Source organism: Glaesserella sp. (assembly GCF_041814905.1).
Classification (GTDB): Bacteria; Pseudomonadota; Gammaproteobacteria; order Enterobacterales; family Pasteurellaceae; genus Glaesserella.
Map to the genome: position 1 here is coordinate 1 of NZ_JBGXYA010000004.1, position 40683 is coordinate 40683.

A 40683-nucleotide genomic window follows, 5' to 3' on the forward strand; every position below is an offset into this window, starting at 1 on the left:
ACACCACGACAATCAACGTGATTAACGCGATAATCGACCGTTGGTCGATTAAAAATTTAGTGAGGTTAAACGATTTATTCATTTGCAAATTTCCTATGAGATCTGACCGCTTGTTTTACCGATTGCCGCCGCCAATAATTTCTCTTGCGTCGCTTCTTGACGGGTAAATTCACCGCTGATTCTCCCTTCCCGCATCACTAAAATACGATCGGACATTCCCAAGACTTCCGGCATATCGGACGACACTAAAATGATACTAAGCCCTTCCGCTTTAAATTTATTGATCAGTTGATAGATTTCTTTTTTTGCCCCGACATCGACACCTCGGGTCGGCTCATCTAAAATCAGCACATTCGGACGGGTCATTAAACCTTTGGCAATCGCCACTTTTTGCTGATTTCCGCCGGAAAGTTCTCCGATAATTTTTTCGGCATTGGGGGTTTTGATATTAAACAGCTCAATAAAATCCGTGACGACCATATTCTCTCGAACTTTATCAATTCGTCCGTAGCGGGAAAATTGCTCTAATGCGGTCAAGGACATATTCTCTTTCACCGACATACCTAGCACTAAACCGTCACCCTTACGGTCTTCGGAAATATAGACAATGCCGTTATCTAATCCATTTTGAGCAGTCTGGTTATGAATCTCTTTGCCATCTAATTTGACTGAACCCGATGTACGCGGCAATGCCCCGTAAAGTACTTTCATCAACTCGGTTCTACCGGCACCCATTAACCCTGAAACGCCGAGAATTTCGCCTTTTTTCAGGTTGAATGAGATTTGATGAACACCGCTTCCCGTCAAATTATTGACTTCAAGGCGCACACTGCCTTGATCGGTGTCGATATGCGGATATTGTTCTTCCAATTTTCGTCCGACCATCATTTCAATTAACTGATCTTCGTTTAAATCAGCAACGGCTTTTTCACCAATAAATTGCCCGTCACGCAAAACAGTCACATCATCACAAATTTGGAAAATTTCTTTAATACGGTGGGAAATATAGACAATGCCACGACCTTCCGCTTTCAACTCACGAATCACCGCAAACAGCGCTTCGGTTTCCGTATCCGTCAGCGCATCCGTCGGCTCATCCATGACAATCACTTTGGATTCAAAACTCAAGGCTTTCGCAATTTCTACCATTTGTCGTTCGCCGATAGAAAGCTCACCAGCAAGAAGTTTACTGGAATGGCGAACACCAAGGCGAGCTAACAAGCGGTCGGATTCCGCATACATTTTACGCCAATCAATCCCGCCCCAAGGGTGTGTAAATTCACGACCAAGAAAGATATTTTCGGCAATCGACAAGTTCCCCAAAATATTCAGCTCTTGATGAATAATACTTAACCCAGCTTCTTGAGAGGCTTTTGGATTAGCAAATTTCACCGCTTGTCCAAGATATTCAATCGTACCAGCATCACGATGATAAATTCCGGTCAGAATTTTCATTAAGGTGGATTTACCCGCACCATTCTCCCCCATTAACGCCATTGCTCTACCGGCATAGACATTCAAGCAAGCATTTTTAAGCGCCTGAACACCGGGAAAGGCTTTATCTATTCCGCTAATTTTGAGTAAGGTTTTCATCATATCCACCTAAAACGGTACGCCCGAATAGAGAATGACATTGGCATACGGACTACATTCTCCCGTTCTAACGACAGCTTTGGCATGATTGCTTTGCTGTTTAAAGTCCTGATGAGGCACGTAGAGAATATCAATAGGCTTATTTTGTTGTTGAGCGGTTTGATTAATGAGAGTTAATAATTGTTGTTCAATGTGAGGGTTATGTATTTTGATTTCTTCCGCTAATAGAATTTTTTCAATAAAGAGTTCGCTTAACACCGCTTGTAAAGTCGAAAGAAAGTCCGGAATACCTTGCGTTAAGGCTAGATCAATACAGTGCTGTTCGGCGGGAATCGGTAAACCCGCATCACAAATGGTTAATCCGTCAGTATGTCCCATTGTGGCAATCACATGAGAAAGTTGAGCATTTAAGATTGTTGTCTTTTTCATCACAAACCCTCCTTAAAAAATCATCGAAACGTTTCGATAACTAAAAGAGTAGAAAAGATTGTCTAAAAAAACAACTGACTTTTATTAAAAGTGTGATGAGGTTCAAAAAATAAAGCGATTCGTTGTAAACAAATCGCTTATCATCAATAAACTTAGAAAGCTAAAACCTGCTTCACAATATCGTCCGCGGTCAGTTCATATTCTTTCATTAAGAAATCTAAGGTGCCGACTTGTCCGTAGCGCTGTTTTATTCCGATTCGTCGTAGCGGTGTAGGACAATGTTCGCATAACACTTCGGCAACCGCCGAACCCAAACCGTTATGGATACTGTGATTTTCACAGGTGACGACTTTGCCCGTTAATTCGGCAAAGCGGATAATACATTCCCGATCGATCGGTTTTAGCGTGAACATATCGATGACGGAAGCTTCAATACCTTGTTTTTCAAGAATATCAGCCGCTTTCAACGCTTCAGCAACCATAATACCGTTAGCAATTAATGTGACGTCTTTCCCTTCACGCAATACCTTAGCTTTACCGATGGTAAAAGATTCTCCTTCCTGATAAATCTTTACTGCTTTTTTACGGATGGTTCTGACCCAATAAAACCCGTTCAACTCAGCTAACTGCTTCACCATATTTTCCATCATGGTACCGTCCGTCACTTCCAATACCGTAGCATTGGCAAGCCCGCGTACAATCCCCATATCTTCGAAAGACATGTGCGTTCCGCCGTTATGTACCGCCGTTACGCCAGAGTCCGAAGCAATCACTTTGACATTCGATCGCTGATAGTCCAGCGACATAAAAAGTTGATCAAAACAGCGACGGCTGGCAAAAGCGGTAAACGAATGGACAAACGGAATATGCCCGGCAATCGACAATCCGGCAGCCATACCGACAACATTTGCTTCCATAATCCCGCAGTTAATCACTTGATTCGGCAGCTGTTTCTGTACCTTATCCATCGTCAAACAGCTCATTAAATCCGCTTCCAATTGAATAACAAGCGGGTTGTTTTGCATAATATTTTGCAAAGTATCGGCATAGATTTTGCGCATTTCAAATTCATCATAAACGAGCATTTTCCGCCTCCAATACCTCAATGGCACGATTGATTTCCCTACGAATCTCTTCCGTCAAACGTAAATGGTGACAATTCGGCAAATCTTCCAAATAAGGTACGCCTTGTCCTTTCACGCTATCCAAAATCACCACTAACGGTTTGCCTTTCGGCGATTCGCTTAAAACATGGTAGAGCTGCTGAATGTCGTCACCTTTAACGGTGACGACCCGAAAACCAAATGCCGTAAACTTATCCGACAGATCAAACGGATGAATGATGTCGGTTAAATTTCCGTCTAATTGCTGTTTATTAAAATCAACTAAAAGACACAAATGAGTTAGCCGCCTGTGCGCAATAAACTGAAATGCCTCCCAACATTGCCCTTCGTTTAATTCACCGTCACCGACAATGCAAAAGGTTCGATTCGGTAAACCGCGTAATTGATGGGAAAGGGCAATGCCTGCGGCAATCGACACTCCTTGCCCGAGCGAACCTGTGGTTGCATCAACGCCCAATGTTTTCAGTCTGTCCGGATGGCTGGGCAATAATGTACCGTTTTGGTTTAACGTGAGCAATTGCTCCACCGGAAAATAACCTTTCAATGCCAAAGTGGCATAAAGTGCCGGTCCGCCATGCCCTTTCGATAGCACAAAGTAATCTCTTTCCTGCCATTGCGGATTTTTCGGATCAACCTTCATCACTGCGCCGTAAAGCACCGCCAAGGCTTCGACAATGGATAAGCTACCGCCGAAATGCCCGAAACCTAAATGCGATAAGCTTTTTAAGGTTTCAATTCGAATTTGGTTGGCAAATGTTTTAAGCCGTTGTTCGTCCATGGCTAAGACTCCGTTTTATCCGATTTTTTCGCCACGTAATTATGTACAACCAATAATGCGAAAATACCGATAATCACTGCCGTAATCACATCTTTAGATAAATATTGAGCCATATAACCGAGCACAATACCGACCCCACCGAAGTCTGAATCCGAGAAAGTTGTATTGGCAAAGCCTAAAGAACCTAATACCGGTAATAAAAAGACCGGTAAGAAAGTAATTAATAACCCGTGGGCAAACGCGCCTAAAATTGCGCCTCTACGACCGCCGGTCGCATTACCGAATACACCTGCCGTTGCGCCGCAAAAGAAGTGAGGAACCACTCCCGGTAAAATAAGTACCCAATTCAATTGCCCTAATAATGCAAGACCGACAATACCGCCTGCAAAACTGGATAAGAAACCGACAAGTACTGCATTTGGCGCGTACGGGAAGACAATAGGGCAATCCAAAGCTGGCTTCGCATCCGGAACTAATTTTTCGGAGAAACCGGTAAATGCCGGCACGATTTCCGCCAAAATTAAACGCACACCTTGTAAAATAATGAAGACACCGGCGGCAAAAGTGATTGCTTGAATAATTGCATAGACCAAATAATTTTGTCCGTTACTAAACTGTTGTTCGACGTAAGTATTACCGGATGCCAAGGCAAGAATAAGATAAATCACCATCATAGTGAGGGAAATGGAAATGGAGCTGTCACGTAAAAAGCTTAAGTTTTTCGGTAAATTCATTTCTTCGGTTGATTTTGAACCTTTACCGACCGCTTGTCCGATCGCAGCCGACAATACGTACCCTAACGTACCAAAGTGACCGAAACCGACATCATTACTGCCGGTCACTTTCCGCATATAACGCTGAATGATTGCCGGGAAAAATGCCATCACCAAACCGAGAGCAAGCGATCCGACCAACACTAATTGTACGCCTTCAAAACCGACGACCGTCAAAATGATTCCGATCATACATGCCATGTAAAACGTATGGTGACCGGTTAAAAAGATATATTTCATCCGCGTAAAGCGTGCAACCAAAATATTCGCCACCATCCCGAACGCCATAATTAATGCGGTTGCCGTACCGTATTTTTCAATTGCCATGGAGACAATCGCTTCATTATTCGGGATGATCCCTTGTACGTTGAACGCATGTTCAAACATGCCGCCAAGCGGGTTTAGCGATCCGACCAATACGCCGGCACCGCCGCCTAATACGATAAAGCCTAAAATCGTTTTAACCGTACCTTTAATCACATCCGGCAATGATTTCTTTTGTGTCAACAGCCCGATTAATGCGATAAGACCGACTAAAATTGAAGGTACTTTTAAAATATCAAGGATAAAAAAGAGTAAACCGTCCATATAACCACCCCGCTAACGATTAAAATAAGCGCTTAATTTCTCTTCAAATTCAGCGACACTGACTAAATTTTTCACGACAACAATACGATCAGACGGAATACTACTACTTTCCGCAATGTCTTTTGCCATCACAAAGAGATCCGCATCATCCAATGTTACCGAAGCCAAATCGGTATGGTTTACCTCGGCATCTACACCTATTTTTGCCAATGCTTTTTTGATGTTCATTTCCATCATAAAGCTACTACCCAAACCGGAACCGCACACAGCCATAATTTTCATAAACAATCTCTCCCAGATAAAAAAATAGTTAAAATAGCTTCATTACAAAATGAAACCGAAACGACTGTAGAAAGAAATGTATGTACTATCAACAAATAAAGTTCAAAAATGTGACAGTCGTAACATTTTTTGTGCCGATAAGGATAAAAAAGAGTAAATCTAAAAGGATTCGCGTTGGATAAGTTCCGGGGTTAACTGAATAGTTTCTACCGCTTGTTCGGGATGGCGTATACGGGAAATCAGACGTTCAACCGCATGTTTGGCCAAACGTGCTTTCGGTTGGTGAATAGTAGAAAGGGGCGGAGAAAGGTATTGAGATAACTCAATGTTATCGTAGCCGATCACGGCAATATCCTGCGGAATACGCAGTCCGGCGCGCCAAATCGCTTGATAAGCGCCGATTGCAATACTGTCACTCATTGCAAAAACCGCTTTCGGGCGGTGCGGTAAAGCAAGCAATTTTTCCATTGCCGTTAAACCGCCTTCATAATGGAACCGGCTTTCGATGATCCATTCCGAACGAATTTGCAAATTATTCTCCGAAAGTGACCGCTTGTAACCGTTCAACCGCTTCTCGGCAAGCGGTTTGGTTAACTCGCCGGTGATGACGGCAATCTCGCGATAACCGGCATCAATAAGCGCTTTTGTCGCAAGATAACCGCCTAATTCGGAATTTTCGTGAATAATATCCGCTTTTAACGGCTGTTGCCACCAATCAATAACGACCATCGGTAAACGGAGATTATTCATAATGTACGGTTCATCCTGTTGAGGTTCAGCACACATCAATAATAAACCGTCAACCTGCTTACGCAATAAACGCTCCACATGTTGGGCTAGGGTTTGGTTGTTTCCTTCCGTGTTGACTAAAATTAGGTGATATTGGTGTTTTTCACAATAGCGTTCAACATGCCTGACGACTTCGGAAAAAAACGGATTACTGCTCGTAGTAACAAGCATACCAATCGTACTGGTTTCTTTCATTTTTAAGCTACGAGCGACAAAAGAAGGGGTGTAATTTAGCTCTTTAATCACCTTATTGACACGTAACGTTATTTCCTCGCTAACAAAACGTGAGCCGTTTACCACATGTGAAACCGTTGAAAGCGACACACCCGCAATACGGGCGATATCTTTCATTGTTGCCACAATACCTCCTTTTGCAAAAAATGATCGCGATCCGACCGCTTGTAAAAAAGAAAAAACGCTTTAACTTTAAAAGTTAAAGCGTTTTATTGATGAAATTAGCGTCTTCCCGCTTCTCTTGCTTTTGTGAGTTCGTAAACACGCAATTTGGCAATTTCTCTTGCTAATTTCGCAGTCATATCCGCTTCGTTAGTTTTACTCATGGTTTCTTCCGCTTTACGCTTCGCCGCTAAAATGCGTTGCTCGTCAAGCTCGTCACCACGAATTGCCACATCGGCAAGTACCGTAACAACGGTCGGCTGAACTTCAAGGAAACCGCCCGATACATAGATAAATTCTTCCTTATTATCTTCTAAGGTAAATTTAACCATACCCGGTTTAATCGCGGTTAATAATGGGGTGTGCCCGGCATAGACACCCAATTCCCCTTCAACCCCTGAAACCCGCACACTCGTAACCTGCCCGGAAAAAATCTTGCGATCAGCGCTAACGACAGTGAGTTCAAATGGCGTCATGTTGTTCTCCTTAGTTCAAAGAACAATTACATTTTATTGGCTCTTTCAACCACTTCGTCAATTGAACCAGCCATATAGAACGCTTGTTCCGGAATATGGTCGTATTCACCTGATAAAATGCCTTTAAAGCCACGAATGGTTTCTTTTAATGGAACAAATTTACCTGGTACACTGTTGAACACTTCTGCCACGTGGAATGGTTGTGATAAGAAACGTTCAATTTTACGCGCACGGGCAACGACCAATTTATCTTCCTCGGATAATTCATCCATACCAAGAATTGCGATGATGTCTTTTAACTCTTTATAGCGTTGAAGCGTTTTTTGTACGCCGCGCGCAACATCATAGTGCTCTTGACCGACAACAAGCGGGTCTAATTGACGTGACGTTGAATCAAGCGGGTCAATTGCCGGATAAATACCTAATGAGGCGATATTACGGCTTAATACAACCGTTGAGTCCAAGTGAGCAAAGGTTGTTGCCGGTGACGGGTCCGTTAAGTCATCCGCCGGAACATAAACCGCTTGAACCGAGGTGATAGAACCTTTTTTGGTTGAAGTGATACGCTCTTGAAGTACACCCATCTCTTCTGCAAGCGTCGGCTGATAACCTACCGCAGACGGCATACGACCTAATAACGCAGATACTTCCGTACCAGCAAGGGTATAACGATAGATGTTATCTACGAAAAATAACACGTCACGACCTTCGTCACGGAATTTTTCCGCCATTGTTAAGCCGGTTAACGCAACACGTAAACGGTTACCCGGTGGCTCATTCATCTGACCATAAACCAGTGATACTTTGTCTAATACGTTAGAGTCTTTCATCTCGTGGTAGAAGTCGTTACCTTCACGTGTACGCTCACCAACACCTGCGAACACAGAGTAACCTGAGTGCTCGATTGCGATGTTACGGATTAACTCCATCATATTAACGGTTTTACCTACGCCGGCACCACCGAATAAACCAACTTTACCCCCTTTAGCAAACGGCGCGATCAAGTCGATAACTTTGATCCCGGTTTCTAAAAGTTCTGTGCTGTTAGCTTGATCTTCATAACTTGGTGCTGCACGGTGAATCGTCCAACGCTCTTCTTCACCGATAGGACCCGCTTCATCAATCGGCTCACCTAATACGTTCATAATACGACCAAGCGTTTTCGTACCTACCGGTACTTCAATCGCTTTATTCGTATTTTCAACTTTTAAACCACGTTTTAAACCATCAGATGTACCAAGAGCGATACAGCGTACTACACCACCGCCTAATTGTTGTTGAACTTCAAGGGTTAAACCTGTTTCAACTTTCAATGCATCATAAACTTTTGGTACTGCATCTTGTGGAAACTCAACATCGATTACCGCACCGATGATTTGTACAATTTTTCCCGTTGCCATTACCGTTCCTCTATTCGTTGTTAAATTGCTGCGGCACCCGCGACAATTTCATTTAATTCATTCGTAATACTTGCTTGGCGTGCTTTGTTATACACCAACTGTAAGTCATTAATTAAATTACCTGCATTATCAGTTGCTGCTTTCATTGCTACCATCCGAGCCGCTTGTTCAGACGCAAGATTATCCACTACCGCTTGATACACTTGAGCTTCTAAATAACGTATCAGTAAGCTCTTCAATAATAATTTTGGATCCGGCTCATAAATATATTCCCATGAACCGTCTGATTCTAAATCATCATCTTCAAGTATAGGTAAAGGAAGTAACTTTTGTACGACCGGTTTTTGTGACATCGTATTGATGAAGCGATTATAAACCACATAAACCTCATCAACTTCACCCTTCCGGAACCGTTCAATCATTCCGCCGACAATACCGACAATCCGCTCGGCTTCCGGTGCATCACCTAATCCGGAGATTTGTGCGGCAATTTCAATTCCCAAATTTGAGAAGAAACTGATTGATTTACTTCCGATTAAACCGACTCGTGTTTTAACGCCTTTTTCTTCTTGTATCTTAAATTCATTAAGCACTGCTTTAAATAAATTTACGTTTAAACCACCGCATAAGCCACGGTCAGTCGAAACAACAAGATATCCCACTTTTTTCACTTCTCTCGGGGTTAAAAAAGGGTGTTTATAACCAATACTTCCTTTGGCGATATGGCTTATTACCTTACGAATGGTATCCGAATACGGACGGGAAGCAGACATTCTTTCTTGCGTTCTACGCATTTTAGACGCTGCAACCATCTCCATCGCTTTAGTAATTTTTTGCGTATTACGAACACTTGCAATTTTAGTTCTAATCTCTTTAGCACCTGCCATATTATTTCTCCGCTAAAGTAGAATTACCACGCACTGTTCTTTTTGAAACTATCCAAAATCTCGACTAATTTATCTTTAATAGAGTCATTATAATTGCCTGATTTTGTTAATTCTTTCATAAATTCCGCATAATTTGCATTAGCGTAATCTAAAAGATTTGCTTCAAATGAACCGATACGCTCAACTTCAACATCATCTAAATAACCAAATTCAGCAGCAGCTAATGATAACGCTAATTGTGCAACTGACATTGGAGAGAATTGTTTCTGTTTAAGTAATTCTGTTACTTTTTGACCGCGAGAAAGTTGTTTGCGCGTTGCATCATCTAAGTCTGAAGCAAACTGTGCAAATGCAGCTAATTCACGATATTGTGCAAGTGCAGTACGAATACCACCGGCTAATTTTTTAACTACTTTGGTTTGTGCTGAACCACCAACACGAGAAACCGAAATACCCGGGTTAACCGCCGGACGAATACCTGCGTTAAAGAAACTGGTTTCCAAGAAAATTTGACCATCGGTAATTGAAATTACGTTGGTCGGAACGAATGCAGAAACGTCACCCGCTTGAGTTTCAATAATTGGTAATGCCGTTAAAGAACCGGTTTGACCTTTTACTGCACCGTTAGTGAAACGTTCTACATAATCTGCATTTACACGCGCTGCACGCTCAAGTAAACGAGAATGTAAGTAGAATACGTCTCCCGGATATGCTTCACGACCTGGCGGACGACGCAATAATAATGAAATTTGACGATAAGCAACCGCTTGCTTAGATAAATCATCATAAACGATTAATGCATCTTCACCGCGATCACGGAAATATTCACCCATTGCACAACCTGCATAAGGCGCAAGATATTGCAATGCTGCCGACTCTGATGCACTCGCCACAACAACGATAGTATTTTGTAACGCACCGTGTTCTTCCAATTTACGCACTACGTTGGAAATAGTTGAGGCTTTTTGACCGATAGCCACATAGATACATTTAATACCCGAATCACGTTGGTTAATAATTGCATCTATCGCCAATGCGGTTTTACCTGTTTGACGGTCACCGATGATCAACTCACGCTGACCACGACCGATTGGCACCATGGAGTCAACGGCTTTATAACCGGTTTGTACAGGTTGATCGACCGATTGACGATCGATAACGCCTGGTGCAATCACTTCAACCGGAGAAAAACCGTCATTGTCAATTTCACCTTTACCGTCGATTGGTTGACCTAATGTATTAACGACTCGGCCTAATAATCCGCGACCGACCGGCACTTCTAAAATACGACCGGTACATTTTACTTCCATTCCTTCTGCTAAATCCGCATAAGGCCCCATCACTACCGCACCGACCGAATCTCTTTCTAAGTTTAATGCAATCGCATAACGATTGCCCGGCAATGCAATCATTTCACCTTGCATTACATCCGTTAAGCCATGGATACGAATAACTCCATCACTTACTGAAACGATTGTCCCTGTACTATGTGCTTCACTGACCACATTGAACTGTGCAATACGTTTTTTAATCAATTCACTAATTTCTGTAGAATTTAGTTGCATTTTCTATTCCTCTTACAAGCACAACTCTTGACTCAAACGGTTTAGCTGACCACGGCTGCTTCCATCAATTACAATATCACCATAGCGAACGACAACCCCGGCAATTAAAGATTTATCTACTTGAGATACGATACGAACTTTACCGTTAAGTCGTTTAGTCATAGCATCTGTAATTTTCGTTTCTTGCGCTTTAGTGAGTTTAGTTGCGGAAGTAACGATAACTTCCGTAATCGCTTCATGTTCCGCTCTAAATTCAAGAAAAGCTTTTAACACTGAAGGCAAAGCGCCTAAACGCTTATTTTCAGCCATTATTCGAATGAAATTTTGCCCATATTGATCAAGTTGGTCGGCACAAATTGCAATAAAAGTATCCACAATTTTCGTTGCTGAAAAAGAAGAATCGATTAATTCCGCTACCTCATCATTCTCGGCAACCAATGCAGAAAACTGTAGCATTTCCTGCCATTTATCCAGCTGACCTTGTTCTAAAGCAAAATCAAAAGCTGCTTTAGCATAGGGGCGAGCTACTGTAGTTAATTCTGACATCTGCCCCCCTCAATTATAATTCTGCAACTAGCTTATCAATAATGTCATTGTTTGCCGCAGCATCAACCGTACGACCCACAATTTTCTCCGCACCGGCAACCGCCAATGCAGCCACTTTTTGACGAAGCTCTTCTTGAACACGTTTACGCTCATTCTCAATTTCGGCATAACCCTGTTCAATAATTTTCGCTTTTTCAGCTTCTGCTTCCGCTTGGACAGAATCTAAAATTTCATTGCGACGTTTTGTTGCTAAATCAATGATATGTTGCGCTTCCTCACGAGCTTTAGCGAGTTCTTGCTCGACTAAAACTTTAGTATCAGCTTGTTCTTGCTTGGCTTTCTCAGCACTTGCAAGAGCGTCTGCAATATTTGCCTGACGCGTTTCAATCGCTTTAATTAGCGGCGGCCATACATATTTCATGCAGAACCACACAAAAAGTGAGAACGCAATCAGTTGGCCTATTAGTGTTGCATTTAAATTCACAACGCCCTCCTCGAAGTCGGTTAAGTTACCTTAAAGTAACTACGGTTGAGCAAATCCGACTTATTTCAATAAATCAATGAACGGGTTTGCGAAAATGAAAAGTAATGAAATACCTACAGCAATCATTGCAATCGCATCGAGAAGACCTGCAACAATAAACATTTTAGTTTGTAAGCTACTTGCAAGTTCAGGCTGGCGAGCTGAAGACTCTAAGAATTTACCGCCTAAAATAGCAAAACCGATTGCTGTACCAAGTGCAGCAAAAGCAAGTAGAATTGACGCACCAATAATTGTTGCTGTAATTACAGTTTCCATAATGTTCTCCATTAAGATTGAGGAAATTAGCCAAAGGCTAGGGTTAATAAAAAAGTTAAATAAACAAAACAAGCGGTCGGTTTCCCACAAAAATTTGCAAATAAATAACCGCTTATTAATCTATTTTGTTTAGTGATCCGCTTTATTGTAAGCGATACTCAAGTAAACAATCGTTAGCATCATAAAGATAAAAGCTTGTAGCGTAATAATCAAAATATGGAAAATCGCCCAAGCTAAATGTAACGGCAATCCCAATGCTTGTAAGAAGAAATTGTCAGCCATATACATTACTGCGATCAAGATAAAGATTAACTCACCCGCATACATATTACCGAATAAACGGAATGCCAAAGAAATCGGTTTCGCTAACAAGGTTACCATTTCAAGCACAAAGTTCACCGGAATAAACGCCCAGTGGTTAAACGGATGAAGTGTGTACTCTTTAACAAAACCGGAAAAACCTTTCGATTTAATCGTGTAGAAAATAATTAAACAGAACACGCAGATAGCCATACCCAGCGTTGCACTGATATCAGCCGTCGGCACCGCACGTAAATAATCAATACCTAGCATCGCAGCAAATTGGGGTGGGAAGTCAACCGGGATTAAGTCAATGGCATTCATTAAAAACACCCAACAAAATACGGTTATGGCGAGCGGCGCAATAACATCACGAGATCCGTGAAAGTTATCTTTAACCAATCCGTTCACCCACTCAATGATTATTTCAACAAAACATTGAAATTTACCGGGTACGCCCACGGTTGCTTTTTTAGCAGTACGGTAAAAGAAAAATAAAAAGATAACGCCAGCTAAGACGGAAAAGAAAAGCGTATCTAAATGCACATTCCAAAAACCGTCACCCGTTGTAAGGAATGATAAATGGTGACTAATATAGTCAGCCGTTGTTTGACCAGCCATAGTTTATCCCTTTGATATTAAAAGAAACTTATTTTGCTCGTACCTTTAAGAAAACAGGCAACAAGCTATTAAATAACAGAATAAAAAAATATCCGATGAAGAAGGAAATATAATTCATAGCAGCGTAAAATTTAAAGAAAGCAACAATCAAAATGATAGTTGCTAACCATTTTAGCCCTTCTCCTTGATAAAAAACGCTCATTTTATGAGTATTTATTGATGTATTTCTAAAAAACATCCAATAAACAAACAGGCAATGGGGTAAAAAGCTTGCAAAACACCCTGCAATGAAAGAAAAAGCACTGTTTTTCTCTAGCCACAAAGCAATGACCACAGTCAATACACAAAAAGCTATTAATTCTAAACTTAACGTTTTGCGGTAAAGCTGTTTTGTCTGATTTATTACAGCAGACATTTTACCTCTTTGCTCAAAATTCAATCAAATAGTAAACGATTGCGACGCTGTAAAATGAACGTAAAGTTATGCAATCAAAAACTTTTGAATTATACGCAGATTGGAGCATTATTCCAACCTATATCACAAAGAAAAAGTGTGGATTACTTAACACTTTTATCATTTTTTTTAACAATTGATAGTTTTATAATCAAAAATAGCTGAAATCAGCATAACTTACACTAAAAACTATGCATTATTCTGCTTTTTTAATACAACCAAATGTCGCTCACCGACAAGATCAGGCACATCCAATTTAATTGAATTGACTAACAGGATCGTTTTTTTGATTTCATCCACTTCTCGCTGAGAATAAACCCCTTTTAATGCATAGAAGTGACCATTTACATTCGGTAAGTGATAACACCAATCAACCATGTCATTTAACGAAGCAAAAGCTCGGCTTAAGACGCCGTCAAATTCCATTTCTTGATATTCTTCAACACGACTAAGCACTGGCGTTACATTAGTAAGCCCTAGCTCACGTATTACATTTTTAATAAAAGTAATACGCTTTCCAAGGCTATCAAGCAGCACAAACTGTTTATCCGGATTTACAATTGCAAGCGGAATCCCCGGCAACCCCGGACCTGTTCCAACATCAATAAAGGTTTCCCCTTGTAAATGTTTACTCACGACTAAACTATCCATAATATGCTTAACCAACATATCATTCGGATCACGTACCGATGTTAAATTATAGGCCTTATTCCATTTGTCTAACAATTTAACAAAATTAACCAGTTGCTGTTTTTGTTTGTCTTCTAAGAGAATATCCGCCTGAGTTAACAAGCGGTCTAATTTGGCTAACATTTTGCAAATTCCTTTAAATTTCGCCCCGTTTTAACATGCCTTGCTTTTTGAGCGATACCAGTAAGATCGAAATCGCAGCCGGCGTAATACCTGAAATACGCGAAGCCTGACCGATTGAAGCCGGACGGTGTTGCATTAATTTAGCGCGTACTTCATTGGATAAGCTATCCACCTTACTATAATCAAATTCAGCCGGAATCAAGGTATTCTCATGGCGTTTATGACGTTCAATCTCTTGATATTGGTGTTCGATATAACCTTGGTACTTAATCGCAATCTCAACCTGTTCCGCCGCTTGTTTATCTTCTAACGCCGGAGCAAACAGTTCTATTTGAGTTAATGCTTCATAAGTGACTTCCGGACGGCGCAATAAATCTTCACCACTTGCTTCGCGCACTAACGGGCTGTTTAATAAGCTATTCACTTGCTCGATATTTTCCATCTGCACGTGTGCCCAAATTTGTTTTAAACGCTCACGTTCTTTCTCAATGTTTTCCATTTTTTGATTAAAACGCGCCCAACGAACTTCATCGATTAAGCCTAATCGATAAGCAATCGGGGTTAAACGGATGTCGGCATTATCTTCACGTAGCAATAAACGGTATTCCGCACGAGAAGTAAATACACGGTAAGGTTCTTTCGTACCTAATGTACATAAATCATCAACCAATACTCCCGTATACGCTAAATCACGGGTTGGAAACCAAGCTTCTTTACCCTGTACTTGTAAAGCGGCATTAATACCGGCTAATAAACCTTGTGCTGCAGCCTCTTCATAACCTGTTGTACCGTTAATTTGACCGGCAAAGAATAAACCATTAATAGCTTTAGTTTCTAACGTCTGTTTTAAATCACGCGGATCGAAATAATCATATTCGATGGCATAACCCGGTTTAATGATACGTGTATGCTCTAATCCTTTCATAGAATTCACGATGCCCATTTGTACATCAAACGGTAAACTGGTTGAAATTCCGTTCGGATAAACCTCTATTGTATTCAGCCCTTCCGGTTCTAAATAGATCTGATGGCTGTTACGATCACTAAAACGCACCACTTTATCCTCGATAGACGGGCAGTAACGCGGACCGATCCCTTCTATAATACCGGTATACATCGGGCTACGATCTAAACTGTTACGGATCAAATCGTGTGTTTGTTCATTTGTATGTGTGATGTAGCACGGAATTTGACGAGGGTGTTGATCAACCGATCCCATAAATGAGAATACCGGTAATACATCATCGCCGTGTTGCTGTGCCAATACCGAAAAATCAATCGTGCGCGCATCTAGACGTGGTGGCGTTCCTGTTTTTAATCGATCGACGCGTAAATTCAGATCACGTAAGCGATCCGCTAACATGGTTGCTGCCGGATCACCTGCTCGACCACCGGTATAATTGTCTAAACCAATATGGATCTTGCCCGCTAAAAAGGTACCTGCGGTTAAGATCACGGTTCGTGATTTAAAGGTTAATCCCATTTTGGTTACTGCACCGACCGCACGATCGTTTTCCACTAAAATATCTACCACTTCTTGTTGGAAAATGTCCAGATTAGGTTGATTTTCTAAAGCGGTGCGTACTGCATTACGGTAAAGTACACGGTCTGCTTGCGCACGGGTTGCTCGTACGGCAGGACCTTTACTGCTATTTAAAGTACGAAATTGAATTCCAGCTTGGTCAGTCGCTGTCGCCATTAAACCACCCATAGCATCAATTTCTCTGACCAAATGACCCTTACCGATACCGCCAATTGCCGGATTACAAGACATTTGCCCCAACGTATCTACATTATGGGTTAAAAGTAGGGTTTTTAATCCCATTCGTGCCGGTGCTAATGCCGCTTCAGTCCCTGCATGTCCGCCACCGACGACGATGACATCGTATATTTCACGATAAATCATATATTGCCTTTGTTTAAAATTCAGTCTAAAAGAAAAGGCTGCTATTCTACATGAAAAAAGCGGATCTAAAAAAACCATTTCACGATCTTTTGTAGGATCGTTTAAATATAAATAATCTATTTATATAAAGATCTTTTATTATAGTTGTTATTAAGGAACACGATCTTTGAGGATAACCGAAAAAATCTTAATAATATCAATGAATTAAAATCTGATTAACTTGTACAAAGATCATAAAACGAAAGGATCTAACCTGTGTATAACTACAAAAGTTATCCACAAAGAGTCGTTTTTATAAGGTTATTCATGAATAGATCTCAAGAAATTAACAAAGAGATCTGAAGTTATCCACAATAAATTTTAAACATAATGAATAAAAAAGAGTTTTTTTGTGAGAACTATTAACAATGACTCATTCATAGCAAGGTTACAAGCGGTCTGTTTTGAGTATTTTTTTGCAAAAATATCAAAAGTTACACTGCTTATATTCGTTGATACAGAGATTACTTGGATTAAGTAGCATGAAAGCTTAAAAAAATACCCCCCAAAAGTTTAGAGATATTCACTTTTGGGGGGTTATTTAGCCTTATTCATGGTGCTAAATAGTTAGCATGGTGATTTTTCGGCTAGGTTAATTTAAATTACCATTGGTAACCCATACCGACAGCACCACCGAAATCACCGCGGGTATTCGCATTACCTTGAAGTTTTAAGATAACTTTACCGTTGTCGCTTGCACGTGAATAACCTACGGCAACTGCACCTTCATTTTTGAAAGTACCGACAGAAGCTGCAACCATCGATTTACCCGGTAAGTAAACTTGTGGTAAACCTGCCGCCGCATTCGCACCTGCGATACCTGCACGATGTTCTTTCTTATTACGATTGATATTGTTATTAATATCGCCTGTACTTTGTTTTAATTGACTAACATTAACCGCATCTGTATCTGCCGTACCTGCCGCAACATTGGTAATTTTTGCTGCAGAGCCGTCAGCTTTGGCAACTTTTACATCTCCGTCAGTGGTAGAACTGATTACCGGACCGGTGCTACCGCCTACCTGAACAGTATCAAATGTCGGAGTCATAGAGGTTGCAATTTCAACTGTTTTACCTTCGCCTGAAATAACAATGTTGTTACCGGCTGTATAGGTAACCGTTTGGTTAGAGGTCACCGTACTATTGGTATTTGCAGTATATGTTGATACGCCTGTTCCGTTTGCATCCGTAGAAATGGTCCAATTTCCGCCTGAAGCAGCTGCATTTGGGATGCTATCGATAAGATCAGTGAGTTCACTTGCAATCATATACAATTGGCTACCATTGATAGCATCGGTACTTGTTGCACTGATACGACCTGCTGCTACGTTAGTAATAGTACGTTCGTTACCTTCGGTACCAACGGATACTGTTGAATTTGCTGTTGTTCCTGCAAAGCCTGAGTAAGTTACACCGTTAACTGTTGCTTCTGTGGTATTGACTACAGCACTTGTTTGAGAATTTGCACCTAAAGCAACATCGTAAGCGTTATTAGCAACAGCTAAATTACCTACTGCTGTTGAGTTATCGGAAACTGCATTTGCATAGCCACCTACAGCAACAGTATAGTTTGAAGAAGCATTTGCATTACGACCTACAGCAACTGCCTGACCACCTGAAGCTTTAGATGATAAACCTACAGCAATGGCGGTTCCTGCCGATGCATTAGCATTTGTACCTACTGCAATCGTATTGATATCAGTTGCGGTTGCTAAACTACCAACAGCAACTGATGAAGCTCCGCTTGCGGTTGAACGGTAACCGGTTGCAATAGATTTACCGCCTGAAGCATTTGCTTGGCTACCATAGGCTGCTGCATCTTGACCGGCTGCATTAGCTAAATAACCAATAGCGTTAGCTTGAGCACCGCTTGCATTTGATAAACTTCCAATAGCTGTACTGTGAGCACCGCTTGCATTCGCTTTTGAACCGCCGGCAAATGAGCTTCTACCGCTTGCGTCTGAAGCCGGACCTACTGCTGTAGCATAGGAACCTGTTGCATTTGCATAATAACCTACAGCTGTTGAGCTACCGCCTGTCGCAACAGTACGTTCACCGACTGCGACGTTGAACGAAGTATTAAGAGCGCTTGGTAAAAAGAGATCAGAATTTGAGCCACTACCAATAGCGATATTATTACCTGCTGAAGTACCGGTCGCAGAGTTTGTACCAAGAGCAATAATATTCGAAGCTGAAATATTGCTTCCTGCTTTCTCTCCGATACCGATATTATTATAGGTTGAGCCTACAGCACTAGTTGTTGCACCACTGTTCGTAGAATTTACTCCGGCATTACGCCCGATAAAAATGTCACGAGCACCGACAGCTGTTGCATTGTCACCGATTGCAATGCTATAAGTTGCTACATCCGAAGTACTTGAATTAGTACCAACGGATGTACTGTCTATACCTGAAGCAGTCGCATTTACACCAACGGCAATAGCTCTTACGCCGCTTGCTGTTGCTGCAGTACTTGTACCTTCTACTACAACGTGATTATCTGCAGCATTTGCCGTGCCTACTACACCACCTATTGTTAATACCACTGCTGTTGCTATTTTGGTTAAAGAGGATGATTTAGCCTTACTTTTGACGTGGGATAACTCGGAAACAACTGTCCAACTATTTGTTGCGTGATTCCAAATTACTCGGAAAATTTTGTTCATAACAACGTCCTTTTAATAAATTAATTTAAAAAATGAAAACAATATGTACTATTGGTGAATGTTAGATAAACAATACAACCTAACCGCTGGCATTATATTATGTTTTTTTAAATAAAGAATAATTACACTATGTTACAAACATCATATTTAATTAACTTTAATTATAACTTACAATTTGAAACAGTAATTTACATCAATTCTTGCTGTCTATATCCGAAATCATTAAGCAATGCTGTTTTTAAGCGCTTTTTGAGAAACTTTATATTCTTTAATTGAAAGGTATAAAATAAAATCTTTTGAAATTCCAATAGTTAAATAATCATTAAAACATATAGTTTTTTATAAAAAATAAATAATTATTTATTAAAATTTTGTAAAATATTGAAAATTAAATTTAAGTTATTCTTATGTGTTACATTTAAAACACTTTTACCTATTAGTCATCGTTATGTTTATGCGGTGTATTTAATAAAAAATGCCAATCTGTAGCTAGCAGATTGGCATTTGTATTTTTATTCATTTACACTTTGTTAATTTGAGTTAAGTAATCAATAATCGGGTAAGTTTAGAGTATAAAGCGGCTTAAATCTTCGTTTTCAACGACATCATTTAAGGCTTTACCAACATATTCCGCATCAATAACGATTTTTTCCCCTGAACGCTCACTGGCATCAAAAGAAATACCGTCCATTAAACGTTCCAATACGGTATGTAAACGACGAGCCCCGATATTTTCTGTTTTTTCATTGACCCGGAAAGCCGATTCGGCAATACGGCTGATTCCATCCGGAGTAAACTCCACGTCAACGCCTTCCGTTTTCATTAATTCGCGGTATTGTAGCGTGAGAGATGCATTCGGTTCGGTTAAAATACGTTCAAAATCGTTTTTCGTTAATGATTTCAATTCGACACGAATAGGCAAACGTCCTTGCAATTCCGGTAATAAATCCGACGGACGCGCGACTTGGAAAGCCCCGGAACAAATAAATAAAATATGATCGGTTTTCACTATTCCGTGTTTGGTATTCACGGAACTGCCTTCAATAATCGGTAACAAATCACGTTGAACGCCTTCACGGGAAACATCTCCGCCACTGTATTCGCCTTTTTTACAAATCTTATCGATCTCATCGATGAATACAATACCATGCTGTTCTACCGCTTCAATGGCTTGTTGTTTAAGCTCTTCCTGATTTACCAATTTTGCCGCTTCTTCATCAATCAATACTTTAAACGCATCTTTAATTTTCATTTTGCGCTTTTTAGTTTTGTTTGGGGACATCCCTTCAAAGAGAGATTGAAGTTGAGAAGTCATTTCTTCCATGCCCGGCGGGGTCATGATCTCCACGCTCATTTGTGCCGCAATATCGACTTCAATCTCTTTATCATCCAATTGACCTTCCCGTAACTTTTTACGGAAAATTTGGCGGGTGGTTTTGCTTGTTTCCGATGATGTTTCAGAATTTCCCCACTGATCTTTTGCCGGCGGTAGTAAAATATCCAAGATACGATCTTCCGCCGCTTCTTCCGCGCGGAAACGGTTTTTCTCAACAGATTGTTGGCGGACTAATTTTACCGCTACGTCAGTTAAATCACGGATAATCGAATCCACTTCTTTACCGACATAGCCGACTTCAGTAAATTTCGTTGCTTCTACTTTAATAAACGGTGCATTGGCTAATTTTGCCAAACGGCGGGCGATTTCGGTTTTACCGACCCCAGTCGGACCAATCATTAAAATATTTTTCGGCGTGACTTCCTGACGCAGTTCTTCCGGCAACTGCATACGTCGCCAACGATTACGTAATGCAATGGCTACGGCACGTTTGGCTTCATTTTGCCCGATAATATGTGCATCTAATTCTGAAACGATTTCACGAGGTGTCATTGACATATATTTGTTCCTTGTTAAAACATATTGTTTAATAGCGTTTGTCTGTCTTTTGTTAAAAAAGCAGCAATTCCTTCTTTAGGAAGCTTGGATTTCTCCATATCCTGTTCAGAATAATCTTTCTTCAATCCACCTACAGCAGCCCAATAATTTAAATCATTATAATAGGGAGCTGTGACGTTTTTTAAAACTTGCTCATAACACTCTTGATAAGGTTCGTTAATCTTTTCTTTTAAAAGACAGATACCGATAAGGACATTGTTGTCTTTTGTTTCTTGATAGATTTCATTCATAACGGAAATCGCATTCTGATAATTTTTAAAAAAGCCAATTTGGATTGTGGAGTAAAGTTTCTTCCAATGAAGATTGTCCGGATTTTCTTTCATTTTCAGATAGATTTTTTCAGCAAAATCTTCTTTTTCTTTAGTATTTCCTAAATGAGAAATTGTGATTGAGTCTTTAACTGATTGATCGTATTCCCGTAACTTTTGTTGATGTTGTAGATAGTGATATCTACCCCATACAAATAGTAAGAAAACCGCAATCAAAGAGACAGTAAAAAATTTTTTCATCGGTATTAGATTTTATATACGTTGTCGGAGGACTTCTATTCAGCCTCGTTTCTTCAAGAAAATGCAGAAATGAGGCCTTATCAAGCCCATTGTATTTATAAAAACTATACTTCCTCAATTACGTGATTATGGTTCGAATAAATATCGATATCCCCGGCAATCTTTAAAGCTTCTGCGACGATTTCTTTAGCGGACAGATTATTTTCCGTTCTGAGTAAAGCAAGAGCAGCGGCTTTTGCATAGTTGCCGCCGGAACCTATTGCTAATACGTCCTGTTCAGGTTCGATCACATCACCGCTACCCGAAACCAGCAAAAATTCGCTTTCATTCGCCACGATCATCATCGCTTCCAATCGGCGTAATGCACGTTCGGTACGCCACTCTTTTGCCAGTTCTACCGCCGATTTCACCAAATGCCCTTGGTGCAATTCCAATTTTTTCTCAAACAGATCGCGTAAAATAAACGCATCCGCAGTCGAACCTGCAAAGCCGGTCACGACTTTATCTTTATATAAACGGCGTACTTTGCGAACCGTACCTTTTTCAATGCAGTTCCCCAAGGTTGCCTGTCCGTCACCACCGATAGCGACTTTGCCGTTGCGGCGTACACACACAATTGTAGTCATCTGAATTCCTTAATTTTCTGAAAAACTGAGCTGTATTTGAGGATAAATAGACTCAGTTTCAAGTACAAGCGGTCTGTTTTAGCAATTATTTTGCAAAAAACGGTTTGAATTTTCATTCAAACCGTTTTGATTTACATTTTACCCGCCATTCTATTTATGATTTTCTCACCTTTAATTTGGTGTATTATTGCCATTACGATATGGCCGGTAACTAAGGTAAACAGCACCCAAGCAAGTAGTCCGTGCCATTGATTACCAAGGGAAACCATCCAATCGATTTTTTCTGCCGAACTATTCATAACCTTCATACCGAAAACGTCTAACGGACCTCGTGCAGCGCCATATTGGCGAATTAATGCAACAACAGGTACGACCACCATTAAACCGTATAATGCCTTATGACCTAAAGTCACAAAAATATTTTTTGCCGGTGGCCTACGATGGCGGTTAGCGATTGCCCAAATCAAACGGATAATAATTAATCCCGTTAAAATAGTGCCGACGGATTTGTGATAAGCAATGAAAGATTTAAAGGTTTCTTCGTCCGATAAACCGGTAAAAAGCATAAAACCGAAGCAAATTGCCATTAGCCAGTGTAAAAAGCGGCTTACTGTGCCGTAGTATTGTGAATTGTCTGCTTGCATAATTGAATCTCCCAAAATGAAAAATGTTGATTATAGAAACAAAATCTTAAAAATTCCTTAACAAATTGGGTTTTTTAATAACATTCCTATCGGTTTTTGATTATCGAACAATATTTCAGCTTGATAAATGAATGCAAAAACGCCTTGTTCAACAGCTTGTTCGAACAATAACGCGTAGTGGGGATCTATCTGTTTGGCGACCTCAAAACGTTCAATACCCGTATGTAACACAGCAAACAAAATCACCGCCTGCAGCCCTTGTCGTGCAATACCGATTAATTCGCGCAAATGTTTTTGCCCGCGTTCGGTTTTAGCATCAGGAAACATTCCCACACCGTTTTCTGTTAATAAAGTCGTTGATTTTACTTCGACAAAACATTGTTGTTTATTGTTAGCCAATAAGAAATCAATTCTGCTGTTTTCCCCGCCGTATTTTTGTTCGGGCAGAATGTCATTATATTGCGCTAATTCAGGAATTCGGCGGTGAGTTAAGGCTTCATAAACCAATTGATTTGCCCGTTGCGTGTTGACACAAATAAAATGTCCGCTTGCCGTTTCGGTTAATTCCCAAGTCTGGGCGTATTTCCGTTTCATATTATTTGAAGTGGAAAACCACACGCGGGAACCCGGCTCGGCACAACCGGTCATGGCTCCGGTATTCGGGCAATGAATAGTGATCTGCTCGCCGTTCGGCAACAACACATCCGCAAGAAAACGTTTATAACGACGTAAGAAAATGCCGTCGGAAAGTGGTGGAAACCGCATATTAAATCTCGTAAAACTCTAAAGGTAAATCATCCGGATCGCGGAAAAAAGTGAAACGTTTTCCTGTCAGTTCATCAAAACGAATACCTTCGTGGGCAAGATTATGGCGGTCTAAAAAATCAATTGCCCGTTCGATATTTTCCACCCGAAAGGCTAAATGGCGTAAGCCGCAGGTTTCGGGTGAGGTAAAACGTGGCGGAGTGACGGGAAAACTGAATAATTCAATTTGTGAACCGTCGGCAAAACGCATATCCAATTTGTAACTGTCGCGGGCGGCACGATAAGTTTCTTCAATAATTTCCGCGCCTAAAATTTCCGTATAAAACCGTTTGGAAACCGCATAATCGGAGGCGATGATCGCAATATGATGAAAACCGAGAATGAGCGATTTGTTCATGGTAAGTCCTTATTAACAAACGGTCCGTTTGACAAAAAATTTTGCAAAAAATCTGTTAAATCCGACCGCTTGCGGTAGTATTGCATCTTTAAAAAAGTGATTCTAAAGAGTTTTACGTGAAAAAAACATCCCTTTATCCGCTTGCCCGATCGCATATCGACGCACCTTTTGCCAAAGGTGTATTGGCGTGGTATCAACAATACGGGCGAAAGCAATTACCTTGGCAACAAAACAAAACCTTATACCACGTTTGGTTGTCGGAAGTGATGCTACAACAAACCCAAGTTGCTACGGTGATTCCTTATTATGAACGGTTTATCCGACGTTTCCCGACGGTGATTGATTTAGCCGATGCCTCAATAGATGAAGTGTTACACCTTTGGACCGGGCTTGGTTATTACGCCAGAGCGCGCAATTTACATAAAGCGGCGCAGCAAATTCGAGATCAATTCGGTGGTGAATTTCCGACGGATTTTGAGCAAGTGCTCGCATTAAACGGCGTGGGACGAAGCACCGCCGGCGCGATATTATCATCCGTATTAAATGCGCCTCACCCGATTTTGGACGGAAATGTCAAACGGGTCCTTTCCCGATATTTTGCTGTAGAAGGTTGGAGCGGTGAAAAAGCGGTTGAAAATAAATTGTGGCAACTGACCGCTTGCACTACGCCGACCGAACAAGTGGCGGATTTTAATCAAGCTATGATGGATTTAGGTGCAATGGTTTGCACCCGTTCCAAACCGAAATGCTCACTCTGTCCGCTTGAAAAAAATTGTCAGGCAAATATAGCGCAGGCGTGGGCGGATTATCCTGCGAAAAAACCGAAAAAAACGTTACCGGAGCGCCAAAGTTATTTCTTAATCCTAAAACAAGGCTCCAAAGTGTTATTGGAAAAACGCGAAGATAAAGGTATTTGGGGAGGATTGTTCGCTTTCCCTCAATTTGAGGATTTGGCTCAGATCAAGCGGTTTGTTTCGGCACAAAATTTGCAAATTTCGCAACAATTAATCGCTTTTCGTCACACTTTTAGCCATTTTCATTTAGATATTTACCCTGTTTTAGTCGAAATTTCCGCCGATTCTGTTAAAGAAAAGTTAGGAACTTATCAAGCTTTTGTATCCTCAAACAAGGAATATTGGTATGATCTGTTACAACCTAGTGAAATCGGCTTAGCAACGCCGGTTAAACGTATTTTACAAGAATTAACATTAATGATAGGAAACCATTATGGCTCGCACAGTTTTTTGTGAATATTTAAAACAAGACGCTGAAGGTTTGGATTTTCAGCTTTATCCCGGTGAACTCGGTAAACGTATTTTTGATTCTATTAGTAAGCAAGCGTGGTCAGAATGGATTAAAAAACAGACAATGTTAGTCAATGAAAAAAAATTAAACATGATGAATCCGGAACATCGTAAACTTTTAGAAACCGAAATGGTCAATTTCTTATTTGAAGGAAAAGATGTCTTAATTGAAGGCTATGTTCCGGTTGAAGCTAAATAATTTCAGAGAATGACAATGAAAAGATTAAAAAAATTTTTGCCTTTATTACTGATTGTGCCTTTTTTGGCAGCTTGCGGCGGTAGCAGCAGTAAAAAAACATCGGTTAAAAAACCTAAACCGGATTACACCAAAGATACTAACGGTTTGGATATTTTAACCGGGCAATTTTCACGTAATATCGACCAAATTTGGGGGGTAAACGAACTATTAGTTGCCAGCCGTAAAGATTATGTGAAATATACCGACCAATTTTATACGCGCAGCCAAATCCACTTCGAAAGCGGTATGATCACCATTGAAACCCTCAGCGATCAAAACCGGTTACGTAATTCCATCATTCACACCTTGCTAATGGGATCGGATGCCTCCGGGATCGATTTATTTGCATCCGGAGACGTGCCGATTAGCAGTAATCCGTTTTTAGCCGGTCAGGTTGTTGACCAATTTGGGCGTTCGGTCACAAATATTGCGCTTGCCAATGATTTTGCCACTTATCTTATTCAGAATAAATTGAAAACCCGTCGGTTATCTAACGGACGCACGGTCACTTATGTTGATATTCAAATGGTAAATAACCATATTGAAGTTCGTGCAAGACGTTATCTTCCGCTTATTCGTCAAGCGGCGAAACGTTATCATATCGAACCGAGTTTAATTTTGGGTATTATGGAAGTGGAATCGGCATTTAACCCGTATGCGGTAAGTTATGCGAATGCGATAGGTTTAATGCAGGTTGTACCGCGTACAGCTGGGCGCGATATTTTTGCTCGTAAAGGATTCGGCGGGCAGCCGGATCGCGATTATTTATATAACCCAAGTCAAAATATTGATGCCGGTACCATGTATCTGACCATTTTACGTGATGAATATTTGGACGGTATTACGGATCCGACCGCAAAACGCTATGCCATGATTTCCGCCTATAACAGTGGTGCCGGTGCGGTATTACGTGTGTTTGACAGCGACAAATGGGAAGCGATTGATCGCATTAACAACCTTGATCCCGAAGCGATTTACCGCATTTTAACTACGGCGCATCCTTCATCACAGGCTAGAAATTATTTGGTTAAAGTGAATAAAGCACAACAAAAATACCGAAATGTTAGATAGAACGTCGCTTTTTAACCCACTTTGAGTAAAAAGCGATCTATTAAACATAATTTTTTCATTTTTTAAAAAAAACGTTTGACGAGAAGGGGTGAAATCAGCATAATGCACCCCGCAAACGACGAGTCGCCTCGATAGCTCAGTCGGTAGAGCAGGGGATTGAAAATCCCCGTGTCGGTGGTTCGATTCCGCCTCGAGGCACCATTTATTGCAAACTCTTTTCCTCCTTAGTTCAGTCGGTAGAACGGTGGACTGTTAATCCATATGTCGCAGGTTCGAGTCCCGCAGGAGGAGCCATATTCTGAAACGCTGATGAGAATATCATCAGCGTTTTTTTGTTTTCAATTCACTCCAAATTTTGTTTTTTAAGTTAAAAATGTGATCTTGCTCCAATTTTTAATATTTTTTTGAAATTTTTCTTCGCAATATGGTGAAACACAAGGTATGATTCATCTCGTCAAATAACAATAAAAAAAGATTCCTCGAATATCGTCAAGTTTTTTGCGGCATTATCTAATCAATAATGTCGCTTTTTTTATCGGGCAAAATACAGAAATCGTTAAACTGATCGACATTTGCAAAATAATCTTCAAAGCAGACCGCTTGTAAATACGAAAAACCCGCCAATCGGCGGGTTTGGTTTTTTAAAGTTTGATAAATCCGTCATAAATATGTACAGCATCGCCGGTCATATAGAGCGGGGAACCGACGCCGTTCCATTCGATTTGCAGTGAGCCGCCGGGTAAATCTACTTGTACATTTTTGTCTAGTAAGCCTTGCATAATACCGACCGCCACTGCTCCGCACGCACCGCTGCCGCAAGCCTGCGTTTCACCTGCTCCGCGTTCGAATACACGTAGTTTGATATGATTGCGGTTGACCACTTGCATAAAACCGATATTGGCACGCTCCGGAAAACGTTCGTGGTTTTCGAGTAATGGACCAAGCTCGTTTACATTTGCGGTTTTTACATCTTCTACTTGCAACACGCAATGCGGATTTCCCATTGAAACTACGCCGCAAAGTACTGTTTGAATATCGGTTCTTAAAATATAATTTTTTTCAAATTTGTTGGCATTAAACGGCACTTGTGCAGGTTCCCAAATCGGCTCGCCCATATTTACTCGAATCTGTCCGTCAGGTTTTAGGCTTAATACCATTTTCCCTTTAGCGGTGCTGACGTGAATATCTTGTTTATTGGTTAAGCCTTTTAACGTAACAAAACGTGCAAAACAGCGTGCACCGTTGCCGCATTGGGAAACTTCGCTGCCGTCGGCGTTAAATATACGGTAATGGAAATCTAAATCCGGATCGTAAGGCGGTTCAACCAACAATAATTGGTCAAAGCCGATCCCACAATGGCGATCCGACAATTTACGGATGACGTCTTCGGTTAAATAAACATTTTGCGTCACGCCGTCTACAACCATAAAGTCGTTACCGAGCCCGTGCATTTTGGAGAATTGCATATGTTTTCCTATGATTAGAATTATTTATTGATCTGGATTATAAAGCTAGTTTTTATTTGTGCTATATTGCATGCCCTTCAATAAAGATGTTTAGCCCTAAAATATTTTTGCAGTATGGGGGCTTTTTATCAAAATTACAATGGAGCAATTTATGTCTGCAATGTTTCTTTTTCAATTTGTCATTTTACTACTCTGTATTCTGATTGGTGCCCGTTTAGGCGGTATCGGTCTTGGGGTAATGGGTGGTCTTGGACTTGCTATTCTTTCTTTCGGTTTTGGTTTACAACCTGCCGGTTTACCTATTGATGTTATGTTGATGATTATGGCAGTCGTCTCTGCTGCAGCGGCGATGCAAGCTGCCGGCGGTTTAGACTATATGATCAAAATTGCCACCAATATTCTTCGTAAAAATCCAAAATATATTACTTTCATTGCACCGGCGGTTACTTGGACATTTACCGTTTTAGCCGGAACCGGTCACGTAGCCTACTCGGTATTACCGGTTATTGCGGAAGTGAGCCGCCACAACGGTGTTAGACCTGAACGCCCGCTTTCTATGGCGGTTATTGCATCACAATTTGCGATTGTGGCAAGTCCGATTGCGGCGGCTGTAGTGGCTGTGGTCGCTTATTTAGAACCACAAGGTATTCATTTGGGTGATGTGCTTATTGTTACAATGCCGGCAACGATTTTAGGTATTTTCTGCGCCTGTTTAATTGTAAATAAAATGGGTAAAGAGCTGAAAGATGACCCGAATTATCAACGTCTTTTACAAGATCCCGACTATGTAAAAGAAAATCATCCGAATACAAATCCGGATGATATTAAAATCAGCCCGACTGCAAAAACCTCGGTTGGTTTATTCTTGTTTGGTGCATTGTTAGTCGTTTTAATGGGTGCGATACCATCATTACGCCCTGCATTTGACGGTAAACCGATGGGTATGGCGCACACAATTGAAATTGTGATGTTATCTGTTGGCGCATTGATTATCTTAATCTGTAAACCTAACGGTAATGCGATTACGCAAGGTTCGGTATTCCATGCCGGTATGCGTGCGGTGATTGCGATTTTCGGTATTGCATGGGTCGGCGACACGTTAATGCAAGCTCACATGACGGAAGTAAAAGAGATGGTTTCAGGTTTAGTTGAAACAGCGCCTTGGGCATTTGCTTTTGCGTTATTTATCTTGTCTATTTTAGTAAATAGCCAAGGTGCAACCGTCGCAACACTTTTCCCTGTTGCGGTCGCATTAGGTATTCCGGCTCCGATTTTGATTGGGGTGTTCGTTGCGGTAAACGGCTATTTCTTTATTCCGAATTATGGTCCGATTATTGCCACTATCGATTTTGATACCACCGGGACAACCAAAATCGGTAAGTATATTTTTAACCATAGCTTTATGATTCCGGGCTTATTGAGCATGGCATTTTGTTTAGCTTTCGGTTTATTGTTTGCGAACATTTTCCTCTGATTTGACAAATTACGGGAGTAATACACATACAAGCGGTCGGTTTTTCACTATTTTTTGCAAAACCGACCGTTTCATTTTTTTGAAGTATTTTTATACTTTTTAGAGTAATATCCCTATAACGACTATTTACGGAGGTATATTCAATGAGAAATAAATTATCTCTTTCATTGTTAGTATTTATAGGTTATATCCCTTTTTCCGCCTCTGCCGAATCAACCGAAGAATCGCCTTCTTGGGTTGATCAACAGCACACGAATGTGAAGAGTACGTTACACAGTTGGTCGAACAGTATTGACGACTGGTTTGGCGAACCGGACCCCGATAAACCCGCCTCGGCTAACTTGCGTATTATCTTGGATAACGAATGGAACCGCTACGACGGCTACTCCATCAAACCGCGCATACGCGGTAAAATTCGCCTTCCAACCCTCAAAAAACACGTCAGTGTAGTATTTGGTGACGAAGATTTGGATAACCAAGCGCGCGATAAAAACCAACTTCACCGCAACTATAAAGAGCCTATCAAAGACGATAAAAAATATGACAGTAAACAGGCGCGCGATGACAATGCATCCTTAGCTTTGCGTTGGTCTGATGGGATTAAAAATTTAGGAATAGATACAGATCTTGATTTAGGGGTTCGTTCCGGAGCCGATATTTTTGTTCGTTTAAAATTAAGCAAAGTTTGGCAACATGATGAGCAGTTCAGCACCCGTTTAGAGCCGATTTATCGTTACGGAATTAATAGTAAACACTATTTTCGTATCAACTTAGAAAATAAGTTTGATGAGAACGAAAAACGTTTTATCAATAACCACACTTATATTGAATATACCCATGATCAGGATGAACAAACTGTTTGGGGTAACAGCCTATATCGTCAACATAACTATTCAAACCATAAACAGCTTAATTATGGCTTGTTTTTTGGCGGTGATATCAATGGTAAACAACCGGAACTCGATTATTACGGGCCTTTTATCAACTGGCGTCAACCTATTTTACGTCAATGGTTTTTTATCCAACCGGAGCTGCATTACTACAACGATAAAAATAGTGATCGTTCACACCATATCGGCGCTTTCTTACGTTTAGAAGCGATTTTCTAAATTCAACAAGCGGTCGTTTCAGGCAAATTTTTTGCAAATTATTGCGCCAAACCGACCGCTTGCGCTTTTCCAACATACTATTTATCTCTAAAATATCAACATGATTTCCAGCCATAAAAATACATAAAATCAATGACAAATACCGCTCAACATACGCCTGATGGCTAGGGCTATGTTTATTGATTTACAAGGGTTCGCGCGCATTAAAAATAAAAAGCTACATAATAACCTACATTTATGTAGCTTTTATTGTTTAAGGAATCGAATTATCTTTGATAGGTTTGAGTGAAATACCCGATAGTTTTGTCTATAATACTTGGGTATTTAGTCCAGTCTATGTTTAGTATAAACTTACTTTTGCACTTTTCAAGACGTCTATTCATTTTTAGTTTTAAATTTCGATTCTCCTTTATATCACCATTCACTTTAGTTTGTAGATATGATTTAACAGCTAAAGGAAGACTTTTCTCCTCTTTTATGTAAGGAAGAAAATCCTTAAATTTAGACGCTATTTTCTTTCTTCTATAAATAAGAACCCTATTAAACGGATTTTCTAAAACTGAAACCTCGGATAGTAAAAGTGGTTGTTTGTATGGTGGTTTTATTCTTAATTCTAAGCGAGTAATGCTCTGTTTAATGTGCTTTCTCTTAACTATCAGGTTATTCTGACAAACATCTTCAACTTCTTGAACTTTTAGTTTCTCATATACTAAAAGATAAGAACTAGAACGTTTAGAACCAATAGCATAGTTGTTCTTACAATCATCTTCGTTATCTAGAAAATTTCGTCCTGTCTTGACATTAGGTATTGAAAAATAAAAATTTCTTAGAAATTGCTTGCTATATATATCAAGAGTAAGATCAATTCTAGTTACTCTGCTATTTTGTAACAGCATATCAATAACCTCTCTCCCAATATGTTTTCTTAACCATTTGATCACATTAGGTATATCATTGTTTCTTGTATATTGTGGGGACAATTCGAATCTAACTCTTGGCTCATTAAGTTTTCTTGGAAAATCGTAAGATAATAGCAAATAAAAATCAGGATTTTTCATAGAAGTAATTTTCATACCATAGCGGTAATGTTTAACTTTTATGCTACGAACCTCATAGTTGCTAGATTTGACCTGTTTTAAATTATCAAGTCTTTTGTATACGTCCCAAAATTTTTCGGCGGGTGTTATCTCTGATATAAAAGATAGTTTATCTATTCCCATATAGATAGGATATTTTTTAAAAGATCCTACACAGATAAAGTTATTTTTTCTATAGATAGCCTTTTTGTTTATACACATAGTATTTACCATAGCCATTTCCCCTAGTTAGTAGTGTTATTCAATAAATATGCTTGTAACGTGCTAATAGAGTGATTAGAGCTTGAATTACACGCACATTCTCTATTTACAATCCATTCATCAATTTCCTCTTCTAGCCACGCAACTGCTCTAAATGACAGTTTTTTGGGCTGTGGAAAATTAGATGTTTTGATCAGGCGGTATATAGTTGATTTAGATAACGTTGTTTTTGCCATTACTTGGCTTAGTTTGATCAGTTTCATAAAAACCTCATTCGTTACCAAAGGGCGGAATTACCCTTTGCGAGGTTTTCTTTACAGAGAAATGTTTAGCTCTTAAGTTAGCTGACAGTCAGCAATAAATAACCTAAAATAACTGACTGTCAGCTCTATTAATCAAATTACTGACGGTCAGTTATTTTAAGGAGGAAAAATGCGTACTAATTTAATTGGGCAAACAAGAAAACAAAAGAGAAATTGTGAAGAGCAACAACGTAGAAGAGATTCGATCAAGGAACGCTTTCCTAAGACGGTTACATTCCATACTTATGAAGATATTGCAGAAAAAATAGCTAAGCAACAGATCAAGATCGCAAAAGCCTTTGAGCTGGTAGATGAAAAAATAAGGCAAGTTGAGATCAAGTCCCTAGCGATTACTTACTATGTTTATACTTATAGAAATAGAGATAAATTAAGAGTATTAAGGAAAATTTACAGAAATGTAGCTAAGAAAAATATGACGCTAAATAAATTATTAAAATTATTAGATGATAAGTGTCCTCTTGAAGAAAAGAAATGGAGTCGAGAAATTCTACTTGATCATTTATTCTTTAGGGAGGAAAGAAATAAAAAATAGTGAATTAGGTAAAATTTCAGAGATCTTTACGCTATTTATGCCACAACTATCAAAAAGAGTTAGTTTTTCGTTATCGTAACCTTTTATTAAACTCCAATGGTAATTGGTTGAAAATAATACTATTGTGTTAGGTTGGCTTGCTAGATGAGAAGATATAAGTAAAGGCATTTTTGTGTGTCTTCTTATGTTGGGATACTCTATTTTTATCTGTTTATATATTTTAGTGGTATGATTTAACAGATATTTCATCTGGTGAAGATCTAACCCACTAGTGAGCAGATCATAAACACCCCAATTATTCATATAAGCAAGAAGTAGTTCATTAAATAGAGGTTTACGCTTTATTTTCTTATTTGATACAAAATAAACAGCATTGACAATGCTATAAATTCCACACAAACAGTCAAGTTCACCTTGTTGTAATGCTTTCATATTAAAATAAATTTAACCTTATATATCAATATGTTAGCATAAGTTAAACTATCTACAAAACAGTTTCTAGGAAGACTAAAAGACCACGTTTTTTATCAGCACTAAGACGATCTAAATGTGTGTTTAGCCTATTTTGAACACTATCTTCGGAAATTGGTATAAATTTCCGTTTATCGTTACTTTTAAGGTCAGATATGCAATCAATAAAGAACCAGCCAATTTCAGTATTTAATGCCACTGCAATTTCAACCAAATGAGCAACATTGATTTTATTTTCTCCTCGCTCATAACGAGATAGTTGCTGTTGAGCTATGCCTATTTTTTCAGATAGCTCTGCGGCACTAAATCCAAGCTCTTTTCTCTTCTGTTGAATTCGTTTTCCTATCAATCTATCCGTTTCTGTTACTGAAAGTTTCGACATTACTCAAGCCCTAAATCATCTTTTATTGCTATTTTGTAACTGTTTTACTCTTTCAAAAATATCGGTTATAGTATCTTTAGATTAATTTGTTTAATTAAGGATTTATATGCAACATACATTTACATTAATTCATTGGTTTGGTCCATTTACGCTTGATGAAGTCATAAATTCAGATTGGGGAAGAGAAAAAGGACTATATATTGCAACAGGGAAAACTAAAGGAAGTAGATCTGATAGCTCTATTCAGTATTGCGGTATTACTGATAGACCATATTCTAATCGTTTTAAAAACCACGATACACTTCCTAACATTACTCGTGAGTTACAGATTTGGCTAGGCGATGTTGTTGTTTCTCCATATCCAAGTAGGAATAGTACAAAATTAAAAGAACCTGAAAGACTACTTACTTATTATTTAGATTTTGAACTTAATCTTTTAAACAAGAAAAATCTTAATTCAAAGCCTGAAATTGGAACCCTAGTAAATTATTGGTTTAAGAAAGATAGAACACTTAGAGCTAGAAAGCCTATTGAAATGAATGACTTGCCTGATGTCATTTCTTGGGACGGAGAGGTATTTCGCTCAGGTAAGTTAAGTATCCACTATGACGATTATGAGTAATCTCATATGCAATTATTAGAAGATTTAGATATTGTTGCCGAGTATGAAGAATACGAGGAAGGTAGTGATAAATCCTATTGGGATAAGCCATATCCTTGTTGGATAACATTTAATGCTGAAACAAAAGAGTTAAGTATTAAGTTTGAATATGAACAAGATAATGACAAACCCAATACCTACATTACATTCTATGGAATACAAGATCCAATGAATCCATCTGAGTTTGAGCTAGTATCAAATAAACCTGATATTGATAATGCCACGATATGGTTAGAATCTTCTTTTGATGGTGAGTTTTGGTATTTTGATGGTTTTATTGATGAAGAACCTTATACTGAAAATATCAATGGTATATTAGTTGAAAAGCAAGAGCGTAGAGCAATTTTTATTAATCAAATTGATTCTTGGGAAAAGGATTATTAAAGATGTAAATGATGTATTTTTAGGGGCTGTTTATCCAGAGGTTTTTTATGTTTTCAAATAATTTACGCTTACCGATAGATTTATTAACAAAACATTATAATGTGCAGTTGCCGGATATGGAGGAGGTATTATCTACATTCGGTATCACAAATACCAAGATCAGCTACGATGTTGGTCCTGTAGTCACGACTTACAATATTAAATTAGAACTAGAGAGCTTAGAAAAAAACGTCATCAATCAACTTTCAGATCCTATAAAATGGGCTGAATTATTGAATGTTCGAGCAGTGCGAATGCTCCCCAATGATTTCGGCACACTTTCTTTAGAAAGTCCACACAATAATCGTCATATCATTTCACTTAAAGATGTAATCTGTTCTGAAGGGTTTATCGATGGCAATGCTAAACTACCGATTGCTTTAGGCTTAGATCCAAAAGGTGAACCTGTTGTGATTGATTTAGCCAAAGTTCATCATTTATTGATTGGAGGAGCGACTGGTGCAGGAACATCAGTTTGTATCCACACTATTCTTATCAGTTTATTATCAAAATTAGATGAAGAACGGCTTAAATTGATGTTAATTGATCCGAAAGTTGTTGAATTATCTCCTTACAATGATATCCCACATCTCATCACGCCAGTTATCACAGATATGCATAAAGCTACTCAAGCCTTGAAATGGTGTGTTGATGAAATGGAACATCGTTATCAGCTTTTATCATTATGGGGAGTGCGAAATATCGAAAGTTATAATCAAAAAATTAGCCGTTTAAATGAGGTAGGCATAGCTAAAGATACATTTAATCCATTTTCCTATATTGTTATCGTTATTAATGAATTTGCCGATTTAATGATGGTAAAGGGTAAACTCGCTGAAGAATATATTGTGCGTATCGCACAAAAAGCAAGAGCGGTAGGAATTCATTTAATTCTAGCAACACAACGCCCTAAGCCTGATATTATGACAGGTACAATTAAAGTGAATATTCCTAGTCGTATTGCATTTACAGTAACAGATGCTGCGGATTCTCGTACCATTCTTGATGAGTATGGAGCGGAAACATTGTTAGGTCGAGGTGATATGCTATATTTTGGTGCTGGCTCTCCATCTTTAACCCGTATTCACGGTGCTTTTGTTAGTGATGAAGAAATTGTTGCTATAACTGATTTCTGGCGTATGTGTGGGCAGCAGCCTCAATATCAAGAAAATATCTTTACTGAAAATGTATTATCATCAGTTAAGGATGATCTTGATCCTTTATTTGATGATGTATGCAAATTCGTGATTGAAACAAAAGCCACTACAATCTCAGCTATTCAGCGCAACTTTAACATTGGTTTTAATCGTGCTGCTCATATTATGGATCAGCTTGAGGCAGAAGGGATAGTATCAGAACCATTAAAATCGGGAAAACGAGAGTTACTCATAGAAAAAAATTAAAGTAATAGGCAGGAAACTGCCTATTTTTCAATTACTAAATCATCTAAATAATCAGCCCATTTCTGTAGCCAAAAGCGACATTCTTTATCATAACTATGTAAGTTATACGTCCCTTCAATTCCTTTCTTTGAATGCCCCAAAATAGCTTCTCCAACTTCATTTGGGCAACCTAAACGAGCTAAGCCTGTACGCACAGTTCTACGTAAATCGTGTGGCGACCAATGTTCAATATCTAACATAAGTCCACTTTTCCGCAGAACCCAAGTTCTTTCTGTTAGATATTTTTGTTGAATTGGCTTTTCCTGTAATCGCATTTGGAACAGGTATTTTGTCGAACGGTCAAACGTTTTTATTAATTCTACCGCTTGAGTAGATAGCTGAACATAACGTGAAGTACCAGTTTTTGTTTCTCTCAAAAAAATAGTTTTCATTTCTAAATCAACGTCATCCCACGCTATTGCGCAAATTTCTCCTGTTCGACATCCTGTGAGTAATGTAAGTAAAAAAACATTTTGGATTTTTTCTGTTAAACGAGATTTTTTTATCCATTTCAAGAATATACTAAGTTCCCTATGATCAAATGCCCGAGTTCCACGATTATTGGTTAGCTTAACAGCACTCATTTTTAACGTTTCTTTTGCTAAGAATGCAGGATTAACAAAGTTTTCATCAAACTTATCTAATCCTATCGCAAAACGGTAAGCAGAAGCCCATTCACGAAGAACATTACCTGCTTGAACATTGGCTCCCCTTTCATTTACAATTCTCAAGATATGTTCAGCAATTTCTTTTCTCGTCATAGAAGAAGCTAACCTATCACCAAAAGGAATAACAACATCATTATGTAAGGTTCTGCGAACTTCATCTTGCCCTTTGGGTTTTCTCGCCCCTGCTATCAAACGACCATTTTCACTATAGTGATCTTCTATATATTGTGATAAATAGAGTTCAATAAGATCTTTAACGTAAAACTGCTTTTGCTGTTCTTTATTTGCTTGCTCTTTCTTGTAGGCTTTTAATTCTATTGCAGGACAACGACCTGCAAGCCGAATATGCTTCAATTCTTTAAGCTGTTTTCTTGCTTCTGCTAAACTAACAGCAGGAAATGAGCCAATTTTTATTTGAGTAAGTTTTTGGGTTATCGGGCTTGAATAACGATAGAAAAAGGTTTTTACACCGGTCTTTCCACAGGTAACTCTTAAACCTGAATACTCTCCAATATCGGCTTTATCTGGATCTTTGGGTTTCATCATCTCAATAGTTTTTGTCGTTAATGGCTTTTTTATATCATTACTCATAAAATAGCTCCTTAAAAGAAAAGTACTTATTTGTGTATATATATTATACTATGGGTTATAACAACCTACAAACAAACCTATATTTAAGCATAGGTTTTAATAAGACTTTATGAAACTCTGAGAAACTTCGCGAAACTATAATTTTAAGTAAAATCATTTAATATCAATGAATTAAGAAGAATAACAAGATGAATTTAAACGAAAAAATATCACAACACACCCCAATGATGGCGCAATATCTTCAACTTAAAGCCCAAAATCCGGATATTCTACTGTTCTATCGAATGGGAGATTTTTACGAGCTGTTTTACGATGATGCGAAAAAAGCATCGGCATTGTTAGATATTTCTCTGACCAAACGCGGGCAATCGGCGGGTGAGCCGATTCCGATGGCGGGCGTGCCTTATCACGCGGTTGAAGGCTATTTGGCGAAGTTGGTGGCGCTGGGGGAATCCGTTGCGATTTGTGAACAAATCGGTGATCCAAACACAAGTAAGGGGCCTGTTGAGCGTAAAGTTGTGCGGATTGTCACGCCGGGTACGGTAAGCGATGAGGCTCTTCTTCCGGAGCGCCAAGATAACCTTGTGGCTTGTGTTTATCAGGAAAAAGGTATTTTTGCGTTGGCTACGTTGGACATGAGTTCCGGGCGTTTTTTGATTTGTGAATTACCGAATAAAGAAATGCTTTCTGCCGAATTACAGCGCACACAGCCGGCGGAAATTCTCTATCCGGAAGATTTCAACGAAATGCATTTACTTGAAAGTTACAAAGGGCTGCGCCGTCGTCCGATTTGGGAATTTGAACTGGTTACTGCCGTTCAGCTATTAAACCGCCAATTCGGTACTAAGGATTTAACCGGCTTTGGTGTTGAAAAAGCGGTTATCGCCCTGTGTGCGGCAGGTTGTTTGTTGCACTATGCGCAAGAAACCCAACGCATCGCTTTGCCGCATATCAACGCGATTCATCTTGCACAAAACAGTGAAACCGTGCTTTTGGATGCGGCGACCCGGCGTAATTTGGAACTCACAACAAACCTTGCCGGCGGAACGGAACATACCCTTGCGGCGATATTGGATAAATGCGTTACGCCGATGGGTAGTCGTTTGTTAAAGCGTTGGATTCATCAGCCGATTCGAGATCAGGTTAAGCTTACCAATCGTCAGCAAATTATTGCGACGTTGCAGCAAAATGAGCGAATTGAGTCGTTGCAACCCTTGTTGCAACAAGTGGGCGATATGGAGCGGATTTTGGCTCGTGTGGCGTTACGTACTGCCCGCCCACGCGATTTAACCCGTTTACGTACGGCGCTGGCGCAAATTCCCGAAATTGCAAAACTTTCGCAAAATCTGACCGCTTGTTTGGATAAAACCCTCACTCAGCTGAGCGATTTTTCCGATCTGCATGAACTGTTGGAACAGGCGATTATCGATAATCCGCCGCAATTAATTCGCGATGGCGGAGTCATTGCCGAAGGTTACAACGCCGAGTTAGACGAATGGCGCGATCTTGCCGACGGTGCGACTAAATTTTTAGACGATCTGGAAGCGCGTGAGCGTGAAAAAACCGGAATCGATACGCTAAAGATCGGTTTTAATGCGGTACACGGTTTTTATATTCAGATTAGCCAAGGTCAAACATATAAAGCGCCGATTCACTATGTACGCCGCCAAACCCTGAAAAATGCCGAGCGCTATATTATTCCGGAATTGAAGACTTACGAAGATAAGGTGCTTAAAGCAAAAGGTGCGTCTTTAGCGTTGGAAAAACAACTTTACGAAGAATTGTTCGACAAATTATTGCCGTATCTTGCCCAATTACAGCTTGCCAGCCTTGTTTTAGCGGAACTTGATGTGCTTACCAATTTGGCGGAACGTGCTGACAGTTTGAATTATGTTGCGCCGAATTTCAGTCCCAAGCGGGGAATTCATATCAAAAACGGTCGCCATCCGGTGGTCGAGCAGGTATTGAAAGAGCCATTTATTGCCAACCCGGTAGTGTTAAGTCCGCAACGCCATTTACTGATTGTCACTGGTCCGAATATGGGCGGTAAAAGTACTTATATGCGCCAAATTGCGTTAATTACATTGATGGCGTATATCGGTAGTTTTGTACCGGCGGAAAGTGCGGAAATTGGTCCGATTGATCGTATTTTTACCCGAATAGGCGCTTCGGATGATTTAGCTTCAGGGCGTTCAACCTTTATGGTGGAAATGACAGAAATGGCAAATATTTTGCACCAATCCACCGAAAATAGTTTGGTGTTGGTTGATGAAATCGGACGCGGAACTTCAACGTATGACGGTTTATCGCTAGCGTGGGCGTGTGCCGAATGGTTGGTGAAGAAATCACAATCACTCACGCTGTTTGCCACGCACTATTTTGAGCTAACGAGCCTTCCGAGTCAGTTAAAAGGCGTGGCAAATGTGCATTTAGACGCTATAGAACATAACGACACCATCGCCTTTATGCACGCGGTGCAGGAAGGGGCGGCAAGTAAAAGTTACGGCTTGGCGGTGGCTGCTTTAGCCGGTGTTCCGAAGCAAGTTATTCAACTTGCTAAACAGAAGTTGGGGCAGTTAGAGCAGATTTCTCAGCAGACGACCCAGTTAAGCGACGGCCCGCAACAAGATTTACTATTTAATGCCAATTTGCAAAAAAATCACGAAAACCGACCGCTTGTAGAACCGTCGAAAGTGGAGTCGGCATTACAGCAGATTGATCCTGATGAACTTACGCCGAAGCAGGCGTTGGAAGCGCTATACCGTTTAAAAAATTTGCTTTAATTTATCCGTTATTACTTACAACTAACACTTAAATAAGGAAACAAAAATGAAAAAAATTATCGGCGCATTATTTATGTTATCGGCGGTCAGTGTTGCCGTAGCTAAAGAGGTCAATATCAAAATTTTAGGAACATCGGACGTTCACGGGCGTGTTGTGCCGTGGAGCTATGGTGCGGACGTCGAAGACCGTTCAGGCTCTTATGCGCAAATTGCAACCTATGTGAATGATGTGCGTAAAAACAACAAAAATGTATTGTTAGTTGAAGTGGGCGATGCGATTCAAGACAACCAAGTGGAAGTCTTTGCTAAAACGCCGGAATACGCCAAA

Annotated in this window: 42 protein-coding genes and 2 tRNA genes; 13 read left to right on the forward strand and 31 right to left on the reverse strand. The window is 39.9% G+C overall.

The genetic code is table 11. The annotated features are described in order from the left end of the window. Positions 1 to 93: 93 nt before the first annotated feature. The 25 genes from rbsA to ACEYJ7_RS00680 all read right to left on the reverse strand — a co-directional run bounded on the left by rbsA (position 94) and on the right by ACEYJ7_RS00680 (position 24119). Positions 94 to 1593 (reverse strand): ribose ABC transporter ATP-binding protein RbsA, encoded by a 1500-nt coding sequence (gene rbsA, locus ACEYJ7_RS00560; RefSeq protein ID WP_373777132.1) that lies wholly within the window; start codon positions 1591 to 1593, stop codon positions 94 to 96. A 9-nt stretch (positions 1594 to 1602) separates the two neighbouring features. Then, the gene (gene rbsD, locus ACEYJ7_RS00565) at positions 1603 to 2022 is read right to left on the reverse strand and encodes a D-ribose pyranase (protein ID WP_373777094.1); all 420 of its coding nucleotides are present in this window, start codon (positions 2020 to 2022) and stop codon (positions 1603 to 1605) included. 152 nt (positions 2023 to 2174) lie between these two features. Next, on the reverse strand, positions 2175 to 3107 hold the full coding sequence (locus ACEYJ7_RS00570) for a transketolase family protein (RefSeq protein WP_373767578.1): 933 nt from the start codon (positions 3105 to 3107) through the stop codon (positions 2175 to 2177). After that, a complete protein-coding gene (locus ACEYJ7_RS00575) occupies positions 3094 to 3924 on the reverse strand; it encodes a transketolase (protein ID WP_373777095.1) in 831 nt (276 codons plus the stop codon). Before ACEYJ7_RS00575 ends, ACEYJ7_RS00570 begins: the two co-directional genes overlap by 14 nt. 2 nt (positions 3925 to 3926) lie before the next feature. Further along, positions 3927 to 5285: a PTS ascorbate transporter subunit IIC gene (locus ACEYJ7_RS00580; protein ID WP_373777096.1), complete on the reverse strand. Its 1359-nt coding sequence runs from the start codon at positions 5283 to 5285 to the stop codon at positions 3927 to 3929. Positions 5286 to 5297: 12 nt separating this feature from the next. After that, positions 5298 to 5567 (reverse strand): PTS sugar transporter subunit IIB, encoded by a 270-nt coding sequence (locus ACEYJ7_RS00585; RefSeq protein ID WP_373777097.1) that lies wholly within the window; start codon positions 5565 to 5567, stop codon positions 5298 to 5300. 159 nt (positions 5568 to 5726) lie between these two features. Further along, positions 5727 to 6716, reverse strand: a complete 990-nt coding sequence (locus tag ACEYJ7_RS00590; protein ID WP_373777098.1) for a substrate-binding domain-containing protein — start codon at positions 6714 to 6716, stop codon at positions 5727 to 5729. A gap of 95 nt (positions 6717 to 6811) precedes the next feature. Further along, entirely contained in the window at positions 6812 to 7228 is a 417-nt protein-coding gene (locus ACEYJ7_RS00595; RefSeq protein WP_373767573.1) for a F0F1 ATP synthase subunit epsilon, read from the reverse strand. A 26-nt stretch (positions 7229 to 7254) separates the two neighbouring features. Beyond that, the gene (atpD, locus tag ACEYJ7_RS00600; protein ID WP_373777099.1) at positions 7255 to 8628 is read right to left on the reverse strand and encodes a F0F1 ATP synthase subunit beta; all 1374 of its coding nucleotides are present in this window, start codon (positions 8626 to 8628) and stop codon (positions 7255 to 7257) included. A gap of 20 nt (positions 8629 to 8648) precedes the next feature. Beyond that, the gene (atpG, locus tag ACEYJ7_RS00605) at positions 8649 to 9515 is read right to left on the reverse strand and encodes a F0F1 ATP synthase subunit gamma (RefSeq protein ID WP_373777100.1); all 867 of its coding nucleotides are present in this window, start codon (positions 9513 to 9515) and stop codon (positions 8649 to 8651) included. A 23-nt stretch (positions 9516 to 9538) separates the two neighbouring features. Next, positions 9539 to 11080, reverse strand: coding sequence for a F0F1 ATP synthase subunit alpha (gene atpA / locus ACEYJ7_RS00610; protein ID WP_373777101.1), 1542 nt, complete (start codon positions 11078 to 11080; stop codon positions 9539 to 9541). Positions 11081 to 11092: 12 nt separating this feature from the next. Continuing rightward, positions 11093 to 11626 carry a F0F1 ATP synthase subunit delta gene (atpH, locus tag ACEYJ7_RS00615; RefSeq protein ID WP_373777102.1) on the reverse strand — a complete coding sequence of 178 codons (534 nt, stop codon included), beginning with the start codon at positions 11624 to 11626 and terminating at the stop codon, positions 11093 to 11095. 13 nt (positions 11627 to 11639) lie between these two features. Beyond that, positions 11640 to 12110, reverse strand: coding sequence for a F0F1 ATP synthase subunit B (gene atpF, locus ACEYJ7_RS00620; RefSeq protein WP_373777103.1), 471 nt, complete (start codon positions 12108 to 12110; stop codon positions 11640 to 11642). 60 nt (positions 12111 to 12170) lie between these two features. Continuing rightward, positions 12171 to 12425: a F0F1 ATP synthase subunit C gene (gene atpE, locus ACEYJ7_RS00625; RefSeq protein WP_005713637.1), complete on the reverse strand. Its 255-nt coding sequence runs from the start codon at positions 12423 to 12425 to the stop codon at positions 12171 to 12173. A 129-nt stretch (positions 12426 to 12554) separates the two neighbouring features. After that, positions 12555 to 13346, reverse strand: coding sequence for a F0F1 ATP synthase subunit A (gene atpB, locus ACEYJ7_RS00630; RefSeq protein ID WP_373777104.1), 792 nt, complete (start codon positions 13344 to 13346; stop codon positions 12555 to 12557). 28 nt (positions 13347 to 13374) lie between these two features. Further along, the gene (locus ACEYJ7_RS00635; protein ID WP_373777105.1) at positions 13375 to 13761 is read right to left on the reverse strand and encodes an ATP synthase subunit I; all 387 of its coding nucleotides are present in this window, start codon (positions 13759 to 13761) and stop codon (positions 13375 to 13377) included. Positions 13762 to 13989: 228 nt separating this feature from the next. Further along, positions 13990 to 14613, reverse strand: coding sequence for a 16S rRNA (guanine(527)-N(7))-methyltransferase RsmG (gene rsmG / locus ACEYJ7_RS00640; RefSeq protein WP_373777106.1), 624 nt, complete (start codon positions 14611 to 14613; stop codon positions 13990 to 13992). A 13-nt stretch (positions 14614 to 14626) separates the two neighbouring features. After that, positions 14627 to 16519 (reverse strand): tRNA uridine-5-carboxymethylaminomethyl(34) synthesis enzyme MnmG, encoded by a 1893-nt coding sequence (gene mnmG / locus ACEYJ7_RS00645; RefSeq protein ID WP_373777107.1) that lies wholly within the window; start codon positions 16517 to 16519, stop codon positions 14627 to 14629. Between the two features lie 641 nt (positions 16520 to 17160). Then, positions 17161 to 19224: a YadA-like family protein gene (locus tag ACEYJ7_RS00650; protein ID WP_373777108.1), complete on the reverse strand. Its 2064-nt coding sequence runs from the start codon at positions 19222 to 19224 to the stop codon at positions 17161 to 17163. Between the two features lie 565 nt (positions 19225 to 19789). Beyond that, positions 19790 to 21118: an HslU--HslV peptidase ATPase subunit gene (gene hslU / locus ACEYJ7_RS00655; RefSeq protein WP_373777109.1), complete on the reverse strand. Its 1329-nt coding sequence runs from the start codon at positions 21116 to 21118 to the stop codon at positions 19790 to 19792. A gap of 14 nt (positions 21119 to 21132) precedes the next feature. Then, on the reverse strand, positions 21133 to 21687 hold the full coding sequence (locus tag ACEYJ7_RS00660) for a hypothetical protein (protein WP_373777110.1): 555 nt from the start codon (positions 21685 to 21687) through the stop codon (positions 21133 to 21135). A gap of 104 nt (positions 21688 to 21791) precedes the next feature. Then, positions 21792 to 22313 (reverse strand): ATP-dependent protease subunit HslV, encoded by a 522-nt coding sequence (gene hslV, locus ACEYJ7_RS00665; protein ID WP_373777111.1) that lies wholly within the window; start codon positions 22311 to 22313, stop codon positions 21792 to 21794. A 131-nt stretch (positions 22314 to 22444) separates the two neighbouring features. Then, positions 22445 to 22957, reverse strand: coding sequence for a cytochrome b (locus ACEYJ7_RS00670; protein ID WP_373777112.1), 513 nt, complete (start codon positions 22955 to 22957; stop codon positions 22445 to 22447). 57 nt (positions 22958 to 23014) lie between these two features. Next, positions 23015 to 23722, reverse strand: a complete 708-nt coding sequence (gene sfsA, locus ACEYJ7_RS00675) for a DNA/RNA nuclease SfsA (RefSeq protein WP_373777113.1) — start codon at positions 23720 to 23722, stop codon at positions 23015 to 23017. Between the two features lies 1 nt (position 23723). Next, positions 23724 to 24119, reverse strand: coding sequence for a VOC family protein (locus ACEYJ7_RS00680; protein WP_373777114.1), 396 nt, complete (start codon positions 24117 to 24119; stop codon positions 23724 to 23726). Between the two features lie 116 nt (positions 24120 to 24235). Here ACEYJ7_RS00680 and mutY point away from each other — a divergent pair, with 116 nt between their 5' ends. From mutY to ACEYJ7_RS00705, 5 genes are all read left to right on the forward strand, one after another. Then, entirely contained in the window at positions 24236 to 25369 is a 1134-nt protein-coding gene (gene mutY / locus ACEYJ7_RS00685) for an A/G-specific adenine glycosylase (protein WP_373777115.1), read from the forward strand. Continuing rightward, a complete protein-coding gene (locus ACEYJ7_RS00690; protein ID WP_373777116.1) occupies positions 25347 to 25622 on the forward strand; it encodes an oxidative damage protection protein in 276 nt (91 codons plus the stop codon). The genes mutY and ACEYJ7_RS00690 overlap by 23 nt, the downstream gene beginning before the upstream one ends. Before the next feature lie 15 nt (positions 25623 to 25637). Next, positions 25638 to 26732: a membrane-bound lytic murein transglycosylase MltC gene (gene mltC / locus ACEYJ7_RS00695; protein ID WP_373777117.1), complete on the forward strand. Its 1095-nt coding sequence runs from the start codon at positions 25638 to 25640 to the stop codon at positions 26730 to 26732. Positions 26733 to 26857: 125 nt separating this feature from the next. Continuing rightward, a tRNA-Phe gene (locus ACEYJ7_RS00700) sits at positions 26858 to 26933 on the forward strand. Between the two features lie 17 nt (positions 26934 to 26950). Further along, positions 26951 to 27026, forward strand: a tRNA-Asn gene (locus ACEYJ7_RS00705). Between the two features lie 347 nt (positions 27027 to 27373). Here ACEYJ7_RS00705 and dapF read toward each other — a convergent pair. Beyond that, positions 27374 to 28198, reverse strand: a complete 825-nt coding sequence (gene dapF, locus ACEYJ7_RS00710; protein ID WP_373777118.1) for a diaminopimelate epimerase — start codon at positions 28196 to 28198, stop codon at positions 27374 to 27376. 151 nt (positions 28199 to 28349) lie between these two features. On the opposite strand from dapF, the gene ACEYJ7_RS00715 reads away from it, so the two are divergent. Both ACEYJ7_RS00715 and ACEYJ7_RS00720 read left to right on the forward strand, forming a co-directional pair. Next, positions 28350 to 29672 carry an anaerobic C4-dicarboxylate transporter gene (locus ACEYJ7_RS00715; protein WP_373777119.1) on the forward strand — a complete coding sequence of 441 codons (1323 nt, stop codon included), beginning with the start codon at positions 28350 to 28352 and terminating at the stop codon, positions 29670 to 29672. Positions 29673 to 29815: 143 nt separating this feature from the next. Then, entirely contained in the window at positions 29816 to 30781 is a 966-nt protein-coding gene (locus ACEYJ7_RS00720) for a hypothetical protein (protein ID WP_373777120.1), read from the forward strand. A gap of 266 nt (positions 30782 to 31047) precedes the next feature. On the opposite strand, the gene ACEYJ7_RS00725 is transcribed toward ACEYJ7_RS00720, so the two are convergent. Together ACEYJ7_RS00725 and ACEYJ7_RS00730 are read right to left on the reverse strand one after the other, a co-directional pair. Then, on the reverse strand, positions 31048 to 32091 hold the full coding sequence (locus ACEYJ7_RS00725) for a hypothetical protein (RefSeq protein ID WP_373777121.1): 1044 nt from the start codon (positions 32089 to 32091) through the stop codon (positions 31048 to 31050). Between the two features lie 11 nt (positions 32092 to 32102). Next, positions 32103 to 32342, reverse strand: coding sequence for an AlpA family transcriptional regulator (locus ACEYJ7_RS00730; RefSeq protein WP_373777122.1), 240 nt, complete (start codon positions 32340 to 32342; stop codon positions 32103 to 32105). 169 nt (positions 32343 to 32511) lie between these two features. On the opposite strand from ACEYJ7_RS00730, the gene ACEYJ7_RS00735 reads away from it, so the two are divergent. Then, a complete protein-coding gene (locus tag ACEYJ7_RS00735; RefSeq protein WP_373777123.1) occupies positions 32512 to 32934 on the forward strand; it encodes a hypothetical protein in 423 nt (140 codons plus the stop codon). Here ACEYJ7_RS00735 and ACEYJ7_RS00740 read toward each other — a convergent pair. Then, entirely contained in the window at positions 32902 to 33366 is a 465-nt protein-coding gene (locus ACEYJ7_RS00740) for a hypothetical protein (protein ID WP_373777124.1), read from the reverse strand. The genes ACEYJ7_RS00735 and ACEYJ7_RS00740 overlap by 33 nt on opposite strands. Before the next feature lie 52 nt (positions 33367 to 33418). Then, positions 33419 to 33787, reverse strand: a complete 369-nt coding sequence (locus ACEYJ7_RS00745; protein ID WP_373777125.1) for a helix-turn-helix domain-containing protein — start codon at positions 33785 to 33787, stop codon at positions 33419 to 33421. 106 nt (positions 33788 to 33893) lie between these two features. Between ACEYJ7_RS00745 and ACEYJ7_RS00750 the strand changes: the two genes are divergently transcribed. Genes ACEYJ7_RS00750 through ACEYJ7_RS00760 form a run of 3 tightly spaced genes read left to right on the forward strand, consistent with a single transcriptional unit; the run spans position 33894 to position 36274 of the window. Further along, the gene (locus tag ACEYJ7_RS00750) at positions 33894 to 34409 is read left to right on the forward strand and encodes a hypothetical protein (protein ID WP_373777126.1); all 516 of its coding nucleotides are present in this window, start codon (positions 33894 to 33896) and stop codon (positions 34407 to 34409) included. A 6-nt stretch (positions 34410 to 34415) separates the two neighbouring features. Next, entirely contained in the window at positions 34416 to 34832 is a 417-nt protein-coding gene (locus tag ACEYJ7_RS00755; protein ID WP_373777127.1) for a hypothetical protein, read from the forward strand. A 47-nt stretch (positions 34833 to 34879) separates the two neighbouring features. Next, entirely contained in the window at positions 34880 to 36274 is a 1395-nt protein-coding gene (locus ACEYJ7_RS00760) for a DNA translocase FtsK (RefSeq protein ID WP_373777128.1), read from the forward strand. A gap of 20 nt (positions 36275 to 36294) precedes the next feature. On the opposite strand, the gene ACEYJ7_RS00765 is transcribed toward ACEYJ7_RS00760, so the two are convergent. Continuing rightward, a complete protein-coding gene (locus ACEYJ7_RS00765) occupies positions 36295 to 37572 on the reverse strand; it encodes a tyrosine-type recombinase/integrase (RefSeq protein ID WP_373777129.1) in 1278 nt (425 codons plus the stop codon). Positions 37573 to 37760: 188 nt separating this feature from the next. Between ACEYJ7_RS00765 and mutS the strand changes: the two genes are divergently transcribed. Together mutS and ACEYJ7_RS00775 are read left to right on the forward strand one after the other, a co-directional pair. Next, entirely contained in the window at positions 37761 to 40355 is a 2595-nt protein-coding gene (gene mutS, locus ACEYJ7_RS00770) for a DNA mismatch repair protein MutS (protein ID WP_373777130.1), read from the forward strand. A 46-nt stretch (positions 40356 to 40401) separates the two neighbouring features. After that, a partial coding sequence (locus tag ACEYJ7_RS00775) for a metallophosphoesterase (protein ID WP_373777131.1) occupies positions 40402 to 40683 on the forward strand: 282 nt, incomplete at its 3' end.

Coding starts and splice junctions, on each gene's coding strand:
- rbsA (WP_373777132.1), bottom strand. CDS start 1,593: ATGAAAACCTTACTCAAAATTAGCGGAATAGATAAAGCCTTTCCCGGT.
- rbsD (WP_373777094.1), bottom strand. CDS start 2,022: ATGAAAAAGACAACAATCTTAAATGCTCAACTTTCTCATGTGATTGCC.
- ACEYJ7_RS00570 (WP_373767578.1), bottom strand. CDS start 3,107: ATGCTCGTTTATGATGAATTTGAAATGCGCAAAATCTATGCCGATACT.
- ACEYJ7_RS00575 (WP_373777095.1), bottom strand. CDS start 3,924: ATGGACGAACAACGGCTTAAAACATTTGCCAACCAAATTCGAATTGAA.
- ACEYJ7_RS00580 (WP_373777096.1), bottom strand. CDS start 5,285: ATGGACGGTTTACTCTTTTTTATCCTTGATATTTTAAAAGTACCTTCA.
- ACEYJ7_RS00585 (WP_373777097.1), bottom strand. CDS start 5,567: ATGAAAATTATGGCTGTGTGCGGTTCCGGTTTGGGTAGTAGCTTTATG.
- ACEYJ7_RS00595 (WP_373767573.1), bottom strand. CDS start 7,228: ATGACGCCATTTGAACTCACTGTCGTTAGCGCTGATCGCAAGATTTTT.
- atpD (WP_373777099.1), bottom strand. CDS start 8,628: ATGGCAACGGGAAAAATTGTACAAATCATCGGTGCGGTAATCGATGTT.
- atpG (WP_373777100.1), bottom strand. CDS start 9,515: ATGGCAGGTGCTAAAGAGATTAGAACTAAAATTGCAAGTGTTCGTAAT.
- atpA (WP_373777101.1), bottom strand. CDS start 11,080: ATGCAACTAAATTCTACAGAAATTAGTGAATTGATTAAAAAACGTATT.
- atpH (WP_373777102.1), bottom strand. CDS start 11,626: ATGTCAGAATTAACTACAGTAGCTCGCCCCTATGCTAAAGCAGCTTTT.
- atpE (WP_005713637.1), bottom strand. CDS start 12,425: ATGGAAACTGTAATTACAGCAACAATTATTGGTGCGTCAATTCTACTT.
- atpB (WP_373777104.1), bottom strand. CDS start 13,346: ATGGCTGGTCAAACAACGGCTGACTATATTAGTCACCATTTATCATTC.
- ACEYJ7_RS00635 (WP_373777105.1), bottom strand. CDS start 13,761: ATGTCTGCTGTAATAAATCAGACAAAACAGCTTTACCGCAAAACGTTA.
- rsmG (WP_373777106.1), bottom strand. CDS start 14,613: ATGTTAGCCAAATTAGACCGCTTGTTAACTCAGGCGGATATTCTCTTA.
- mnmG (WP_373777107.1), bottom strand. CDS start 16,519: ATGATTTATCGTGAAATATACGATGTCATCGTCGTCGGTGGCGGACAT.
- ACEYJ7_RS00650 (WP_373777108.1), bottom strand. CDS start 19,224: ATGAACAAAATTTTCCGAGTAATTTGGAATCACGCAACAAATAGTTGG.
- hslU (WP_373777109.1), bottom strand. CDS start 21,118: ATGTCAATGACACCTCGTGAAATCGTTTCAGAATTAGATGCACATATT.
- ACEYJ7_RS00660 (WP_373777110.1), bottom strand. CDS start 21,687: ATGAAAAAATTTTTTACTGTCTCTTTGATTGCGGTTTTCTTACTATTT.
- hslV (WP_373777111.1), bottom strand. CDS start 22,313: ATGACTACAATTGTGTGTGTACGCCGCAACGGCAAAGTCGCTATCGGT.
- ACEYJ7_RS00670 (WP_373777112.1), bottom strand. CDS start 22,957: ATGCAAGCAGACAATTCACAATACTACGGCACAGTAAGCCGCTTTTTA.
- sfsA (WP_373777113.1), bottom strand. CDS start 23,722: ATGCGGTTTCCACCACTTTCCGACGGCATTTTCTTACGTCGTTATAAA.
- ACEYJ7_RS00680 (WP_373777114.1), bottom strand. CDS start 24,119: ATGAACAAATCGCTCATTCTCGGTTTTCATCATATTGCGATCATCGCC.
- ACEYJ7_RS00690 (WP_373777116.1), top strand. CDS start 25,347: ATGGCTCGCACAGTTTTTTGTGAATATTTAAAACAAGACGCTGAAGGT.
- mltC (WP_373777117.1), top strand. CDS start 25,638: ATGAAAAGATTAAAAAAATTTTTGCCTTTATTACTGATTGTGCCTTTT.
- dapF (WP_373777118.1), bottom strand. CDS start 28,198: ATGCAATTCTCCAAAATGCACGGGCTCGGTAACGACTTTATGGTTGTA.
- ACEYJ7_RS00715 (WP_373777119.1), top strand. CDS start 28,350: ATGTCTGCAATGTTTCTTTTTCAATTTGTCATTTTACTACTCTGTATT.
- ACEYJ7_RS00720 (WP_373777120.1), top strand. CDS start 29,816: ATGAGAAATAAATTATCTCTTTCATTGTTAGTATTTATAGGTTATATC.
- ACEYJ7_RS00725 (WP_373777121.1), bottom strand. CDS start 32,091: ATGGTAAATACTATGTGTATAAACAAAAAGGCTATCTATAGAAAAAAT.
- ACEYJ7_RS00730 (WP_373777122.1), bottom strand. CDS start 32,342: ATGAAACTGATCAAACTAAGCCAAGTAATGGCAAAAACAACGTTATCT.
- ACEYJ7_RS00735 (WP_373777123.1), top strand. CDS start 32,512: ATGCGTACTAATTTAATTGGGCAAACAAGAAAACAAAAGAGAAATTGT.
- ACEYJ7_RS00740 (WP_373777124.1), bottom strand. CDS start 33,366: ATGAAAGCATTACAACAAGGTGAACTTGACTGTTTGTGTGGAATTTAT.
- ACEYJ7_RS00745 (WP_373777125.1), bottom strand. CDS start 33,787: ATGTCGAAACTTTCAGTAACAGAAACGGATAGATTGATAGGAAAACGA.
- ACEYJ7_RS00750 (WP_373777126.1), top strand. CDS start 33,894: ATGCAACATACATTTACATTAATTCATTGGTTTGGTCCATTTACGCTT.
- ACEYJ7_RS00755 (WP_373777127.1), top strand. CDS start 34,416: ATGCAATTATTAGAAGATTTAGATATTGTTGCCGAGTATGAAGAATAC.
- ACEYJ7_RS00760 (WP_373777128.1), top strand. CDS start 34,880: ATGTTTTCAAATAATTTACGCTTACCGATAGATTTATTAACAAAACAT.
- ACEYJ7_RS00765 (WP_373777129.1), bottom strand. CDS start 37,572: ATGAGTAATGATATAAAAAAGCCATTAACGACAAAAACTATTGAGATG.
- mutS (WP_373777130.1), top strand. CDS start 37,761: ATGAATTTAAACGAAAAAATATCACAACACACCCCAATGATGGCGCAA.